Origin of the sequence: Paracidovorax oryzae ATCC 19882 (assembly GCF_000687165.1) — a bacterium.
GTDB lineage: Bacteria > Pseudomonadota > Gammaproteobacteria > Burkholderiales > Burkholderiaceae_C > Paracidovorax > Paracidovorax oryzae.
The window spans coordinates 284,911-340,600 of the sequence record NZ_JMKU01000001.1 but is presented as its reverse complement, the minus strand read 5'-3'; the positions used below and the strand labels follow the sequence as shown (position 1 = coordinate 340,600).

Sequence of the window (55,690 nt, the reverse complement as noted above, 5' to 3'; positions counted from 1 at the left end):
GGCGCGAGTGCCTGCACGTCCGGCGGGGCGTAGAGCGTGTCGCCGAGGATGGGTTGGCCGATGGCCGCCATGTGCACGCGCAACTGGTGCGTGCGGCCTGTGACGGGCTCCAGCAGCACGCGCAGCGTGCCGTCCACCTCCATCACGGGACAGGTGCCGGCACCGCCTCCAGGCGCGGCGGGACGCCAGCGTGTCAGGCTGGCTTTGCCGCCCGGCGCGCCGTGGGGAACCACGACGCGCAGCGGCCGGCGCTCCCAGTCGGCGGCGATGGGCAGGTCGATCTCCCGCCAGGCGTCGCCGTCTCCGGCCGGATGCGGCGCATGCACGACGGCGGCATAGCGCTTGTGCACCTGGCGCGCGGCGAAGGCATCGCCGAGCGCGCGCTGGGCCTGCGCATGGCGCGCCATCACCACGATGCCGGAAGTGGCCTGGTCGAGCCGGTGCACGATGCAGGCGCCGGGCCAGTGCATGGCTGCACGGGCGCTCAGGCAGTCCTGCTTGTCCGGGCCGCGGCCGGGCACGCAGAGCAGGCCGGAGGGCTTGGCCAGCACCAGCAGGTCATCGTCTGCATGCAGGCAGGTGGGGGGCGCGCCGGCATCGGCCGGAGCCTGCGCCGGCAGGGCAGCGTTCACGCCGGCCGGCCGTGGACCAGGCGGTCCACCGTGGCGCACAGCTCGTCCACGTCGTTGGGCTTGTGGATCAGCGCGCTCGCGCCTTCGGCCAGCGCATCTCGCTCGATCTCCGCCGTCACGTGCCCCGAGGCGAGCGCCACGGGCAGGTCCGCGCGGATGCGCTTGGCCTCGCGCACCAGGTCCACGCCGCAGTAGCCGGGCATGTTGTAGTCGGTCACGACCAGGTCGTAGGCCTGCGGGTCCGCGCCCAGCGCCACGGCGGCCTCGCGCGGGTCGGTGAAGCCGCTCACGCGGTAGCCGCGGCGGCGCAGCAGTCGCTGCACCAGGAAGACCAGGGCCTGGTCGTCGTCCACGTACATCACGTGGCGCTGGCGTTCGTCGGGCGCGCCCGCCGCAGGTGCGGCGGGGCTGGCCGCCGGTGCGGCATCGCCCGCGGGCGCGGCGGCAGCGGGCGCCGGCTCGGATTCGGCCTCCGCCGCCGGGAAATACAGCGTGAAGCGGCTGCCCTCGCCGGGTGCGCTCTGCACGTCCACCGCGCCGCCGTGGGTGCGCATCACGCCGTGCACCACGGCCAAGCCCAGTCCGGTGCCCTGGCCGACGGGCTTGGTGGTGAAGAACGGCTCGAAGATGCGCAGCTGCGTGGCGGCGTCGATGCCGGGGCCGTTGTCCACCACGCTGATGGCCACGTACTCGCCGGGTGGCAGCGCGAGGCGCTCGCACAGGCGGTGGTCGGGCTGCATCGCCGACGCCTCCACGCACACCGTGCCGCGCGCATCGCCGATGGCATGGATGGCATTCGTGCACAGGTTCAGCAGGGCCTGCTCCACCTGGGTGGCATCGGCCAGCAGGGCGGGCAGATGGCGGTCCAGGTGCAGGCGCAGCTCGATGGCCGGCGGCAGGGTCACGCGCAGCAGGCGCTCGGTGTCGTGGATGGCCTCGGCCACCGGCACGGCGGTGCGCCGGGGCGGCTCGTTGCGGCTGAAGGTGAGGATCTGCCGGACGAGGTCGCGCGCGCGCCGGCCGGCCTTCTCGATCTCCCGCAGGCTCTCCAGCACCGGAGAGCTGGAGGCGCAGTCCGCCTTGGCCAGTTCCACGTTGCCGAGGATGGCGCTCAGGATGTTGTTGAAATCGTGCGCGATCCCGCCGGCCATGGTGCCCACGGCCTGCATCTTGTGGGATTCGCGCAGCTGCGCTTCCAGTTCGTTGCGGTGCGCCTCGGCCTTCTTGCGGCCGGTGAGGTCGCGCGCGAACACGGTGGTGGTCTCGCCCTCGGCGTGCCGCTCGAAGGACACGCTCACCTCCACCGCCAGTTCCTTGCCGCTGGCGGTGAGTGCCACCATTTCGCCGAGCACGGCCTGGGTGGCCAGCTGGGCGAAGGCCAGGGCCTGGACGGCATCGGGCAGGAAGCGGTCGAGCGGGCTGCCCAGTGCGTCGGCCGTGGCGCACTGGAACAGGGCCGCGGCCGTGGGGTTGAAGACGGTAATGCGCTGGTTCTGGTCCACGCAGATGATGGCGTCCAGCGCGGAGTTGATGACGGCCTCCAGGCGGCGTTCGCTGGCGTAGAGCTGGGCGTTGCGCTCCTGCAGGGCCGTGGCGCTCTGCTGCAGGGCTCGGCGTTCGGCCACCAGCGGGCCCTGGTCCACCACGGCGCAGAGGAACTGCCACTGCTCCGGGGTGCCGTCCGCCTGGGGGGCCTCGATGCGCGCGATGTACAGGTCGCCCGTAATGCCCGCGTCCCCGTCGCCGATGGGGAAGAGTACCTCGCTGGCCTCGCCGTGGCCATGGTCCCGGGCCTGCTCGAACGTGGCGCGCACGCGGGCAGCGTCCGCCGCGCTGACGAAGGGCATGAGCGAGGTCAGGGGGCGGTCGGACTCGGTGGGCTGGAACCAGCGGTGCGCCATCGAATTGGCCTGCACCACCATGTCGTGCTCGTCCAGCACCATGAGTGCCAGGGGCACGCTGGCGAACAGCGTCTCGAATCGCTCGGATGCGCTCTCCGCGGCGGTCTGGCTGTAGCGCAGCACCTTGTTCTGCACCTCCAGCTCGGCCTGGTAGGCGCGCAGTTCCGCGATGAGCGCGGCCACGGGGCCTTCCGGATGCGCAGACGGGCGGCGGTGGCCGCCATCGCCGGGCAGTGCTGCAGGCTCACCAGCCGTGCGCGCAGGCTCGCCGCCGGACGCAGCCCCGCGGTCATCTTCCGGATCGGGCGGCAGCAGGAAGGACAGGTCGGGGCGGCTCATGGGCGGCTCGGGCGGCCCGGCGGTTCGCGCCGGGGCGGTGTGCGGAACGCGGCGGTGCCGCGGGCGAGCCTTCCAGTGTACGCCCTGCACCGCGCCGCGCGTGGCGGCCGCGCCAAGGCTGGTTCGGCGGCGCGGCAGTGCAGCGGCTCGGCCAGGGTCCGGCCAGGGTGGTGCGCCAGTCAGGGCGCGGCGTCCTGCATGCGGCGCATCGGTGTGGCCACCGCCGCCAGGGCGGCCAGCACCACCAGGGTGCCGCCGCAGAGCAGGAAGAGACGGCCCGGCGGCACGACCAGCAGCAGCCAGCCCGTCGCCGCCGAGGCCACCGGCTGCAGGCCCATGAAAATGAACATGAACAGGCCCATGGTGCGCCCGAGCAGCGCGGGGGGAACGCGCTGCTGGATCCAGGTGAACAGCCCCACCTGCATGAAGCCGCCCAGCAGGCCCACGCTGCCCAGGAGCAGCGCCCCCTGCCAGACCGCCGAGATGCTTCCCAGCGGCGCGATCAGCAGGCCCGCGACGGCATCCACCGCCAGCAGGGTGGTGCCCAGGTTGACGAGCCGCAGGCGGGGCAGCGTGCCCGCCGCGACCATGCCGGCCAGCGTGCCCGCGCCGTGCATGCCCACCAGGATGCCGAACGCGGCGGCGCCGAGCTGCGGCTGGCCGTGGGTGAGCACGGGCAGGGCGATCTGCGTCGGCCCCATCACCAGGATCGACAGCAGGCCCCAGTACAGGAAGCAGGTGCGCAGCGGCCGGTCGTGCCAGGCATGGGAAAGGCCCTGGGCCACGGCGGCCAGTACCGCGCCGCCGCCCGGAGCCGCGCCGGGCGCGGACGCATGCAGCCGCACCTGGCCGAGCATCCATGCGGACACCACGAAGCTGAGCGCGTCCACCGCGAAGGCGAAGCCGATACCTGTGCGGTCCGCCGCCTGCGTGCCCGTGCCGCCGAAGCCCGCGATCAGCAGGCCGGCGAACAGCGGGCCCACGGACATGCCGACCTGCCGCAATCCCATGCCGATGCTGTTGGCCGCGTGCAGCTGTGCCCGGCCGACCACGCGCGGCGTGATGGAGGTGGCGGCCGGGATGCTGAAGGCGGTGGAGACACCGAGCGCGAGCGACAGCGCGTAGAGCGCCCAGAGCGGGCAATGGCCGGTGAGCACCAGCGTGGCCAGCAACCCGGTCAGCGCGGCGTTCAGCCAGCGCGTCAGGCGCAGCACCCGCAGCGGCGAATGCCGGTCCACGATGGCGCCGCCGACGAGGATGAAGACGGCGCGGGGCACGCTCATGAGGGCCAGCACGGTGCCCAGCACGCGCGTGTCGTCCGTGGTCTGCAGCACCAGCCAGGGCATGGCGATCAGCGAGAACTGGTCACCCAGCAGGGACAGCGCCGAACTGGCGGTGAGCCACCGGAAGCCGGGGTTGCGCGACAGCGGCTCGCCGGGCGGCGGGGGCGCGCAGGAAGGGGAATTCGATTCAGAAGCCATGGCCCCGACTGTGAAGCCTCACGTTGCGTGAGGGTCAAGCGGGTCCCGGGGCCTGTTGCGCGAATGCCTGCGCGCATTCCAGATAGGCACGCGCCGCCTCGCTCAAGGGGGTGCCTGCACGCAGAAGGGGCTCGCTGGCCGCCGCCACGATCAGCTTGCGCCGCAGTTCGGGGTCCTGTTGGGTCAGCGTGTCGAACAGGGCTTTCCAGCGCCGGCATGCCGCCAGGGCAGCGTTGCTGGACGGCGGCACCTGCCGTGCGATCAGTGCCTGCACTTCCTCGTCGAGTGCCGCCCAGTCCGTATAGGGAACATGCCCCAGGCGGTACAGGTCCGGCAGGTCGATGTAGCGGGTAAGCAGCGCCACGCGCAGCTGGATGGCGGATTCGATGTAGGCGATCATGTCGCCGGAGGGCGCATGGTTGCGGCCCTGGGTGCCCGGCTCGGTGCGGAACATGTGGCCCCAGCGGTCCAGCAGGTCCATGTCGCCGTCCATCCAGTGCAGCATCAGCGCCATCCAGCGGTAGGCCAGCCGCTGCACCTCCGGGTCATGGGGGGGCAGACCGCGGTCCATCGCGCCCCGCACGAGGTCGCGCACCACGTTCCAGTCGGCCTCGATGCGCTTCCAGTTGCCGAAAATGCGCTGCAGTTCGGCGGCGCTGAAATACTTGCCGTACGTACCCATCAGGGCCAGCGTGTCCAGCCAGTCCCCCATGCCGGGTGCCGGTCCGGCCACCAGGCCGTTGCGCAGCAGCGCCAGCCGGCCGCGCAATTCGGTCGCCTGGGCGATCTGCCGGTCCAGCGCCTGGATCTGCTGGGCGATGATGGATTCCGGGTCCGGCCCGCCGCCCTGCAGCAGGCCGGCAATGTCGCCGAGCGGCAGGCCGAGGTGGCGCAGGGTCTGGATCGCATGCAGCCGCTGCACGTCCGCCTCGCTGTAGAGGCGGTAGCCGGATTCCGTGCGCGCGGAGGGCCGCAGCAGCCCGATCTCGTCGTAATGGTGCAGTGCGCGCACCGTCAGGCCGGTGCGCCGGGCCAGCTCGCCCACCCGCAGCCGCTGCATGGCGCGCGTCCCCGCTCAGCGGCGAACGGAGACCAGTTCGACCTCGAAGCGCAGCGTGGCGTTGGGCGGGATCACGCCGCCGGCGCCGGCCGCGCCGTAGGCGATGGCGGGCGGGCAGGTGAGGCGGGCCTTGCCGCCCGGCTTCATGCGCTGCACGCCCTCGGTCCAGCAGGGGATCACGCGGTTGAGCGGGAATTCGGTGGGCTCGCCGCGCTTGTAGGAGCTGTCGAACTCCTTGCCGTCCATGAACGTGCCGCGATAGTGCACTTTCACCACGTCCGTGGCCTTGGGCGATTCGCCCGTGCCTTCCTTGATCGACTCGTACACCAGGCCGCTGGCGGTGGTGACGGGGGCCGATGCGGCAGCGGCCGAAGCGGCGGGTGCAGCGGGCGCGGCAGGGGCGGCGGTGGGCTTCTGGGCGCAGGCGGTACCGGCCAGCAGGATGGCGGCGAGAGCGGGCAGGAAGGTCTTCTTCACGGTTCGGGTCTCCGGTCAAAAGACGCGATGGTAGCCGGCCCGCGCCGCCGTGCATCGCTGCCGGCGCGCGCAGTCACGGCCACCGCGCGGGCCCATGCCCAGGCTCATGCGAAGTCGGACACCGGCACGCAGCTGCAGAACAGGTTGCGGTCGCCGTACACGTTGTCCACCCGGCCCACGGGCGACCAGTACTTGGCCTGCCGCAGCGCCGCGACCGGATAGGCCGCCGCATCGCGCGGGTAGGGGTGCGTCCACTCGCCGCCCAGCAGGCTGTGCGCGGTGTGGGGCGCGTTCTTGAGCGGGTTGTCGTCCTGCGGCCATTCGCCCTGCTCGATGCGGCGGATCTCGCCGCGGATGGCGATCATGGCGTCGATGAAGCGGTCCAGCTCGGCCAGCGTCTCGCTCTCGGTGGGCTCCACCATGAGCGTGTTGGGCACGGGGAAGGACAGCGTGGGCGCGTGGAAGCCGTAGTCGATCAGCCGCTTGGCGACGTCCTCGGCCATCACACCGCTGGTCTCCTTGAAGCCGCGCAGGTCCAGGATGCACTCGTGCGCCACGTGGCCGTTGGCGCTCGCGTACAGCGTGGGGTAGTGGTCCTTCAGGCGCGCGCTGATGTAGTTGGCCGAGAGGATGGCCGTCTCGGTGGCGGCGCGCAGGCCGTCCGGGCCCATCATGCGGATGTACATCCAGCTGATCGGCAGCACCGCGGCGTTGCCCAGCGGCGCCGCACTGACGGCCCCCGTGCCGCCCGCCACGCCGGCCGTGGCATGGCCCGGCAGGTAGGGCACGAGGTCTTCCACCACGCAGACGGGGCCCACGCCGGGGCCGCCGCCGCCGTGCGGGATGCAGAAGGTCTTGTGCAGGTTCAGGTGGCTCACGTCGCCGCCGAAGGCGCCGGGCGCGGCCACGCCCACCATGGCGTTCATGTTGGCGCCGTCCACGTACACGCGGCCGCCATGGCGGTGCACGAGCTGGCAGAGTTCCTTCACCTGCGTCTCGAACACGCCGTGCGTGCTGGGGTAGGTGATCATCACGCAGGCGAGCCTGTCGGCATGCTGCTCGCACTTGGCGCGCAGGTCGTCCATGTCGACGTTGCCGTTCGCGTCGCAGGCCGTGACCACCACCTGCATGCCCACCATCTGCGCGCTGGCCGGGTTGGTGCCGTGCGCGCTGCTCGGAATCAGGCAGATGTTGCGGTGGCCCTGGCCCTGCGCCGCATGGTAGGCACGGATGGCCAGCAGGCCCGCGTATTCGCCCTGCGATCCGGCATTGGGCTGCAGGCTGATGCCGGCATAGCCCGTGGCCTGGCAGAGCCAGGCGCGCAACTGCTCGTCGAGCTGGCGGTAGCCCTCCAGCTGGTCGGCGGGCGCGAACGGGTGCACCTGCGCGAATTCCGGCCAGGTGATCGGTATCATCTCGCTCGTGGCGTTGAGCTTCATGGTGCAGCTGCCCAGCGGGATCATGCTGCGGTCGAGCGCGAGGTCCTTGTCCGAGAGCTGGCGGATATAGCGCAGCATGCCCGTCTCGGAATGGTGGGTGTTGAACACCGGGTGCGTGAGGAAGGCGCTCGTGCGAAGCAGTTCGGCGGGAATCAGCGGGCTCACGCCGCCCGCGAAATCCTCGATGCGGGGCAGGGCCTGCCCGTCGGCGGCGAAGATCGACCAGAGCAGTTCGACGTCGGCCCGCGTCGTGGTTTCGTCGAGCGAGATGCAGAGGTAGTCGTCCCAGGCCACGCGCAGGTTGGCGCCGCGCTCCACGGCGCGGGCCAGCAGCGCGCCGGTCTGCTCCTTCGTGTGCAGGCACAGGGTGTCGAACGCCGACTCGTGGTGGTGCGCGGTATGGCCGAGCGCCACGAGGCCCTTGGCCAGGATGGCCGTGAAGCTCGCCACGCGCTGGGCGATGCGCTTGAGGCCTTCGGGGCCGTGGTACACGGCGTACATGCTGGCGATCACCGCCGGCAGCACCTGCGCCGTGCAGATGTTGGAGGTGGCCTTCTCGCGGCGGATGTGCTGCTCGCGTGTCTGCAGCGCGAGGCGGTAGGCCGGCTGGCCGTGCACGTCCACGCTCACGCCCACCAGGCGGCCGGGCAGCGAGCGCTTGAAGTCGTCGCGGCAGGCCATGAAGGCGGCGTGCGGGCCGCCCGCGCCCATCGGCATGCCGAAGCGCTGCGTGCTGCCCACGACGATGTCCGCCCCCCATTCACCGGGCGGCACCAGCAGCGTGAGCGCCAGCAGGTCGGCGCAGACGATGGCGGCGGCCTGCTTCGCATGGATCTTCTCCACGTCGGCGCTCCAGTCGGCGAGCCAGCCGCTGCTGGCCGGATACTGGATCACGGCGGCGAAGAAATCGCCCTCGAGCGCGGCATTCCACTCGGCCTCGGAGTTCGCGATCACCACGCTGATGCCCAGCGGCTCGGCGCGCGTGCGGATCACCTCGATGGTCTGCGGATGCGTGTCGCCCGAGACGACGAGCGTCTGGCTCTTCGACTTCACGGAGCGCTTGGCGAGCGTCATGGCCTCGGCCGCGGCCGTGGCCTCGTCCAGCATCGACGCGTTGGCGATGGGCATGCCCGTGAGGTCGCACACCATGGTCTGGAAGTTGACCAGCGCCTCCATGCGGCCCTGCGAGATCTCGGCCTGGTAGGGCGTGTAGGCGGTGTACCAGGCGGGGTTCTCCAGGATGTTGCGCAGGATCACGCCCGGCGTGTGGGTGCCGTAGTAGCCCTGCCCGATGAAGCTGCGCAGCACGCGGTTCTTCGAGGCGATCGCCTTGAGTTCCGCGAGCGCCGCCGCCTCGGTCGTGGCGGGCGGCAGCTGCATCGGCTCGGTGCGGGCGATGGAGGCCGGCACGATGCCGCCCACCAGCGCCGCGCGCGACGCCTCCCCGATGACGGAGAGCATGCGCTCCTCGTCCGCTGCATCGATGCCGATGTGGCGGGGCTGGAATTCGGCGGCGTTTTCGAGCGCGGAGAGCGGCGGAAGGGTGGACGTGGGCATGGGAGAGGTCCCGGTCAGCGGAAAGAGGGGAAAAGGAAAAACGAAAGGGGTGTGCCCTGTGCGAGCGCTCCGCGGCGGACCGGCCCGGGGCCGCCCGCCACCGGGGCCGGATCAGGCGTTCTTGGAGAACTCGGAGTAGGCCGTCTCGTCCATGAGCGCGTCCAGCTGCGACGCATCGGACAGGCGCACCTTGAAGAACCAGCCGTCGCCCAGCGGCGCGCTGTTGGCGAGCGACGGGTCGGCGCGCAGTGCCTCGTTCACTTCGACGATCTCGCCGGACACGGGCATGTACACGTCGGCCGCGGCCTTGACGGACTCGACCACGCCGGCCACTTCGCCCTGGGCGAAGGTCTTGCCCACCTCGGGCAGATCGACGAACACCACGTCGCCCAGCGCGTCCTGCGCATGGACGGTGATGCCGACGATGGCGGCGCCGGTGTCGGCGGCGTTGATCCACTCGTGGTCGCGGGAATACTTGACGGTCATGGGGGCTCCTGGAAGAAAGGTCCGCGGAAAAAAGGCGGTCGGAAAACAAAAAGGATGCGCGGTCCCGGAAGGGCTCCCGCGACTGCGACTGTAGCCGCGGTGGATGGCACGGACGGCGTGCCACCATCCCTCCGGCAGTCAGCCTCGGTGGTAGCGGGCCGGCAGGAACGGCATGGGGCTGACTTCCATCGGCACGGCCTTGCCGCGCACGATCGCGTGCACCACGGTGCCGGGCGCGGCGAATTCCGGCGCCACGTAGCCCATGGCGACGGGCTGGTTCACGCTCGGGCCCAGCAGGCCGCTGGTCACTTCGCCGATGGCCGTGCCGTCGGTGCTCTGCAGGGCCGTATGCTCGCGCACGGGCACGCGCTCGCGTGCCACCAGTCCCACCCTGCGGCGGGTGAGCAGCGCCGGGTCGTCGATCTGCGCGAGCACCTTGTCGGCGCCCGGAAAGCCGCCTGCGCGCGCGCCGCCGGTGCGCCGCACCTTCTGGATGGCCCAGTTCAGTGCGGCCTCGGGGGGCGTGGTGGTGGTGTCGATATCGTTGCCGTAGAGGCACAGGCCGGCTTCCAGCCGCAGCGAGTTGCGCGCGCCGAGGCCGATGGGCTTCACCTCGGGCTGGGCCAGCAGCGCGCGGGCCAGCGCCTCGGCCTGGGCGGCGGGCACGGAGATCTCGAAGCCGTCTTCGCCGGTATAGCCGCTGCGCGTCACGTAGCAGTCGCAGCCGGCGATCTCGAAACGCCCGCCCGTCATGAACACCAGCGACCCCGTGCCGGGCGCGAGGCGCGCCAGGGCTGCGGCGGCCTGCGGGCCCTGCAGGGCGAGCAGGGCCTGGTCGGGCAGGGGGATGACCTCGCAACGGCCGCCGATGCGCTCCTGGATGTGGGCGATGTCGCCGGCCTTGCAGGCACCGTTCACGATCACGAACAGGTCGTCGCCGCGATTCACGAACATCAGGTCGTCGATGATGCCGCCTTCGTCGTTCAGCAGCAGGCCGTAGCGCTGCTTGTGGAGTCCGAGGCCGATCACGTCCACGGGGATGAGGGTCTCGAAGGCCGCGGCGGCGTCGGGGCCGACGAGGCGCAACTGGCCCATGTGCGAGACGTCGAACAGCCCGGCGGCCTGCCGCGTGTGCAGGTGCTCGGCCATCAGGCCGGCGGGGTATTGCACGGGCATGGAATAGCCGGCGAAGGGCACCATGCGGGCCCCGAGTTCGAGGTGCAGCGCGTGCAGCGGCGTGGTGTGCAGGGAGGCGGATTCGGCGGACATGGGCGGAGCGGGCCTTTCAGTCAGGCAGGGACGGACGACGCGCGTGCCGCCATGGGGCGCCACGCCTGTGCCCGCTGTCCGCTTTACCTGAGAGATTCACCACGCCGTGCGCGCTGCCATGGGGGCGGTGCGTTGCGGGGCTTGCTCCTTCGGTGGGCCTGCCAAGCTTGAGGCAGGCCTCTCTCCAGCCGGGGAAACGCCCGCATCCCTGCGGGCGCCTTGCCAGTCCTTTTGCCTGAGCGTTCGGGGTTCCCTGCGCCTTCGGCGGCGCCGGCCACCCGTTGCGGGCGCGGCGCTCTCTCCTGACCCGGCGGATTCTAACGGCAGCGCGAAGCCCCGCGGCGCCGGTGGAGCAGGTTTTTCGGGCGGTGTGCCAAGCACCCCGGTCCGGCGGTAACCGGCCGGGGCCTTGCCATTCGCACGCGCCCCGGTAGGGGCGCCCTGTGGAGGAAATTGTGCCGCCTGGGCCGCCGATGGTTTTTCCGTATTTCCAGAAAATGGCGCGATGCAAAGAAAAATCTTCTGCAATCTGGCGAATATCTGCACAATCCTTCCATGGATCGTATCGACCGGAAAATCCTCGCCGTCCTGCAGGCCGACGCCCGCGCCAGCCTGCAGGACATCGGCCAGGCCGTGGGCCTGAGCCCGTCGCCCTGCTGGGCGCGCATCCGCCGCATGGAGGAATCCGGCGTGATCGAGGGCTACACGGTGCGCCTCAACGCCCAGGCGCTCGACCTGGCCGATACCGTGCTGGTGCAGGTCACGCTCGACAGCCATTCCGACAACACCCTGGAGAAGTTCGGCGAGACGCTCGCGAGCATTCCCGAGGTGGTCGAGGCGCATCTCGTCTCCGGCGACTATGACTACCTGCTGCGCGTCGTGGTGAAGGACACGCGCGACTACGAGCGCCTGCTGCGCGAGAAGCTCTACAAGATCAAGGGCATCCGCCACAGCCGGTCGAGCTTCGTGCTGCGCACGCTCAAGAAAGCCGACCTGCCCCTGCGCGCGGACTGAACGATGGCGCAGAAGTGGGCGCCGGGGCCGCGCCGATGCGGTGTCGAGCTTCTTTGGAGCAGCTCACAGGACCCAGCGAAGCGGTTCTGGCGAGGCGCCGCATCGCAGGCAGTACGCGTAGTACGACCAGATGAGGCAACGACGCCAGAAGGGTCCTGTGGGCTGCTCTCAGCCCAGCAGCAGCGCGTCGTCCGCCAGTTGCTCGCCGCGCACCTTCTCGAACATCTGCAGCAGGTCGGGCACACCCAGGCGGCTGCGTTCCTCGCCCGACACGTCCAGCACCACCTGGCCCTGGTGCAGCATCACGGTGCGCTGGCCCACGTCCAGCGCCTGGCGCATGCTGTGCGTGACCATCATGGTGGTGAGCTGGTTCTCGGCCACGATGCGGGCCGTGAGCTGCAGCACGAAGTCGGCCGTGCGCGGGTCGAGCGCGGCGGTGTGTTCGTCCAGCAGCAGGATGCGCGAGGGCTGCAGCGCCGCCATCAGCAGGCTCACGGCCTGGCGCTGGCCGCCCGAGAGCAGGCCGATGCGGTCCGTGAGGCGGTTCTCCAGCCCCAGGCCCAGCGTGGCGAGGCGTTCGCGGAAGGTCTCGCGCTGCTGCGCCTTCACCGCGCCGCGCAGGCCGCGCAGCGTGCCGCGCTGCTGCGCGAGCGCCATGTTCTCCTCGATGGTGAGGTCTTCGCAGGTGCCGGCCATCGGGTCCTGGAAGACGCGCGCCACGCGCCGGGCACGCGCCCAGACGGGCTGGCGGGTGACGTCGTCCCCATCGATGGCGATGCGGCCCGTGTCCACCGGGAGGTCGCCGGAGATCGCGTTCAGGAACGTGGATTTGCCGGCCCCGTTGGAGCCGATCACGGTGACGAATTGCCCGGCCGGGATGTCCAGCGACATGCCGCGCAGCGCGCGCGTCTCGATGGGCGTGCCGGGGTTGAAGGTGATGTGCAGGTCTTGTGCGCTCAGCATGGTGCGGTTCCTTTTCAGCGCTTCGACGCGAGCTTGCGCTTGATCTGGGGAATCACCAGGGCGATCGTCACCAGCACCGCCGTCACCAGGTTCAGGTCCTGCGCCTTCAGCCCGATGAAGTCGCTGTTGAGCGCCAGCGCGATGAAGAAGCGATAAACGATGGCGCCGATGACGACGGCGAGCGTGGCCCACACCAGCCGGCGCGAGGGCAGGATGCTCTCGCCCACGATCACGGCGGCCAGGCCGATCACGATGGTGCCGATGCCCATGGAGATGTCCGAGCCGCCCTGCGTCTGCGCGAAGAGCGCGCCGGCGAGCGCCACCAGTGCGTTCGACACGGCCATGCCCAGCAGCACCATGGCGCCGGTGTTCACGCCCTGGGCGCGGGCCATGCGGGCGTTGGAGCCGGTGGCGCGGATGGCGAGGCCCCGTTCGGTGGCGAAGAACCAGTCCATGGCCAGCTTGGCGGCGACCACGATCACCAGCAGCAGGGCGGGGCGGGCGATGTAGTCGGCCAGGCCCTCGGGCTGCAGCAGCGTGAAGAGGGTCGGATCGTTGATGAGCGGTACGTTGGGCCCGCCCATGATGCGCAGGTTGATCGAGTAGAGCGCGATCATCATCAGGATGCTGGCCAGCAGGTCCATGATCTTGAGCCGGACGTTGAGCCAGCCGGTGACGAGGCCGGCCGCCGCGCCTGCCGCGGTGGCCGCGAGCGTGGCCACGTAGGGGTTGGTGCCCGTGGAGATGAGCACGGCGCATACCGCGCCGCCCAGCGGGAAACTGCCGTCCACCGTCAGGTCGGGAAAGCGCAGCAGCCTGAATGAAATGAAGACGCCCAGCGCGACCAGGCTGAAGATCAGCCCGATCTCGACGGCGCCGAGCAGGGAAAAGAGGGACATGGCGGGTGGGGCTTCGGGAAAAACGAAACAGGAGCCGAAGCTCCTGCGGTCGGGGCGACGTTCCCGGCACGGGGCCGGGAACCGCACCTTACTTCACGATGTGGGCGGCGGACTTCACGAATGCGTCGGAGAGCTTCACGCCCTGCTTCTCGGCCGCGCCGGGGTTCACCGTGAGTTCCAGCTTGGTGCTGATCTCCGGCTTGATGTCGCCGGGCTTTTCGCCCTTGAGCACGCGCACCACCATGCGGCCGGTCTGCTCGCCCAGGTCGCGGTAGTTGATGCCGAAGGAGGCGATGGCACCGCGCTTGACGCTGTCGGCATCGGCCGCCACCAGGGGCAGCTTGGCCTCCTGGCCGACCTTGACCAGCGATTCATAGGCCGACACCACGTTGTTGTCGGTGCTGGTGTAGATCACGTCGGCCTTGCCGATCAGGCTGCGCGCGGCGCTGCCCACGTCGACCGAGCGGGGCGCGGCGGCCTCGACCAGCGTCATGCCCATTTTGGGCAGCAGGGCCTTGAGCTCCTTGACCACCACGGCGGAATTGGCCTCTCCGGGGTTGTAGACCACGCCGACGCGCTTGGCGTTCGGCACGACCTGCTTGACCAGCTCCATCTGCTTGTCGAGTGCCAGCAGGTCGGACACGCCCGTCACGTTGGTCTTGCTGGGTTCCCAGTCCTTCACCAGCTTGGCGGCGACCGGATCCGTCACGGCGGAGAAGACCACTGGCACCGTCTTCGTGGCGGCGACCACGGCCTGGGCCGAGGGCGTGGCGATGGCGACGATGGCGTCGGGCTGGTCGCCCACGAACTTGCGCGCGATCTGCGCGGCCGTGCCGGTGTTGCCCTGGGCGCTCTGGTACTGCCACTTGAGTGTCTTGCCCTCTTCATAGCCGGCGGCCTGGAGGCTCGCCTTCACGCCGTCGCGGATGGCGTCGAGCGCCGGATGCTCCACGATGGCCGTCACGGCCACGGATTTGGGGGCGGAGGCCTGCTGGGCCATCGCTGCGGGGGAGGCGGCCGCGACGGCGGCGGCCACGGCCAGCGCCAGGGCGCCGAACGGATGCTGCTTCATGCTCTAGCTTTCTCGCCGCCAGGCCCGGGACACGGGAACGCCCGAATCCATCGGGTGCTGCATCGCGGGTGGCGGCTGCGGAATGCCCGCCGGGAGGCGGGCGCGTTTCTGGCGACAACGGACCCAGGCCCGCACAGAAACGGATACCGCAGCCTGGAATGTCGAGTGTACCGGCTGCACCATGCGGGTGCGGGGCCTGCCGCGTGGTTCGTTCAGCGCGCCGCGGGCTCGGGCATGGCCGCGTCCGCCTGGGGCACCCACAGGATGCGGCGCATGTCCACGCCCAGCGCCCGTGCCCGGGCCAGCAGCCGCTCGCGCACCGCCATGGGCAGCGTGGGCGTGCGCGAAAGAATCCAGAGCGCGTCCAGGCGCGGGCCCACCACCATGGCCCAGCGGTAGTCCTCGTCCAGCGCGGCCACGAAGTAGCCGGCATAGAACGGGCCGAAGAAGGACACCTTCAGGGCGGCCGTGGACGTATCGCCCAGGAACAGGGCGCGGCCCTCGGCCTCGCGCCAGCGGCGGCGGTCCGGGTCGTAGCCGCGGTTCACGACGCGCAGGCTGCCGTCGCCCCGGCGGCTGTAGTGGGCGCTGGTGCGGATCAGGCCGCGCTCGAATCGCTGGTCGATGCGTGCCACCTCGTACCAGTGGCCCGCGTAGCGGTCCACGTTGAAGTGCTGCACCGGCTGCACGCCCGGCGGCGGGCGCAGGGCCGAGCGCAGGTAGAGAGCCGCCGCGCCGGCGGCAGCGGCCACGGTGGCGGCCGCTGCCCAGGGCACGATCGGGCGGCGGCGCTGGGTGGTGTAGTGCTGGAGGTCGGGACGGGGCATGGCGGTTCGGGGCTCCTGGCGGAACCGGCAGGAAATGCGGACCTCCGCGAGTCTGGCCCGCGGAACCGGCGCACCCTGTAGGCCGGAGGCCAACGGGCGGGTCGGAACGGCGGCTGCCCGCCGCCGCCTGGGCCCCGCGCCTTACATGCCCGAGTAGTTCGGTCCGCCGCCGCCTTCGGGCGTGACCCACACGATGTTCTGCGTCGGATCCTTGATGTCGCAGGTCTTGCAATGCACGCAGTTCTGCGCGTTGATCTGCAGCCGCTGCGCATTGCCGCCCTGCGTCTCGTCCGGCACGAACTCGTACACCGCCGCAGGGCAGTAGCGGGCCTCGGGGCCGGCGTATTTCGCGAGGTTGATGTTCACCGGCACGCTGGGGTCCTTCAGCGTGAGGTGGGCCGGCTGGTTCTCCGCATGGTTGGTGTTGCTGATGAACACGCTGGAGAGCCGGTCGAAGGTGAGCTTGCCGTCGGGCTTGGGGTAGGCGATGGGCTTGCACTCGGCCGCGGGCTTCAGGTAGGCGTGGTCGGGCTTGTCGCGGTGCAGCGTCCAGGGGATGTTGCCCTTGAGCACGAACTGCTCGATGCCGTTCATCAGCGTGGCCGTGACCAGGCCCTTCTTGAACCAGGCCTTGAAGTTGCGCGCCTTGTTGAGCTCTTCGTGCAGCCAGCTGTTCTCGAAGGCCTGCGGGTAGGCCGTGAGTTCATCGTGCTGGCGGCCGGCGCGGATCGCGTCGTAGGCGGCCTCGGCGGCCAGCATGCCGGTCTTGATGGCGGCATGGCTGCCCTTGATGCGGCTCACGTTCAGGAAGCCGGCGTCGCAGCCCACCAGCGCCCCGCCGGGGAACACGAACTTCGGCAGCGATAGCAGGCCGCCGGCCGTGATGGCGCGCGCGCCGTAGCCGATGCGCTTGGCCGGCTTGATGCCCTTGGACTCGTCGCCTTCCAGGTAGTAGCGGATGTTGGGATGGGTCTTCCAGCGCTGGAATTCCTCGAACGGGCTCAGGTAGGGGTTGGAATAGTCCAGTCCGGTGATGAAGCCCAGCGTGACCTTGTTGTCTTCCGCGTGGTAGAGGAAGGCGCCGCCGTAGGTGTCTGCATCCATGGGCCAGCCGGCGGTGTGCATCACGAAGCCGGGCTGGTGCACCTTGGGATCGATTTCCCACAGTTCCTTCACGCCGATGCCGTAGGTCTGCGGGTCGCGGCCCTCGTCGAGCTTGTAGCGGGCGATGATCTGCTTGCCCAGGTGCCCGCGCGCGCCTTCGGCGAACAGGGTGTACTTGGCGTGCAGTTCCATGCCCAGCTGGAAGTCGCCCGTGGGCTCGCCGTCCTTGCCCACGCCCATGTTGCCGGTGGCCACGCCCTTGACGGAGCCGTCCTCGTTGTAGAGCACTTCGGCGGCAGGGAAGCCCGGGAAGATCTCCACGCCCAGCTCCTCGGCCTGCGCTGCGAGCCAGCGCACCACGTTGCCCAGGCTGACGATGTAGTTGCCGTGGTTCTGGAAGCAGCCCGGCAGCAGGAAGTTGGGAGTTCGCCAGGACGATTTCTCGCCCAGGAAGATCATGGCGTCTTCCGTCACCTGCTGCTTCAGGGGCGCGCCGCGCTCCTTCCAGTCGGGGAACAGCTCGGTGAGCGCGCGCGGGTCCATGATGGCGCCCGAGAGGATGTGCGCGCCCGGCTCGGAGCCTTTTTCGAGCACCACCACCGACACGTCCTGCCCGTTCGTGGCGGCCATCTGCTTGAGCCGGATGGCCGCCGAGAGCCCGGCGGGGCCGCCGCCGACCACGACCACGTCGTATTCCATGGCCTCTCGCGGACCGTACTGGGCAAGGATTTCGTCTTTCGTCATGGGTTGTCTCGTCTCGGCATTTGATAATCGAACGATGTCGCGTCCAGGGCGTGGGGCCCCGCGCGGGCGCTGTGCGGCCCATTGTATGCACCCGGGGCGCAACAATCGAACGATCGTTCTTTTTTCTTTCTTCCGGAGGCTGTTTCCATGGCATACACCATTGATCTGTCGGGCCGCGTGGCCCTGGTGACGGGCGCTTCGAGCGGCCTGGGCGAACAGTTCGCCCGCACCCTGGCGCGCGCGGGGGCCGGCGTGGTGCTGGCCAGCCGGCGCATGGAAAAGCTCAAGGCCCTGCGGGCGCGCATCGAGGGGGAGGGCGGCGATGCCCACGTGGTCGAGCTGGACGTGACCGACCACGATTCCATCAAGGCCGCCGTGGCCCATGCGGAGACCGAGATGGGCTCCATCGACATCCTCGTGAACAATTCGGGCGTCTCCACCACCCAGCGCATCCAGGACGTCACCCCGGACGACTTCGATTTCGTCTTCGACACCAACGTGCGCGGCGCCTTCTTCGTCGCGCAGGAGGTGGGCAAGCGCATGCTGGCGCGCTCGCGCGGCGCCGCGCCGGGCAGCTTCACGGGAGGGCGCATCATCAACATCGCCTCCATGGCCGGCCTCAAGGTGCTGCCGCAGATCGGCGCCTACAGCATGAGCAAGGCAGCCGTGGTGCACATGACCCGCGCCATGGCCCTGGAATGGGGGCGCTTCGGCATCAACGTGAACGCGATCTGCCCGGGCTACATCGATACCGAGATCAACCACCACCACTGGCAGACCGAGCAGGGCCGCAAGCTCGTGGACATGCTGCCGCGCAAGCGCGTGGGCGAACCGCGCGACCTGGACGCGCTCATCGTCATGCTGGCCAGCGACCAGAGCCATTTCGTGAACGGGGCGGTGATCGCGGCCGACGACGGTTTCGGCGCCTGATGCTGGCCGGCATCCTCGCGGGGCTCGCCGCGGGCGCGCTCTGGGGGCTGGTCTTCATCGCGCCGCGCCTCGCATCGGGATTCGCGTCCGTGGACCTCACGGCCGGCCGGTTCGTCGCCTACGGCGCGGTCGCGGCGGGCATGGTGCTCTGGAGCATGGTGCGCCGCCGGGCCGGCCAGCCGCGGCGCCTGCCCACCCTGCGGCAGGCCGGCGCCGCGCTCTGGCTGAGCGTTCTCGGATTCACGGGCTACTACCTGCTGCTGGTGCTGGCGATCCGTGATGCCGGCGCGGCGCTGCCGGCCCTCATCATCGGCACGATCCCCGTCTGGGTCATGGTGCTGGGCAAGCCCCACGGGCTGCGCTGGGGCGCGCTGGACCCCGGGCTGCTGCTCACCATCGCGGGCATCGTGCTCATGGCCTGGACGCCGCATGGCACCGGCGCCACGCAGGGCGCTGCCGCATCACCCACCTTCTGGCGCGGCATCGGCATCGCCCTGGTGGCGCTGGTGTTCTGGACCGCCTTCGCGATCTTCAATGCGCGCTGGCTCCAGCGGCATCCGGAGGTCGGCGCCACGGACTGGGCCAACTGGCTGGGCCTGGCCACCGGCCTGGGCGGCGTGCTGCTCTGGCTCGTGGCGGGCAGCCCCCTGTCCGCCATCGCGGCGCGGCCCGGCATCGGCACCTTCGCGGCCGTGTGCGCGGCCATCGGCTTCGGATCGAGCTGGCTGGCGACCATCCTCTGGAACGTGGCGAGCCAGCGGCTGCCTGCCAGCCTGTGCGGCCAGCTGATCGTGAGCGAGACGCTGTTCGCCCTCGTGTACTCCTTCGCGCTCGAAGGCCACTGGCCCGCGCCCCTGCAATGGGCCGCCTGCGCGCTTTTCACGCTGGGCATCCTGGCATCCATCAACGCCCACCGGTGAGCGGTTGCCGAGCGTAACCAGTTGCCTGGCGGTGCAAGCAGGAATTGCAGATTCCATTTTTCAGCTATAAAAAATGTAGCTTGAAACATTGTGGATTCGGTTGCTATACGCCGATTAATCCAAAGGTTGCAAATTCCACCCATCGGAAAATTTGATGGCCGCCATAGTTCAGGCCCTCTTGCTGCCGAGCTATCCGCACCCCGATGATTCGCTCCGTTTTCTTACCAACCACGGAGTGGAGTCGTCCCATGAAATTCCAGAGACTTGTGACCGCAGCCGTCGTGCTGCATGCGGCCATGGCGCCGGCCGCGTTCGCGCAATCGGTGCTCACGCGCGACAACGGAGCGCCGGTCGGCGACAACCAGAACTCGCAGACGGCGGGTCCGAACGGGCCCAGCCTGCTGCAGGACGTGCAGCTGATCCAGAAGCTCCAGCGCTTCGACCGCGAGCGCATCCCCGAGCGCGTGGTGCACGCCCGCGGCACGGGCGTGAAGGGCGAGTTCACCGCGTCCGAAGACATCTCCGCGCTGACCCGCGCCAAGCTCTTCCGCCCCGGCGAGCGCACCCCCGTGTTCGTGCGCTTCTCGTCCGTGGTGCACGGCAACCATTCGCCCGAGACGCTGCGCGACCCGCGCGGCTTCGCCACCAAGTTCTACACGTCCGAAGGCAACTGGGACCTCGTTGGCAACAACTTCCCCACCTTCTTCATCCGCGACGCGATCAAGTTCCCCGACATGGTCCATGCGTTCAAGCCCGATCCGCGCAGCAACCTGGACGACGATTCCCGCCGCTTCGACTTCTTCTCGCACGTGCCCGAGGCCACGCGCACGCTCACGCTGCTCTACTCGAACGAAGGCACGCCTGCGGGCTACCGCTTCATGGACGGCAACAGCGTGCATGCCTACAAGTTCGTGAACGCCCAGGGCCAGGTGCACTACGTCAAGTTCCACTGGAAAAGCCTGCAGGGCCTGAAGAACCTCGATCCGAAACAGGTCGAGCAGGTGCAGGGCAAGGACTACAGCCACATGACGAACGACCTGGTGAATGCCATCCGCCAGGGCGACTTTCCCAAGTGGGACCTGTACATCCAGGTGCTCAAGCCCGAAGACCTCGGCAAGTTCGACTTCGATCCGCTGGACGCCACCAAGATCTGGCCGGGCATTCCCGAGCGCAAGATCGGCCAGATGGTCCTGAACAAGAACGTGGACAACTTCTTCCAGGAGACCGAACAGGTGGCGATGGCGCCGGCCAACATCGTGCCCGGCATCGAACCGTCTGAAGACCGCCTGCTGCAGGGCCGCGTGTTCTCGTATGCCGACACGCAGCTCTACCGCGTCGGCACCAACGGCCTGTCCCTGCCCGTGAACCGCCCCCGCGTCGCGGTGAACAACGGCAACCAGGACGGCACCCTGAACACCGGCCACACCGCCAGCGGCGTGAACTACGAGCCCAGCCGCCTGGAGCCGCGCCCGCAGGATCCCACCGCGCGCTACAGCCAGCTGCCGCTCACGGGCACGACCCAGCAGGCGAAGATCGCGAAGGAGCAGAACTTCAAGCAGGCCGGTGACCTGTACCGCAGCTACGGCAAGAAGGAGCAGCAGGACCTGATCCAGAGCTTCGGCGAATCCCTCGCGGGCGCCGATGCGGAGAGCAAGCACATCATCCTGTCGTTCCTCTACAAGGCCGATCCCGAATACGGCACGGGCGTGGCCCGCGTGGCCAGGGGCGACCTGGCGCGCGTGAAGCAGCTCGCCGCCGCGCTGCAGGACTGATATCGCGGCGTTCCACGAAGCCGGCCGCGCGCCACGCCGGTGGCGGCCGGCACCTTGCGAAGGAGGATTCCATGCGCAGCCTTTGCCTTCCGGCCTGGTGCCTGGCCGCGGGCCTCGCGGCCTGTGCCCCGGCCCTGGCGGCCCCGGCCGCCCCCGAAGCTCCGCCGCCCCGGGCAGCAGCCCCTGCCGCTGGCGATGCAAACCAGGATCCCGCCCGGCTGCAGGCGCAGTTGCGGCAGTATCTTTTCGACGCCGCACGCCAGGGGCGCACGGACATGGTGGGCGAGTTCGTGGCTGCGGGCTACGACCTGAACGTGCGCGACGAGAAGGGGTACACGCCGCTCATCCTCGCCGCCTACCACGGCCACCGCGAGGTGGTCGAGCAATTGCTGAAGGCCGGTGCCGATCCCTGCGTGCAGGACAAGCGCGGCAACACCGCCCTGATGGGCGCCATCTTCAAGGGCGAACTCGCGATCGCCCGCCGCCTTGTGGAGACGGCCTGCGCACCGGACCAGCGCAACAACGCGGGCCAGACAGCCGCGATGTATGCGGCGCTCTTCCAGCGCACCGAACTGCTGCGGGACCTCGCCGCGAAGGGGGCGGACCTCGGCGCGCGGGATGCCCGGGGCAACGGCATCGCCGAGCTGCAGCGCGGCGAGTTCGCCGCCACGCGCTGAGCCCCGTCAGGCGGCCCGGGCGGCCGGACCCACGGTGCGCAGCCGGTCGGCATTCGCCGCGAGCCAGCCTTGCGCCAGTTCCGCGGCCCCGGGTGCGGCATGCTCCCGGTCGGGGTGGAAGTCCCGGCTCAGGTAGCGCAGCAGCGCCGGCAGGCTCCGCCAGGCGACGCCGTCGCGGCCCCAGAACATCCCCACCGCGCTCACCCACGTACCCGGGCGCCACAGGCTGCCGTCGCTGCGCAGGTTCACGAGGGTCTGGCGCACCGAGTCCACCATGAACACCATGCCGACATAGAGGTACCAGCGCACCCGCCAGTCGTGGCGGCCGCCGAGGGCCTCGTAGAGCGCGAAAGCCACGGCACGGTGCTCAGTTTCCTCCGCCGCGTGCCAGCGCCAGATGGTCTGCATCTGCGGATCGGCACCTTCCAGCCAGCGCGGATAGCGCAGCGTGCCATCCGCCAGCAGGGCGGTGAAATGTTCATAGGCGCAGGTGATGGCCAGCGCATGCATCGGATTGCCCGTGCGCTCGTGCAGGCGGGCGATGCGCGCCCGCGCCCGGTGCTGCCACTGGTTGTCCAGTCCCTGGCGCTCCAGTTCGGCGTTGTAGAGGCCGTGGATGTGGCGGTGCGTGGCCTCCTGGCCGACGAAGCCGCGCACCATGGAGCGGAGCGCGTCGTGGTCGGGGCGGCCGGCCTCGAGCCGCTCGGCGGCGGCACGCACCGAGTCGATGAAGAACTGTTCGCCCACCGGGAAGCTCATCGACAGCGCATTGAAGAACTGGGAGCGGAACGCATCCCCCCCGTGCCAGTGGCGCGGGAAGCCCTGCGCCAGGTCCACGGCGAGCTTGCGCACCGGCAGCACGGCCGTGCTATGGAGTCCGGGGCGGGCAGGGGCTGGGGTGTTCATGGGCGGTCCTTTCGTCAAAGCCGCGCAGTGCCATCGTGGTTGCGGCGTTGCGCATTTCTGAGCATTATTCAGTTTTCAACCGCGTGTGCTACTCGCCTGGCGCTCAGATTTTTCCCCATGGCCACGAAACGAACGTCCCCCTCCGCGAGCCCCGTGGGCATGCGGCGCCAGCCCACCCAGGAGCGCGCACGGCAGACCATCGAGGCCATCTTCGGAGCCACTGCTCAGATTGTGGAAAACGAGGGCGACACCGCCCTGACCACCAACCGCATCGCCCAGGTGGCGGGGGTGTCCATCGGCACGCTCTACCAGTACTTCCCGTCCAGGGAGGCCGTGCTGCTGGCGATGGTGGAGCGCGAGCGCGAACGGGTGCAGCGCGAACTGCAGCAGATGCTGGACGACGCGCTGGCCCGGCAGCGGCCCGTGCGCGAGGTGGTGCAGGACATGGTGCGGCTGCTGGTGTCGGCCTTCGGCATGGGGGGGCAGTCGCGCGTGCGGCGCGCCATGGTGCGCCTGGGCTGGCGGGTTGACCAGCACGACCGCTTCACCGCGGCGCTGCGTGAAGGCGCCGAGCGCAATGCCATGGTGCTGGCCCGGCTGGTGGAGGCCGGCGATGCCTCCGTGCGACCGCCCACGCCGGCCATGATGTTCGTGGCCACGCGCGCGGTAATGGGCGCGATCCGCAGCGCATCGCTGGAGAATTCGCTGCTGCTCGGCCAGCCGGCGTTCGAGGACGAACTGGTGCGCATGCTCTGGGGGCTGCTGCGCGTCGAAGACTGACCGCGGGGGAGGGGGCTCGTCAGCGCTGCCGCGGCACCCGGCCCATCAGGTAGAACTCCGGATTGGGCTGCATGCCCGCGAAGCTGGCCATGCGGTTGGAGAGCCCGAAGAACGCCGTGATGGCGGCGATGTCCCAGATGTCCTCGTCGTCGAAGCCGTGGGCGTGCAGCGCGGTGAAGTCCTCCTCGCCGATCGCCTGCGACTGCTGGCAGACCTTCATGGCGAAATCGAGCATGGCGCGCTGGCGCGGCGTGATGTCGGCCTTGCGGTGGTTCACGGCCACCTGGTCGGCCACGAAGGGCTTCTTTTCATAGATGCGCAGCAGAGCACCGTGCGCCACGACGCAGTACAGGCACTGGTTGGCCGCGCTGGTGGCGGTGACGATCATCTCGCGGTCGCCCTTGGTGAGCGAGCCTTCCTCCTTGAGCATCAGCGCGTCGTGGTAGGCGAAGAAGGCACGCCACTCGGCGGGCCGGCGCGCGAAGGCCAGGAACACGTTCGGGATGAAACCGGCCTTTTCCTGCACTTCGAGGATGCGGGCCTGGATGTCCTCGGGCAGCGTGTTCAGTTCGGGAAGGGGATAGCGGCTCACGGTGGTCGTCTCCTGTCGTCGTTCGAATCGGGTGGTGAGCGAAAACGGTATCACGGATGCCAGTGGCTCGCGCGCACGCCGGTGGCGCCAGGCGCCGCCGCGCTGCCGGCCAGCGCGTACGACAACTGGTTGGCCGCCGCGACCACGGTCTGCGCGAGCGCCTCGAGCTTTTCCGGCTGCAGGCGCGATGCGGGCCCCGAGATGCACACCGAGCCCAGCAGCCGCCAGTGCATCCCGAACACCGGCGCGGAGACCGTGGCCACGCCCTGTTCGCGCTCACCAATGGACCAGTGGTATCCACGCTGGCGGATGCGTTCGTACTCCGGGCCGGGCGCGCCGGAGAAAGCCAGGATCACGCGGCCCGGCGAGCCCCTGTCCAGCGGAAGGCCTTCGCCCATGCGGGCATGGTGCCGCAGGGCCTGGGGGCCCTCCACGCGCACGAGGCAGGTGCGGACCTCTCCCTCCCGCACATAGAAAGCCGCGCTCTCCCCGGTGGACTGGGTAAGCGCGCGCAGCGCCGGCTCGAGCACGTTCTGCACGTCGAACCCGGCCTGGTAGCGCGCCCCCAGCCAGCCCGCGGCGGGCCCGAGCCGCCAGTCGCCGTCCTCGCGCTGCACCAGGTAGCCGGACTGCGCCAGGGTGCGCGCGAGCCGCAGCACCGTGGTCTTGTGCAGCGCGCACCGCCGGCTCAGCTCGGCCAGCGACAGCTGCGACTCGCCCAGGGCGAATGCCGCGAGCACCTGCAACGCGCGCGTGACGGCGGTGACGCCGCCGTCGCGGGAGGGAGCGGGCGATTCCGCGTCGACGGACGTGGGCCGGGGTTGCGTGGAGGGGTTGCTCATGGTAGTACGCGTTGCGTTGTGCGAAACGGCATTGTATGCAGCGAAACGTTTTTCTAAAGTCGCATCACGCCGGGCATCCAACGCCACGGCGCCGGGCCGACAAACACAACGGAGACAACCGACATGCATTTCCTTCCGGCTTCCCGCCTTGCCGTGCCGCGCCGCGGCGTCCTGCTGCTGGCCCTGGCCGCCGCCGCCGTGTGCGCCGGCGGCGGCGTGCACGCCCAGGCCGCCTATCCGAACAAGCCCATCCGCCTCATCGTGCCGTTCCCTCCGGGCGGCGGCACGGACATGATCGCGCGCACCGTGGCGCAGAAGCTCACCGATCAGCACAAGTGGAACGTGGTGGTGGACAACCGGCCTGGCGCCGGGGGCAACCTGGGTGTGGACGCTGCAGCCAAGGCGGCGCCGGACGGCTACACGCTCGTCATGGGCCAGACCAGCAACCTGGCCATCAACCCCTCGCTCTACGCCAAGCTGCCGTACGACCCGCTCAAGGACCTGGTGCCCGTGGCGCTGGTGTCGTCCGCGCCGATCGTGATGGCCGCACCCGCCGGCTCGCCCTACAAGACCTTCGCCGACGTGGTGGCCGCCGCCAAGGCCAAACCCGACGGCATCACGCTGGGCTATTCCGGCAACGGCACCGTGGCCCACCTGGCCGGAGAACTGGCCGAGAAGGCCGCCGGCATCCAGCTGCGCCACGTGCCCTACAAGGGCGCCTCGCAGGCCATGACGGACCTGGTGGGCGGGCAGATCGACCTGTACATGTCGGCCGTGCCCACGTTGCTGGGCCAGGTGCGCAACGGCAAGCTGCGGGCCATCGCCATCACCTCCCTCAAGCGCTCGGCCCAGTTGCCCGACACGCCCACGCTGGCCGAGTCCGGCTACAAGGATTTCGAGGCTGCCTCGTGGTACGGCGTGCTGGCGCCCGCGGGCACCCCCGCGCCCATCGTGCAGACGCTCAACAAGGCCATCAACCAGGCGCTGGCCCAGCCGGACGTGGCCGAAAAGCTCAAGTCCGAAGGCGGAGACGTGCTGGGCGGCACGCCGGAGAAGTTCAGCGCACTGCTGAAGGCCGAAGTGCCCCGCTGGGCGAAGATCGTCAAGGACTCCGGCGCCAGCCTCGACTGATTCCGTCCGCTGCAATCCGACGCCGACGCATGACGCTCGCCATGGCCCGCGACGACAGCCCCGCCACGCCCGTGCGCTTCTCGGCCGGCACTGCCGCGCCCTGCACGCCGGTGCCTGCGGGCGCCTGCGATTGCCACGTCCACCTCTATGACAGCCGTTTTCCGGCCGACCCCGCGGCCCGCCTGCGGCCGCCGGACGCAGGCGTGCAGGACCTGCGCGCGCTGCAGCGGCGCATCGGCAGCACGCGCGCCGTGCTGGTCACGCCCTCCACCTACGGCACCGACAACCGCTGCATGCTGGAAGGACTGGCTGCGCTGGGCGCCGATGCGCGCGGCGTGGCGGTGATCGGCGGCCACGAGAGCGATGCCGAGCTGCTGCGCCTGCACGAAGCCGGCGTGCGCGGCGTGCGGCTCAACCTGTCGCTGGGCGTGTCGGGCACGGTGGATTCCCTGCTGCCGCTGGCACGGCGCATCGCGCCGCTCGGCTGGCATCTGCAACTGCTGATGGCCCCGGACCTGCTGGCGCAGCTGGCGGGCGTGCTGCGCCAGTTGCCCGTGCCGCTGGTGTTCGACCACTTCGGACGCATTGCGCCCGCGCTCGCCGGCCGCCACCCCGCCCATGCGCTGCTGCTGGAACTGCTGCAGGACGGGCGCGCCTGGATGAAGCTGTCCGGCGGCTACATCGTGAGCGAGCGGCATGCGGTGGACGATCCGGCGCTGGATGCGCTGGCCGCCGGCTACCTGCGTGCGGCGCCGCAGCGCGTGGTCTGGGGCAGCGACTGGCCCCACGCCACGGCCACGGCCGGCGTGCAGCCGCTGCCGGACGACGCGCGGCAGGTCGATCGCCTGGCCGACTGGGCGCGGCAGGCGGGCGATGGTGCTGCGTTGCGGCGCGTGCTGGTGGACAACCCGGCGGCGCTCTACGGCTTCCCTCCCGTGCCGGCCATGCCCTGAACTTTTACAGAAACCACAGAGAGACAAGCCATGACCGACTTCCTTCATCCATCGACATCTTCCCGTGGCGCTGCCGGCATCGGCCGCCGCGGCCTGATCGCCTCCGCGGGTGCGCTGCTGCTGGGTTCCCTGGCCACGGCCCCGGCGCTCGCGCAGTCCGACTGGCCCGCAGGCAAGATCGTCACCTGGGTCGTGCCGTACCCGCCGGGCGGCAGCACCGACGTGCTGGGCCGCACCGTAGCGCAACGCCTGGGCACGGCCCTGGGCACCAACGTGATCGTGGACAACCGCGCGGGCGCCACCGGCACCATCGGCGCTGCCTTCGTGGCCAAGGCCGCGCCGGACGGCTATACCCTGCTCGGCACCTCGATCGGCCCACAGGCCATCGCACCGCACCTGATGGGCAAGCTGCCCTACGACCCCATCGCGGCGTTCGAGCCCGTGGTCACCATCGGCACGATTCCGCACATCCTGGTGGTGGGCGCGGACCAGCCCTTCCAGACCGTGGCAGACCTCGCGGCCGCCGCCAAGGCGCAGCCCGGCCAGCTGGCCTACGCCTCCGGCGGCAACGGCACCATCCTGCAGATGCAGGGTGAACTGCTGCAGCAGCAGACGGGTGCGCGCTTCATCCACGTGCCCTACAAGGGCGACACGCCCGCACTGCAGGACACGCTGGCGGGCCAGGTGCAGTTCATGTTCGCGCCCGTGGCCGCCGCGCTGCCGCACGTGCAGGCCGGCAAGCTGCGCGCGCTGGCCGTCACCTCGGCGCAGCGGCTCAAGGCACTGCCTGCCGTGCCCACCATGGGCGAGGTCGGCATGAAGGACTTCGTGGTCGAGCAATGGCAGGCCGTGTTCGCGCCTGCCAGGACGCCCGCCGCCGTGGTGCAGCGCCTGAACCAGGAAATCAACAAGGCCCTCAAGGACCCGGCCGTCGTGGCCCTCGCCGACAAGCTGGGCGTGACGCTGGTCGGCGGCACGCCCAAGCAACTGGGCGACCTGCAGAAGGCCGACTCCGCCAAATGGGCGAAGGTCATCAAGGACGGAAACATCAAAGCGGAATAACGGGCGCGGTCCGTCTCCTTTTTCTCAACCCAGCGAACATCACCATGAGCCAACTTCCCGAAATCATCCGCGACATCGAGCGCGTGAACGCCGACGTCGTCGCCAGGGCCGCGACCTTCCAGGCCGCCATCCTGGCCGACGTGGCCGGCCGCCGCGGCACCATGCATGCCCGCGTCTCCCCGGTGCACCAGAGCATGAAGGTCGCGGGCCCGGCCTTCACCGTCGAGGTGCGCCCCGGCGACAACCTCATGATCCACGCGGCCATCGCGCTGGCCCAGCCCGGCGACGTGCTCGTGATCGACGGCAAGGGCGACCAGACCGCCGCGCTGATGGGTACGCTGATGCTCAGCGCCTGCAAGAAGCGCGGCCTGGCCGGCGTGGTGGTGGACGGCGCGATCCGCGACAAGCTCGAGCTCCTGGAGCTCGACTTCCCCGTGTTCAGCGCGGGCTTCAACCCCGCCGGCCCGACCAAGTACGTGCCCGGCCGCATCAACCATCCCATCTCCGCCGGCGGCGCCGTGGTGAACCCGGGTGACCTGGTGGTGGGCGATGCCGACGGCGTGGTCGTGATCGAGCGCGCCAAGGCTCCCGCCATGATGGCCCTGGCCGACAAGAAGGTGGCCGACGAGGCTGCCCGCATCGAGGCGATCGCCCGCGGCGACACGGCATCGAAGTGGCTGCCCGCAGCGTTGCGCGCCGCTGGCGTGCTGAAGGAAGGGGAATCGCTGTGAGCGCCGGCACCATTATCGTCACGGGCGCCGACCTGGCGCAGCAGGCACTCGAGCTGCTCGCGAACTTCACGATCGTGTACGCCGGCAAGACGCCGACGGAGGACGACCTGGTCGCCCTGGCCAGGCAGCACGACCCGGTGGCCATCATCGTGCGCTACGGCAAGGTGGGCCCGGCCGTGATGGACGCGGCGCCGTCGCTCAAGGTGATCTCCAAGCACGGCAGCGGCACCGACACCATCGACAAGGTGGCGGCGAAAGCGCGCGGCATCGAGGTGGTGGCCGCCGTGGGCGCCAACGCCGCCGCGGTGGCCGAGCAGGCACTGGCCCTGCTGCTGGCCTGCGCCAAGTCGGTGGTGGAGCTGGATGCCCGCATGCATGCCGGCCACTGGGACAAGGCCACGCACAAGAGCCTGGAGCTGGGCGGCCGCACGGTGGGTCTGGTGGGCCTGGGCGCCATCGGCCTGCGCTTCGCGAAGATGGCCGATGCGCTCGGCATGCGCGTGATCGGCTTCGACCCGTTCGCGAAGAACCTGCCGGACTACGTGCAGAGCGTGCCGCTCGAAACCCTCTGGCGCGAGTCGGATGCGGTGTCGCTGCACTGCCCGCTGACGGAAGAGAACCGCGGCATGCTGAACGCCGAGACGCTCGCCCAGTGCAAGCGCGGCGTGATCGTGGTGAACACCGCGCGGGGCGGCCTGATCGACGAAGCAGCGCTGCTGGAGGCCGTGCGCTCCGGCCAGGTGATGGCAGCAGGCCTGGACAGCTTTGCCGTCGAGCCCATGGCGCCCGGCCATCCGTTCCAGGGCCAGAAGCACTTCATCCTGAGCCCGCACATCGGCGGCGTGACGAGCGACGCCTACGTGAACATGGGCGTGGGCGCGGCGAAGAACCTGCTGGCCGTGCTGGAGCGCGCTGCCGCGGCGGCGTGACCGAAGGGCAGGGCACGGCTGCGTGGCCGTGCCCTGCGCCAGCGACCATTCATCCAACGAGGCTGCGCGCGACGCGGCCCATGACAGGAGACATGCGCATGCATTCCATTTCTGCAGGCACGGGGCGACCCACGCCGGTTCGCTTCACTGCTCTCGTTCCCAAGGCCCTGGCCGCCACGCTTTTTGCCGCCTCGGCCGCCTGCCTCGCGCAGGCAGGCGCCTATCCCGCCAAGCCTGTCAAGCTGGTCGTGGGCTTCGCGGCCGGCGGTCCCACCGATGTGGTGGCGCGCGCCTTCGCCGACCATGCCAGCCGCACGCTGGGCCAGCCGTTCATCATCGACAACAAGCCCGGAGCCAACACCATCCTGGCCGCACAGGCCGTGGCCAGCGCGCCGGCGGATGGCTACACGCTGCTCTTCGGCGCCACCAACCACACGATGATCCCGGGCCTCTACAGCGGGCGGGTGAAGTTCGACGCGGTGAAGTCCTTCAAGCCGCTGTGCACCGTGGCGACCAGCCCCACGGTACTGGTGGTGGGGCAGGGCCTGCCCGTGAAGACGCTGGCCGACTACATGGCCCGCGCCCGCCAGGAGCCGGGCCGCGTCACGGCGGGCACCGCGGGCGTGGGCAGCTCCGGGCACTTCGCCACCGAGATGTTCGCCCGGGCCAATGGACTGAAACTCAACCACGTGCCCTACAAGGGCGCCGCGCCCGTGGTCACGGACCTGATGGGCGGCCAGCTCGACAGCTCGTTCGCCACGCTGGGCTCGGTGCTGCCGCAGATCCGGAGCGGCAAGCTGGCGGCCCTGGCCGTGGCGTCGCCCAGGCGCTCGTCGCTGCTGCCCGACGTGCCCACGTTCGCCGAAGCCGGCGGCGGCAACTACTCCGCCGATGCGTGGTACGGGGTGCTGGCGCCCGCCGGCCTGCCCGAACCCATCGCGCAGCAACTGGAGAAAGTGGCGCGCGAGTTCGCGGGCAGCGCCGCTGCGGCGGAGAAGCTGCGCGGCCTGGGGCTCGATGCCGACTCCACCTGCGGCACGGCCTTCGCCGCGCAGGTCGAACGCGAAGTCGCCACCTACACGCAGATCGCCAAGGACCTGGACCTGAAAGCTGAATGAGCGCAGCTCACGGAAAACACCACCGCAAGGAGACACCATGCACCGTTTCATCAAGCCCCTTGTCGCCGCCGTCGCCCTCGCTGCGGGCCTGGCCCATGCCGCCTTCCCGGAACGGCCGGTCACCATCGTCGTGCCCTATGCCCCGGGCGGCGCGGCCGATGCGGTGGCACGCGTGATCGCCACCCGCATGGGCGCCAGGCTGGGCACCAGCGTGATCGTGGACAACAAGGCCGGCGCGAGCGGGACCATCGGCGCGAGCTTCGTGGCCAAGGCGCCGGCCGACGGGTACACCATGCTCTACGACGCCACGCCGTACTCCATCAACCCGCACCTGTTCCCCAGGATGCCGTATGCGAGCACCGCGCTGCAGCCGCTGTCGCTGGTGCTGCTCGCACCCAACGTGCTGATCGTCAAGGCCGATTCGCCCCTCAGGACCGTGGACGACCTGGTCGCCCGCGCCAAGGCGCAGCCCGGCAAGCTCAACTTCGCCTCGGGCGGCAGCGGCACGGTGCAGCGCCTGGCGGCGGAACTGTTCCGCCAGCAATTGGGCCTGGACATGGTGCATGTCCCCTACAAGAGCGGCGGCCCGGCGATCGCGGACGTGATGGGCGGGCAGGTGGATTTCATGTTCGGCACCGTCGCAGCCACATATCCGCTGATAACGGGAGGCAAGCTGCGGGCACTGGCCGTGTCCGCGCCCGAGCGCTCCAGGCGCCTGCCCGAGGTGCCCACCGTGGCCGAAGCCGCCATTCCCGGATACGAGGCCTACGAATGGAACGGCATGTTCCTGCCCGCCGGCACGCCTGCGCCCGTCGCTGCGCAACTGCAGCAGGCGCTGGCCGAGGTGCTCAAGGAAGACGAGGTGCGCCAGCGACTGACCGACCTGGGCGCGCAGCCCATCGGCTCCACGCCGGCCGAGTTCGCCACCTTCCTGAAGAAGGAAGATGCGAAGTGGGGCGAGGTGGTGCGCAAGGGCAACATCAAACTCGACTAGATCTGGAGCAACCCCCTGAGGCGCGTTGCGCCTTCCCCCTTCTCTCGCCTCGCTGCGCGATGCGGGAAGGGGGACGACGCCAGCGCGGCGGGGCGGCCCTTGCGCGGCGTCTGCTGGCCTGGGCCGCGCCTGTGCAGGGGCCGCGCCCAGGGCTCGCCCGCGGCGGACCGACGATGAAACACGATGAACCTGCCCAAACTTTCTGAACCCGTGCCCCATTCGGTGGGCGTGAAACGGCCGTCGCGCGTGCTGCCCGCGCTGGCCTGCGACAGCCACATGCACGTCTTCGACCGGCGCTTCGCGCCGTCGCCGCATTGGCCCCGCACGCCACCCGATGCGCCGGTGGCCGCGTACCGCCGGCTGCAGCGGCGCCTGGGCACGTCGCGCGCGGTGGTGGTCACGCCGTCCACCTACGGCACCGACAATGCCTGCACGCTCGATGCACTGGACCAGCTGGGCGAGGGCGCGCGGGGCGTGGCCGTGGTCGGGCAGGGCGTTTCCGATGCCGAACTGGCCCGCCTGGCGGCGCGCCGGGTGCGGGGGCTGCGCGTCAACTTCGTCTCCCCGCAGTCCTGGGGCGAGACCACGCCCGGCATGCTGGCCGGCCTGGCGCGGCAGGTGGCCCGCCATCCCCATTGCGTGGGCTGGCACATCCAGGTGTTCGCGCAGCCGGAGCAGATCGTCGCGATGGAGCCGCTGCTGCAGTCCTTGCCCGTGCCGCTGGTCATCGATCACCTGGGGCGCATCGATCCGGCAGAAGGCACCGCGGCCCCGGCGTACACCGTGCTGCGCCGGCTGCTGGACGCCGGCAATACCTGGGTCAAGCTCTCGGGCGCCTATATGCGCTCCGCGGTGCACGGCCCCGGATACGGCGATACGCTTCCCCTGGGGCGCGCGCTCGTGCAGGCCGCGCCGCAGCGGCTGGTGTGGGGCAGCGACTGGCCGCACACCACCGAGGCGCCCGGCACCGTGGACGATGCGGCGCTGGTGGACCTGCTGCGGGCCTGGGCGGGCTCGGACGCCGCCATGGACGCCATCCTGGTGGACAACCCCGCGCGGCTCTACGGCCTTGGCGTTCAAACCTGAGCGCCGCGCGCCTGCGGGCCGATCGACCCCGATCCCAACACCGACGATTTCCAAGGAAAGCGAACCGTTCCATGTTCCTGCTGCAAGCCCCCCAGATCCGTGACCTGGAAACCTTCACGGCCATGCCCGCGTCCCTGCGCCGCCCCGAGCGCAGCGACTGGGCCGACGCCAACCGCGGCGGCACGGTCACCGACTCGTTCCTCGAAGGCCCGGTCTTCGACGACGCCGGCAACCTCTACGTGAGCGACATTCCCTGGGGCCGCATCTTCCGCATCGACCTGCAGGGCGCCTGGAGCCTCGTGGCCGAATACGACGGCGAGCCCAACGGCATGAAGTTCCTCGATGCCGGCACGCTGCTCATCACCGACTACAAGAACGGGCTGATGCGCCTGGACGTCGCCACCGGCCGTGTGTCGCCGTACCTGCAGCGCCGCAACAGCGAGCGCTTCAAGGGCGTGAACGACCTGGTCTTCGACGCCGAAGGCAATCTCTACTTCACCGACCAGGGGCAGAGCGGCCTGCACGACCCGTCCGGGCGCCTCTACCGCCTGCGCCCCAACGGCCAGCTCGACCTGCTGCTGCACAACGTGCCCAGTCCCAACGGCGTGGCGCTCTCCCCCGACGGCCGCGTGCTCTATCTCGCCGTCACGCGCGGCAACTGCGTCTGGCGCGTGCCGTTGCTGCCCGATGGCAGCGTGGCCAAGGTGAGCCAGTTCTTCACGTCCTACGGCCCCAGCGGCCCGGACGGCCTGGCCGTGGACGGGCAGGGGCGGTTGCTCGTCGCGAACCCGGGCCTGGGCGTGGTGTGGGTACTCAACGGGCGCGCCGAACCCGAATGGGTGCTGCGCGGCATTCCCGGCAGTTCCACCACCAATCTCGCCTACGGCGGCGAGGACCGGCGCACGCTCTACGTGACGGATTCCACGCATGGCCGCATCCTGCGCACCACCATGGAGTCGCCCGGCTTGCCGCTGCACCGGTCGATCGCCGGGCCGCGCTGAACGGCGGGCCGGCGCAGGCGCCCCGGAGACGGCACCTGCGCAGCGGTTACCGGCGCGCCACGGTGAAAGTGGAAAGGGCAGGGAAGAGGGCCGAGAGCTGGAGTGGGATGGGATGGTTTTAAAAAGCTATCAAAAGTATGAAATCAATTGATTTTCACTTTCGATGCTTTCCCCATAGGATTGCTCATCCATTCACCAAAAGGAGCGCCCCATGACGCAAGACGCAACCAAGTGCCCGTTCCACGCAGCCGCTGCCAATGGTGGCACGATCAACAAGGACTGGTGGCCCAACCAGCTGCGCCTCGACCTCCTCAGCCAGCATTCGAGCAAGTCCGACCCGCTGGGCGGCTCCTTCAACTATGCCGAGGAGTTCAAGAAGCTGGACTACGAAGGCCTCAAGCGCGACCTGCGCGCCCTCATGACGGATTCGCAGGAATGGTGGCCGGCCGACTTCGGCCACTACGGCCCGCAGTTCGTGCGCATGGCCTGGCATGCCGCCGGTACCTACCGCACGGGGGACGGCCGCGGCGGCGCGGGCCGGGGCCAGCAGCGCTTCGCCCCCCTCAACAGCTGGCCCGACAACGTCAACATCGACAAGTCCCGCCGCCTGCTCTGGCCCATCAAGCAGAAGTACGGCCAGAAAATCTCCTGGGCCGACCTGCTGGTGCTGACCGGCAACGTGGCGCTGGAAACCATGGGCTTCCGCACCTTCGGCTTCGCCGGCGGCCGCGAGGACACCTGGGAACCCGACCAGGACGTGTACTGGGGCAGCGAAAAGACCTGGCTGGGCGGCGATGCGCGCTACGGCAAGGGCACGCCCGGCGACGGCACCCTGGTGGCCGAACCCGCCATGCACGGCCACGAGAAGGAGCGCGTGCTCGAGAACCCGCTGGCCGCCGTGCAGATGGGCCTCATCTACGTGAACCCCGAAGGCCCCGAGGGCAACCCCGACCCGGTGGCCGCCGCCCATGACATCCGCGAGACCTTCGCCCGCATGGCCATGGACGACGAAGAGACCGTCGCGCTGATCGCCGGGGGCCACACCTTCGGCAAGACCCACGGTGCCGGCTCCGCCGACCACGTCGGGCCCGAGCCGGAAGCCGCGGGCCTGGAACAGCAGGGCCTGGGCTGGGCCAGCAGCTTCGGCTCCGGCAAGGCCGGCGACGCCATCACCAGCGGCCTGGAAGTCACCTGGACCAGCACGCCCGCCCAGTGGGGCAACGAATTCTTCGAGAACCTGTTCAAGTTCGAATGGGAACTCACCAAGAGCCCCGCCGGCGCCCACCAGTGGCAGGCGAAGAACGCTCCCGCGACCATCCCCGACGCGCACGACCCGTCGAAGAAGCGCGTGCCGACCATGCTCACGACCGACCTGTCGCTGCGCTTCGATCCCGCCTACGAAAAGATCTCGCGCCGCTTCCTGGAGAACCCCCAGGCCTTCGCCGAAGCCTTCGCCCGCGCCTGGTTCAAGCTGACCCACCGCGACATGGGCCCGCGCGCCCGTTACCTCGGCCCCGAAGTGCCGAAGGAAGAGCTGGTCTGGCAGGACCCGATCCCGGCCGTCACCCACGACCTGGTCGATGCCGCCGACGTGGCCGCGCTGAAAGAACGCGTGCTGGCCTCGGACCTCACCGTGCAGGAGCTGGTCGGCACCGCCTGGGCTTCGGCCTCCACCTTCCGCGGCTCCGACAAGCGCGGCGGCGCCAACGGTGCGCGCATCCGCCTGGCACCCCAGAAGGACTGGGCCGTCAACCAGCCCGATCAACTGGCCCGCGTGCTGGGCGTGCTCGAAGGCATCCAGCGCGAATTCAACAAGGGCGCCGATGGCGACAAGCGCATCTCGCTGGCCGACCTGATCGTGCTGGCCGGCGCTGCCGGCGTGGAGCAGGCCGCCAGGGCTGCCGGCGTGGCCGTGGCCGTGCCCTTCAACCCGGGCCGTGCCGATGCCCGCCAGGACCAGACCGACGTGGAATCGTTCTCCGTGCTCGAGCCGGTGGCCGATGGCTTCCGCAACTACACCAAGGCCCGCTACAGCGTGCCGGCCGAGGTGCTGCTGCTGGACAAGGCCCAGCTGCTGACCCTCACGGCGCCCGAGATGACGGTGCTGGTCGGCGGCCTGCGCGCCATCAACATCAACGTGGGCGGCGCCGCGCACGGCGTGTTCACCGCCACGCCCGGCGCGCTGACGAACGACTTCTTCGCCAATCTGCTGGACATGTCCACCGAGTGGAAGGCCGCGGGCGACCTGTTCGAGGGCCGCGACCGCAAGACCGGCGAGAAGAAGTGGACCGGCACGCGCGTCGATCTGGTCTTCGGCTCCAACGCCGTGCTGCGCTCCCTGGCTGAGGTGTACGCCAGTTCCGACGCGAAGGAGAAGTTTATTAAGGACTTCGTGGCCGCCTGGGCCAAGGTGATGGACCTGGACCGTTTTGATCTGCGCTGACCCATGATCTGCTGATGCGGCTGCCTGGGCCGCCGTCCTCTGCAAAGCCCGCGCCTGGTCACAGGCGGCGGGCTTTTTCCATGGGGGCAGGCCCCGTGGGTGAAGCTGCTGACCTTGCCAGCACCGTCCAGTTGCAGTCGGGCCGGTCGAACCTCAATGGCAGGACCGTGCCGCTGCCCCGCGGGTTGGTGCGCTGACATGGGGCGATGGCTTCACCGGTTGGATTGCCCTTCGGTCACCGGTCTCTAAAGGCCTTGGGACTGATCTTGTAGCTATGACGGAAATGGCGCGTGAAATGCGAGGGTTCCATGCAGCCGCACCGGCGCGCGATCTCGCCGATCGTGACGCGGCTGAAACGGGAGTCAGCCAGCATCCGTGCCGCCTCTGCAAGACGCATCGTCCGCAGACTGCTGGCAAAGGTTCGCCTCTGGGATGCGAACGCCCGGTGCAGATTTCGCAAGGAGGTGCCGGCATCCTTTGCGATGTCTTCGGCGGTCAGCCCCGGCTCGGACAGGCGTTCCCGCATGCGTGCCTCGCAGCGCGCCACGATGGCATCGGCCCGCGCGGGCGCTTCGCCCAGCTGGCCGCTGGCCAGCCCCAGCAGCAAGCCCAATTGGTCTTCGGCGGATCGGGGTTGAAGGGACAGCCCCGTCAAGGCAGATGGTTCAAGGGCTTGGCGCATGCCACGCAAGGCCATGCCCCAGCCGTGCTGGCCTTGCAGTGGTATTGCCAGCATCTTCGACGGTGCCGGCAACCACCGCTCCACCCACCCCACGGGCAAAGCCGTCGAAAGCACATCCAGACCCGCCGGAAACTGGAATTCGTACTGGAGGCGTGAGTCCACCAACACCGACTCCCCGGGCTGCACGAGACGATCCTGCCCCGCGTGCAGGATGCGCCAGGCGCTGCTTTCCTGTGAGATCAGGTAGTAGGAGTTCCGCTCGGAGCGCTCGATATCCAGCCGATTTCGCCGGATCGACTGCGCGGCGCCGGTCGCACGCGTCGGCGTGATGCATTCCAGTGCGAACAGTTCGATGCGGCCAAAGAAGCCATCATCCAGGTCCGGCATCGAACTCATTTCCAGATAGAAGTGGCAGATCGAATCTATCCAGTATTCGAGCCGGCGCCTGGGGTCGACATCATCGGTGGACCAAAGTTGAAACCGTTGATCTGCGGTCATGGAGGCCACTGTCGGTCCACGGACTGGCCCGAGGAATCGGGGTATGCCCTCAAACCCGCCGCAACCGTTCTGCCTGGCACCCAGTGGCCAGAAAAATGGCACACGGCGCCGGTTCTGAACGCCCGGAGTCGAACAAAGTGGTTCCCGCACTTTTCGGTGCTCGAACAATGACTTTGGAGACAGACAACATGCATGGCAAATTCAGCACAGCCACCGTTCCTCCGCAACAGGCAGTCGATGCCACGGTGGGCCTGGGGCTCTCACGGCGGCGCTTCGGGACCCTGCTCGGAACAGCCTTGGCCGGTTCGACCCTTGCTGCCTGCGGCGGAGGTGGCGGGAGCGGGCTCGACGTGGCGGGCAAAAAGGCCGCGCTGCAAGCGGTGCTCGACCGGTCGGTCAGCGGGAATCAGGCGCCCTTCCTGGTGGGCATGGTCGTCAACGCCGATGGAACGCCGTTCAGCGGCGCAGCGGGCAATGCCGCGACCGGGCGGCCTGCGGATCTGGATACCGTGATGGCGATATTCTCGGCGACCAAGGCCATCGGTTCGCTGGCCGCCATGATCCTGATCGATCGTGGCTTGCTGTCGATAGACACCCCGGTGGAAAAGGTGCTGCCCGCATTTGCCGGCGTCAAGGTGCTGGATGGCTACGACCCTTCCGGTCGCCCCGTGTTCCGCGCACCCAAAACCCAGGCCACGATCCGCCACCTGGCGACTCACACCTCGGGACTGGAATACGAGTTCTGGCAACCCGGCGAAGCGGCCTATCTCAAAGCCACAGGAGGGCGCGGGATATTGGCATCCACGAATCTCCAGGCGGCCCTGCTGAGCGAGTACCCGATGATGACCGACCCCGGCACGCGCTGGGGTTATGGTGTGTCGATCGACTGGCTGGGTCTGGTCGTCGAGCGCGTCAGCGGGCAGAAAATCGCGGACTTCCTGCGCACCAACATCTTCGATCCGCTGGGCATGGGGGATACCGATGTGGTCTTGCGCGATGACATGAAGAGCCGCCTTGCCACGGTGAGCTTTCGCGGCGCCGATGGCAAGTTCGGGGCCTTCCCGCTCGCCCCGCCGGCCACGACGGATTCGTACGGCATGGGCCACGCGCTGTATTCCACGCCGCGCGACTATGCGAAGTTTCTGCGGCTGATCCTGAACCGGGGCAGCCTGGGCGACAAGAAAGTGATCAGTGAAGCCGCTGCTGCAGAAATGTTGAAGAACCAGATGCCTGATGGCCTCAATTTTCAGGACCTGATCTCGGCGTCGCCGCTGTCGGCCGATTTCAAGCCGTTTGCTGGCATCCCCAAGACCCATGGCTTCGGCTTCATGCGCGTAGAGCAGAACGTACCCGGCATGCGGCGTGCGGGGTCGGTGGCATGGGCCGGTGTCTGCAATTCGCATTACTGGATCGACCTCCAATCCGGGATTGCGGGCCTCTTCATGACGCAGTCGCTGCCCTTCGTGGAGACGCCTTTCATGGCCGGCTACGAGGCATTCGAGCGCGCTACCTACGGCTGATCTCGGGGAGGCTGTGCTGTAGCCCCGGCCAGTGCGCCTATCCTTGGGCTGCGCTGGTCTTTTCCTTTTTCGTCACTGGTTTCTCATCTGCGGGGAAACCCTCATAAACTCTCCCGATTGCAAAGAAGTGGGGAGCAGGTATGCATTCCGACATCGTGATCGTGGGCGGCGGGGCCGGCGGGCTGGAACTGGCGGCGCGCCTCGGGCGCAGCCTCGGTGCGAAGCAGGGCCGCGAACGCGTGCTTCTGGTGGACCGTTCGCCTTTCCACATCTGGAAGCCCACCCTGCACGAAGTGGCCGCCGGCACACTGGACGCCCACCAGGAAGGGCTGTCCTACCCCGTGCTGGCGCGGCGCAACCATTTCGGCTTCGCCATCGGCGACCTGGTGGGGCTGGACGCGGCGCGCAAGACCATCGAGCTGGGCGAGATCCGCAACGCCGAGGGCGAACTGCTGGTGCCGCGCCGCACGGTGAGCTACACCCGGCTGGTGCTGGCCATCGGCAGCGGCTCCAACGCTTTCGGCACGCCCGGCATCGAGCATGCCTACCTGCTCGAGAACGTGCGCGATGCGCAGCGCTTCCATACCGACTGGCTGGGCGCCTGCGCGCGGGCCTCGTTTTCCGAAAGCCGGGCGCTGTCGATCGCCATCGTGGGCGCGGGCGCGACGGGCGTGGAGCTGTCCGCCGAATTGCTGGAGGCCTATGCCGAACTGCTCGAAAGCCTGGGCAGCAGCCAGCGCTTTCGCCTGGACATCACCCTGGTCGAAGGCGGCAGCCGCATCCTGGGCGGCCTGCCCGAGAAGATTTCCGCGCAGGCCGAAGTGGCGCTGCGCCGCAAGCAGGTGCAGGTGCTCACCGGCACGCGCGTGACCGAGATCCGCCGTGGCGCCCTGGTCACCCCCAACGGAGAGATTCCTGCGGACATGGTGGTCTGGGCCGCCGGCATCAAGGCGGCGGAGGGCAATGCCCGCCTGGGGCTGGAGGTGAACCGGCTCAACCAGTTCATCGTGGACGACCGCCTGCGCACCTCGGCGCCCGACGTGCTGGCCTTCGGCGACTGCGCCGCCTGCCCGTGGGTCGATGGCAAGACCGTGCCCGCCCGCGCGCAGGCCGCCCACCAGCAGGCGGACTACCTCGCGAAGGTGCTCGGTGCGCTGCTGCGCGAGCGGGAGGTGACGGAACCCTTCGTGTACAAGGACTTCGGCTCGCTGGTCTCGCTGGGCGACAACAAGGGGGTCGGCAACCTCATGGGCGGCCTGGGCGGCCGCAACTTCTTCGTCGAAGGCCTGATCGCCAAGTGGATGTACATCTCCCTGCACCTGAACCACCACCGCGCCATCCTGGGCACCGGCAAGACGGTGGTGCTGGCCCTGGCACGGCTGCTGCAGCAGCGCGTGTCCGGCCGGCTCAAGCTCCATTGACGCGGTCCGGGCCCGGCCCGGGCCCGCGGCCTGCCATCACTTCGATGTGTAGGTGATTTTCGTCAGCTCGGTGGTCGAGGGGAGCCCGTTGGAAGCCGAACTGGCAATCTTGATTGTGCGACCGCGGTACGGGCCGTCCGCCACCGTCCAGAGCTGGAAGTTGGCCTGCACCGTGCCGCTGGTCGCGGAGACGATGACCTGGTCCGTATTGAACTTGCAGACGTTGAACGTGCCCATCGCGGTTTGCAGAGTCTGCAGACCGGTGTAGGTGAAGCGTTCCTGCACGGTGGAAGTGACCGTCGTCGTGCTGTTGTCCGCTTTCGCGACGATCGTGGTCCGGGTCGTGTAGTTGCGTTCCACGGTCTGCCCGGGGCGCATGTCGATGGGCGTGGAGATGGGAGGGTCGTTCACCAGGGTCGTGACCTGCGTGGACAGGTCCGAGACCACACCATAGACCAACTCGTTGCCGTTCGCCAGATCCCGGAATTCCCGGTTGTCTCCCTGTTCGACATTTGAGCGCGGTATGAACATCACTGGGCGTGCGCCGGCGAAGTCCTGCCTGCCACCGGTGGTAGTCGTGCGCGTGAAGGTGACGTCGGGTTGGCCCTGCATCCTGCCGATGCCTTCTTCCACGAGCACGGTGCCTTCGTTGTAGTCCGCCACGTTGTAGCAGGCGGCGGAGCTGTCGGCAGACGGCGCGGGTGCCGGCGACGGAGATGGAGACGGCGAAGGCGAAGGGGAAGGGGAAGGGGATGGCGAAGGCGAAGGGGAAGGGGATGGAGAAGGCGAGGGCGAGGGCGAGGGCGAGCTTCCAGGCGCCGGGGTCAGCTCGCCACCGCCACCACCGCCGCCGCAGGCAGTGAGGGATGCCGCGGCGAATGCGGCGAACGCGGCGAAGGCAGCGGCCTTCCGGAGAGATGCAACAGAATGGGTCATGGCAGGAGGAGGGCCGTGGGTGGGGAAGGCGCGAAAGTTATCTGCCAGCCCGGCAGTTACGAACCCCACCACAGGGGAGCAAATGCAACCAAGTGTTGCCCGGCTTGGTCCCCGCCCTCAGCCGACCATCAATTTCTGTACCAGATCTGCGGCGGTCGAGGCGCCGTACTTGCGCATCAGGCGCGCCCGGTAGATCTCCACCGTGCGATGGCTGATGTCCAGCGCCCGGCCGATCTCCTTGGAGGTCATTCCGTCCAGCAGCCGCGCGGCCACCTCGCGTTCGCGGCCCGTCAGTTCGGCCTTCACCGGGCGCTGCGAGCTCAGGTCCTCGAAGCTCCAGATGCCCGATTCGTGCGGGTCCTCCCGGTTGAGCGCCCGGCCCGACACGTGGCACCAGAACACCTCGCCGCTGGTCCGGCGCATGATGCGGTTGTCCGCGTAGTGTCCTTTTGCATTCAGGATGGGCTCCATGCGCCGGCCCAGGCGCTCGTACTCGTCGGCACTGGGGTAGAGAATGCGGAACGACTGGCCGATCAGCACCTCGCGCGAGGCGCCGAACATCTCGCACACCTGCCGGTTGCAGTCCACCATGGTGCGGTTGCGCGAGATGACCAGGCCCACCGGGGCCATGTCGAACGCGAGGCGGTAATCGGCGACATCCATGGAAGTATTTAGGGAAAACTACGTAACGATATACGTAGTATCGTAGCGGCCATCCACCTTGTTGTTGAGGAGTCTCCAAGTGAACAAGCTTTTCCCCTCCGCGGCCGAGGCGCTCAAGGGCGTCGTGGCCGACGGCCAGATGCTGGCCGTCGGCGGTTTCGGGCTCTGCGGTATCCCCGAGGCGCTGATCGACGCCCTGCGCGACAGCGGTGTGAAGGGCCTCACCGTGATCTCCAACAACGCCGGCGTGGACGGCTTCGGCCTGGGCAAGCTGCTGGAGACGCGGCAAATCAAAAAGATGATTTCATCCTATGTGGGCGAGAACAAGGAGTTCGAGCGCCAGTACCTCGCGGGGGAACTGGAGCTGGAATTCACGCCCCAGGGCACGCTGGCCGAGAAGCTGCGCGCCGGCGGCGCGGGCATCCCGGCCTTCTTCACCAAGACCGGCGTGGGCACCATGGTGGCCGAGGGCAAGGAACTGCGCGAGTTCGATGGCGAAACCTACGTGATGGAGCGCTCCCTCGTGCCCGACGTGTCGCTGGTCAAGGCGCACCGGGCCGACAAGTCGGGCAACCTGCAGTTCCGCCTCACGGCGCGCAACTTCAATCCGGCAGCGGCCACGGCAGGCAAGCTCTGCATCGTCGAGGTGGAGGAGATCGTCGAGACCGGCGAGATCGCCCCGGACGACGTACACCTGCCCGGCATCTACGTGCACCGCATCGTGCACAACCCCAACCCTGAAAAACGCATCGAAAAGCGCACCGTGAGCGCCGCCGCGCCCGTCGATGCCGTCGCCGCCAAGGTCGAGGCCCAGGCCGTGATCGCGCAGGCCGCCGTCGCAGCCGACATTCCCGTGGTGCCCACCGTGCCCGCCAACAAGAAAGAAGGAGCCTGAGATGCCCTGGACCCAAGACCAGATGGCCGCGCGCGCGGCGCGGGAGCTGGAAGACGGCTTCTACGTGAACCTCGGCATCGGCATTCCCACGCTGGTGGCCAACCACACCGGCGACAAGGAAGTGTGGCTGCAGTCCGAGAACGGCATGCTGGGCATCGGCCCGTTCCCGACCGAGGACGCGGTGGACGCCGACCTCATCAACGCCGGCAAGCAGACCGTGACCACCATTCCCGGTTCGTCCATCTTCGGCAGCGACCAGTCGTTCGCCATGATCCGCGGCGGCAAGATCAACCTCTCGATCCTGGGTGCCATGCAGGTCAGCGAGAAGGGCGACCTGGCCAACTGGATGATCCCGGGCAAGATGGTCAAGGGCATGGGCGGTGCCATGGACCTCGTGGCCGGGGTCAAGCGCGTGATCGTGCTCATGGAGCACGTGGCCCGCAAGAAGGACGGTACTGAAGACCTGAAGATCCTGCCGGCCTGCACGCTGCCCCTGACGGGCGTCGGCGTGGTCGATCGCATCATCACCGACCTGGCCGTCATGGACGTGACGCCCGAGGGTCTGACAGTGGTGGAACTGGCGCCGGGCGTGGACTTCGAGGCGCTGCAGGCCAAGACCGGCGTGAAGCTGCTGCCGGCCTGAGTGGCAGGGCCCGACCCCCTGGGAGGGGCGGGGGGGCCTGCCTCTTGCGCTGCCGTGGGGCCTTCGCAACGGCGCGCAGTCGGGATCTGTTCCGACAGTCCGCAGGGTGGGAAAATGCTTAAATGTGACCACAAGTAACGACGGGCTGCAATTTTGCCCCGACAATGTGATAAACGTGCCGGATCGCGTAGCCCGGCCGCGCACCAGACCCGCTTCACCAAAGGATCCGCCATGCTGTCCACCCCTTCTGCCGCCCAGCACCGCTCGGGAGCCCAAGCCGCCACTCCGCCCGCGGAGTACCTGACCTTCCGCCTGGGCCAGGAGGAATACGGCATCGACATCCTGCGCGTGCAGGAAATCCGCTCCTACGAGCAACCGACGCGCATGGCGCATGCGCCGGAATTCATCAAGGGCGTGATCGACCTGCGCGGCGTGATCGTTCCCATCGTGGACCTGCGCCTGAAGCTCAACTGCGCGCAGGCCGAGTACACCGACTTCACCGTCGTCATCATCCTGAACGTCGGCGGAACGGTCCTGGGCGCGGTGGTGGATGCAGTGGCGGACGTGGTGGAACTCTCCGCCGAGGCGATCCGTCCCGCTCCGCAGTTCCAGGGCCAGGTGGATTCCGCCTTCGTCACCGGTATCGCCACGCTGGGCGAGCGCATGCTGATCGTCATGGACATCGAATCGCTGCTGAGCAGCTCCGAGATGGGCCTCGTGCGCTCCGTCGCAGCCAACTGACACCATCGGCCCGGCGGCCCGCCGGGCATCCCTCAGTCCCGGTGCTGCGAGCTGTCCGCAGCCCGGAAGGGACTGTGCGCTTCCAGTTCATGCAGGTAGCCCTGCACGCCCCGGCCTTCGCGGTGCAGGAAATCCTCCACCGCCGCCGCGAACCCGGGATGCGCCAGCCAGTGCGCGCTGGACGTCGCCACCGGCATCAGCGCCCGGGCCATCTTGTGCTCGCCTTGCGCTCCTCCCTCGAAGCGGCCGGCGCCATGCGCGATGCACCAGGCCAGCGGCTGGTAGTAGCACGCCTCGAAATGCAGGCAGTCCACGCGCTCCAGCGCGCCCCAGTAACGCCCATACGCCACCATGCGGCCGTGCGGGCCCGCATCCTTCCCCAGTGCGACCAGGCTGCAGGCGATCGGCTCGCCGGCACGCTCCGCCACGAAGAGCAGCCACGCCTCGGGCATGTCGTGCTCCATCCGTTGGAAGAAATCGCGCGTGAGATACGGCGGATTGCCGTGTTCCCAATAGGTGCGCTCGTAGCAGCGGTAGAAGAAATCCCAATCCTGCGGGCTGATGCCGCTGCCGCGTGCCCAGCGGAAGGTCACGCCGGCATCCGCCACGCGGCGGCGCTCCTGGCGGATCTTCTTGCGCTTGTCCTGCGAGAGCGTCGCGAGGAATGCGTCGAACGTGTCGAAGGCCGCGCCCGTGGCCGGATCGGCATTGCGCCAGTGGAACTGCACCGTCTGCCGCAGCATCAGCCCTGCCGCGCGGGCGGCCTCCACATCCTGCGGCGCGGCGAACAGCAGGTGCAGCGACGACATGCCCGCTTCCTCGCACCACTGCACCAGCGCCTGGACGAGCACCTTGCGCGCGGCGTCGTCCACCGCCAGCAGCCGTGCACCGGGCACCGGGGTGAACGGTACCGCGACCACCGCCTTGGGGTAGTACTCCACGCCATGCCGGGCATACGCGTGGGCCCACGCATGATCGAACACGTACTCTCCATAGGAATGGGGCTTCGCGTACAGCACGCACGCGCCCACCAGCATGCCCGACCGGCGCAGCGTGCAGAACACCGGAGACCAGCCGGATTCCGGCACCGCGCTGCCGCTGGCATGCAATGCCGCCAGGTAGGCGTGCCGCATGAACGGTGTCGGTGCATCCTGGGCCTGTAGCAGGGCGTCCCATTCCCGGGCATCCACGCCATCGGGCGAGCCATGGCATTGCAGGGTGTAGTCGCCGGGGGATGGCGGAAGATCGTCAGAGGCACTCACGGGGCGGTCCGAAGGTGGGAGCAGGGAAGGGGGCCTTCATCGCAGGAAGGCGGCCTGTCCATGATGGCGCAAAAGCGATCTCCCCCGCCCGCCGTGGAGATGCACGATCCACTGCCCAAAAATACGGCACTGCAATAAATCTGTAATCGTCACAAGGGTTTACCCGCGTCCTACAGCGCAAGCCACGGCTTATCCACAGAGTTGTCCAGCGTACGCGGGGATAACGTGGCGTGCCGTACGTCGCGGGTACGGATGACATAATCTCCCGAGTCCTTTCCCGCAGCCTTTCCATGCCATTCGTCATCAGCATCGCGCAATTCAACTTCATCGTCGGCGATGTCGAAGGCAATGCCCGCAAGATCATCTCCGCCGCCCGCGAAGCCCACGCCCAGGGCGCCGCGCTGCTGCTTACCCCCGAACTGGCCCTGTGCGGCTACGCTGCCGAGGACCTCTTCCTGCGTCCCGCGTTCCTCGATGCCTGCGACCGGGCGCTGCAGGACATCGCGCAGGCCACTGCGGCATGCGGCGAGCTGGCCGTGGTGGTCGGCCATCCGTGGCGCAGCGTGGCCGGTGGCGCCGAGCGATGCCACAACGCCGCCAGCGTGCTGCGGGGCGGGTGCATCGAGCAGACATACGCCAAGCAGGAACTGCCCAATTACGCCGTGTTCGACGAGCAGCGGTATTTCGACCCGGGCACGCAACCTTGCGCGTTCGACGTGCAGGGCGTGCGCGTCGGGCTGCTGATCTGCGAGGATGCCTGGTTTCCCGGGCCGGCGGCCCGCGCGGCGCAGGCGGGCGCCCAGTTGCTCGCGACGCTGAACGCCTCGCCCTTCCACCTGGGCAAGAGCGCCGAGCGCGAGCAGATCATGCGCGAGCGTGTCGCTGAAACGGGGCTGCCCCTGGTCTATGCCCACCTGGTGGGCGGGCAGGACGAGGTGGTCTTCGAAGGCCGCTCGTTCGCGCTGGACGCCAACGGCTTCGTCGGCGTTCGTGCGCCGGGCTTCACCGAGGCGCTGGTGCGGGTGGTGGCGCATGCCGGGGACGGCGTGCTCCGGTTCGAACCCGACGTGGCGCCCATTCCCGCGCCCGAGGCCGACCTCTGGAGCGCACTGGTGCTGGGCGTGCGCGACTACGTGGGCAAGAACGGATTCCCGGGCGTGCTGCTGGGCCTGTCCGGCGGCATCGATTCGGCGCTGGTACTTGCCATCGCGGTGGATGCCCTCGGCGCCGACAAGGTGCGCGCGGTGATGATGCCCTCGCCCTACACGGCCGACATCAGCTGGATCGACGCACGCGACATGGCCGAGCGGCTCGGCGTGCGCTACGACGAGATCGCGATCGCCCCGCAGTTCGAGGCCTTCAAGGCCGCGCTCGCATCCGAGTTCGCCGGGCGTGCGGAAGACGCCACCGAGGAAAACCTGCAGGCGCGCATCCGCGGCACGCTGCTCATGGCGCTGTCCAACAAGTTCGGCGCGGTCGTGCTCACCACCGGCAACAAGAGCGAAATGGCCACGGGCTATTGCACGCTCTACGGCGACATGGCCGGCGGCTTCGCGGTCATCAAGGACGTGGCCAAGACGGCCGTCTATGGCTTGGCCCGCTGGCGCAATGCGCACGACCCCTTCGGCACCGGAGCCTCGCCCATTCCCGAACGCATCATCACCCGTCCGCCGAGCGCCGAACTGCGGCCGGACCAGAAGGACCAGGACAGCCTGCCGCCCTATGAGGTGCTGGACGCCATCGTCGGGCGCTACATGGAAAACGACGAGCCCATCGAATCCATCATCGCTGCAGGCTATGCGCGCGCGGACGTCGAGCGCGTCACCCGGCTCATCCAGGTCAACGAGTACAAGCGCCGGCAGTCCCCCGTCGGCATCCGCGTCACCCGCCGCAGCTTCGGCAAGGACTGGCGCTATCCGATCACCAACCGTTTCCGGGCCTGACGGCCCGTGAGCATCCGTCCGCGGCGCAGCGGCGGCCCCCCCAGGGCCAGGCAGCGTCCGCCGGCATCACGTTTCGAGGAGTTCCCGCCATGAAAATGATTACCGCCGTCATCAAGCCCTTCAAGCTCGAAGAGGTCCGCGAGGCGCTGGCCGAATGCGGCGTCACCGGCCTGACCGTGACGGAGGTCAAGGGTTTCGGCCGGCAGAAGGGCCACACCGAGCTCTACCGCGGTGCCGAGTACGTGGTGGACTTCCTGCCCAAGGTGAAGGTGGAGGTCGTGGTCAAGAGCGAGGACGTGGACCGCTGCGTGGATGCGATCGTCACGGCGGCGCGCACCGGGAAGATCGGCGACGGCAAGATCTTCGTGACGGAAGTCGAGCGGGTGGTGCGCATCCGCACGGGCGACCTCGACGACGCGGCCGTCTGAGGCGGAGGCCGTTTACTGTGCCGGGGCGCGCCAGGCGCCCCGCCTGCCTTCAGATCACCGTGCGCAGCGGCACGGTGTCCTGGCGGGTGCCGGCGGTTTCCACCAGCGTGCGCAGCAGGGTGTCGGGGTCGGAGCCTACCGACAGCAGCCCCATCTGCCAGTCGCTCATCAGGCCGCTGCGGACGCCGTGCTGCAGGAAGTCGAGCAGCCCGCCGTAGTACCCGTCCACGTCGAGCAGGCCCAGCGGCTTGTCGTGGTAGCCGAGCTGGCGCCACGTCCAGACCTCGAAAAGCTCCTCGAACGTGCCGATGCCCCCGGGCAGGGCGACGAAGGCGTCGCAGCGTTCGGCCATCATGGCCTTGCGCTCGTGCATGGTCTGCACGATGTGCAGTTCGTCGCACGCCTGGTTGGCCAGTTCCTTGTCCACCAGGGCCTGCGGGATGATGCCCACGACCCGCCCGCCGGCCCGTCGCGTGGCCTCGGCCACCGTGCCCATCAGCCCGCTGCGGCCACCGCCGTACACCAGCTGGCCGCCGTGGCGGCCGATCCATTCGCCCACGGCCACGGCCGCGTCGGCAAAAGCGGGGTTCCCGCCGGGGCGCGAACCGAGATACACACACAGGGAAAAAGCGGGATCTTTCATCCGTAGAACCTCTGGAACAACGCCGCGGCCCATACCGCGGCACAGAAGACCAGGCCCAGCAGCACGGCGGCGCTGCCCATGTCCTTGGCGCGCTTGGACAGCGCATGCCATTCCGGCCCGATTCGGTCGATCGCGGCCTCGACGGCGGAATTCAGCAACTCCGTGATCAGCACGAGCACGACGCTGCCGCACAGCAGCGCTGCCTCCACCCAGCTGCGCGCGATCCAGAAGGCCAGCGGAAGCAGGATGCACGCCAGGATGGCCTCGAGCCGGAATGCCTTCTCGGACCAGCCGGCCTGCAGGCCGTGCCAGGAGTGGATGCCCGCGTGCCAGATCCGGCCGAGCCCGCGCCGGGCCTTGTGGGGATTATCGAAAATCGGTGCGTTCATACGGAAAGAAGAGGAGACCGGGCAGTATCGCGGCGGGCCGCGACGGCGCCGCGGCACTGGATCAGGGGCCGGCAGGCGGTACCGGCCGGGTTCCCTCCGTCAGGCCTGCACCAGCCGGGTGCCTGCCAAGGCATCGTGCCAGAACTGGCGCTGCGGGTGGAAGCGGCTGAGGAGGGCCCAGACGGCCACCCAGCCCAGGGTGATGACGGTGATCTCGCCCGCACCCAGCCCCAGCGGGCCGACGATGGCGAGCGGTGGCAGGAACCACAGCCAGCTCAGCACGTAGCGCCAGAGCGCCCGTGCCTGCGTCACCGGGGCGCCGTGGCGGTCCCGCAGCCGGATGTGCCAGGTCTTCATGGCCAGCGTCTGGCCCTTGGCCCAGAACCAGGTGAAATAGATGCCGAAGACCACGAACAGGAACCCCATGCGCAGCGCGCGGAGATCCAGCGCGTGGCGTGACTGGCTGAGCGAATCGAAGAGATAGCCGGAAATGAAGACCACCCCGAACATCAGGATGCCCTCGTAAACCCAGCAGGCCATGCGCCTGCGCAGCGACGGGGCGCGCAGGGGGGCGGATGAACCCGGGCTGGCGTGGGGCGGCGCTTCGGAAAGAGGCGTTTCGAGGCCGGAGGATGTCGTGGAGGGCATCCCCGGATTATTGCGGCGCATACTGCGACTCGCTGTCCCTGGATTCCTGGGAGGACGGTGCCGCCGCCGGTGCGGAGGGCGCGACAGGCTCGGATGCCGAGGACAGGGGCGGCAATGGCCCGGCCACCGCACTGGGCACTGCCACGGGCTGCGTCTCGACCGCCGCTGCGGAAGCCGGAAGCACCGCGGCAGGTGCCACGATCACGGGCAGTGCCTGCATGGGGTGCGAAGCCGGCGGCGCAGGGATCTTGGGGGCGTTGGCGCGGTTCGCCGCGGCGGTCGCGGCCGGCACCCGGGCCAGCTTGCGCGGGGATATCGGGCGTATCGCGGTCGCGGCGCCCGCTGGCCGGGGCGCAGCGTGGGCCGCCAGCTGCCTGCGCTCTTCCTCGCTCAGCGCCAGGTAGGCCTCCCACTGGGCGCGCTTGTCATCGACGGACAGCTTGTTCGTCAGGGCGTAGTTCAGCCGGGCCTGGCTGCGCTGCTGGCCGCTCAGGCTGGCCCAGTCGGTGATGCGGGCCTGCAGCTTCTGCTGCTCGTGCGCGGACAGGTGCGGGAACGATGCGGCCAGCGTCAGCCAGTGGCGCTTCTGCGCCTCGCTCATCGTGGCCCAGCGAACGCCCAGCGGGGCCAGGGCGTGCTTCTGCGCGGCGGTGAGTTCGTTCCACGACGGCCCCGTACCTGCGCCGTCCGGGTCGGGGGCGGCGAAGCGGACTTCGGGGCCGCGGGCCGTGTGCTTGCTGGCCAGGGCCTCGGCCGGCAGCGGCGTGCTGGGCGCCATGCCCGCCTGTTTCCACGCCTGCCAGCCCAGCACGGACAGCGCGCCCAGCAATGCGAAAGCCAGCACGGTGGCTGGCATCAGTCGTGGAGCGGCGAGCGAGGCTATGGGCATGCAGGAAAGGGAATCAGCGTTTCGGGGTCTGTGCGGTGGTCTTGAGGTACTGCAGGAAGCCCGGGTCGGCATAGGCGGACGGTGGGAGGTCGTCGGTGAGCAGGGCCGCGTCCACTTCCGCCACCTCGTTCATGCCCTTCTCTTCCTGGGACACGTTGATGACCACGAGGCCGACGGCCAGGGCCGTCAGGGGAATGGCGGACACCAGCGCGCGCCACCAGGTCCGGCCTTCCCCGCCCCCGCCCAGGGTGGCGCTGCCCTTGCTGCCGAACACGGCGGTCGCGCCCGTCGTCTGCAGCACGGGAACCGACGCCACCCGCTTGCGGCGGGAAACGGCCTGGACGCGGGCGGCCCGCAGGCGTTCCGAAATGTCGTAGGGCATGTCCGCCGTGCCCTCGGACAGGCGCGCGGTGACGCGGCGGGCGAATCGCTCCGCGCCGGCTTCCTGGACGGAAAGGGATTGGGAAGTGGAGTTCATAGTTCGATTCCTCGTGCCTTCAGTGCCTTGCTGAGGGTCTGGATGGCGCGGAAACAATGGGTTTTGACGCTGCCTTCCGAGCAGCCCATGGCCGCCGCCGTTTCCGCAACATCCATCTCTTCCCAGTAACGCATCAAAAACGCCTCCCGTTGACGGGCGGGCAACTCCTGTATCTCGGATTCGATGTCCCGGAAGACCTGGGCACGGCGCACGAGATCTTCCGCGCTCTGCGACGTCTGCCTGTCCTCGGGGCCCGAATAGGCTTCCAGCAGGTCGAAATCGTCGCCGTCCTCGCCCGGCCCCTCGAAATCGCTCATGTTCGAGAAGAGCGCATTGCGTGTCTTCTGGCGCCGGAACCAGTCCAGGGTGCAGTTGGACAGGATGCGCTGGAACAGCATGGGCAGCTCCGCCGGCGGCTTGTCCCCATAGTGCTCGGCCAGCTTGAGCATGCTGTCCTGGACGATGTCCAATGCCGCTTCCTCGTTGCGCACATGGTAGAGCGAGCGCTTGAAGGCTCGCTTTTCCACGCTTTTGAGAAAGTCGGACAGTTCCTGTTCGGTCGCCAAGAGAGGTCGGGGCCCGGGAAGGGCAGGGGAGGAGGGCCGCCTGGCGCGCAGCGCGGCGGCGGGTGTTCGGCGTGCATTATCGCATCGGCGTGATGTTTTTTGGGCCGGGCGTGCCATCGGGCAGGTCGGCAGTGCCATAATCCGCCCTGCAATTCAAAAAGGCAAACGGGTCCCGGTCCGGCGCATCCATCATTTCGCCCATGTCCGAGGCCTCAAGTTCCACGCTGGTTCCACAAGAACCTTGCAAGGAGCACCCTAGGTTTTTCGTCAGAGAAATTCACAAAGGTTGATCATGGAAATCTCCAGGGCCGAGCTCTCTTCGGCATCCACCGCCGCGCAGGCGGGCGGAACCCACACCTCCGGCATCTCCGCTGCTCCCCAGGACCTCATGGGGGCCGAAATCCTCATCAAGGCATTGCAGGCCGAAGGCGTGCAGTACATGTGGGGCTACCCGGGCGGGGCCGTGCTCTACATCTACGACGCCCTCTACAAGCAGGACACCATCCAGCACGTGCTGGTGCGGCACGAGCAGGCCGCCGTGCACGCGGCGGACGGCTATGCGCGCGCCACCGGCGACGTGGGCGTGGCGCTGGTGACCTCCGGCCCCGGCCTCACCAACGCGGTGACCGGCATCGCCACGGCCTACATGGATTCGATTCCCATGGTCATCATCTCCGGCCAGGTGCCCACGCCGGCGATCGGCCTGGATGCCTTCCAGGAATGCGACACCGTGGGCATCACGCGCCCCATCGTCAAGCACAACTTCCTGGTCAAGGACACGCGGGACCTCGCGGAGACCCTGAAGAAGGCCTTCCACATCGCCCGCACCGGCCGGCCCGGCCCCGTGGTGGTGGACATCCCGAAGGATGTCTCCTTCAGGAAGGTGCCCTACCACGGCTATCCGCAGAGCGTGGAGATGCGCTCCTACAACCCCGTCCGCCGCGGGCATGGCGGACAGATCCGCAAGGCGCTGCAGTTGCTGCTGTCCGCCAGGCGCCCCTATATCTATACCGGCGGCGGCGTGCTGCTGGGCAACGCCACTCAGGAACTGCGCACGCTGGTGGACATGCTGGGCTACCCGGTCACCAACACGCTCATGGGCCTGGGGGCCTATCCGGCGAGTTCGCCGAAGTTCCTGGGCATGCTGGGCATGCACGGCACGATCGAGGCCAACAATGCCATGCAGAACTGCGACGTGCTGCTGGCCGTGGGGGCGCGCTTCGACGACCGCGTGATCGGCAACCCCAAGCACTTCGCGCAGAACGACCGCAAGATCATCCACATCGACATCGACCCGTCGAGCATCTCCAAGCGTGTGAAGGTCGACGTGCCGATCGTCGGCGACGTCAAGGAAGTGCTCACCGAGCTGATCTCGATGATCCGCGAATCCACGGTGCGGCCCGACGCGGGCGCGCTGTCCTCCTGGTGGGACACGATCGAAGGCTGGCGCCGCCGCGACTGCCTCAAGTACGACCGGGGCAACCAGGACGTCATCAAGCCGCAGTTCGTCGTCGAGACGCTGTGGAACATGACCAGGGATGCGGACACGTACATCACGTCCGACGTGGGCCAGCACCAGATGTGGGCGGCGCAGTACTACCGTTTCGACGAGCCGCGCCGCTGGATCAATTCCGGTGGGTTGGGCACCATGGGCGTGGGCATTCCCTACGCCATGGGCATCAAGCTGGCGAAGCCGCAGAGCGAGGTGTTCTGCATCACGGGCGAAGGCTCGGTGCAGATGAACATCCAGGAACTCTCGACCTGCCTGCAGTACAACACGCCGATCAAGATCTGCTCGCTCAACAACCGCTACCTCGGCATGGTGCGGCAGTGGCAGGAGATCGAGTATTCCGGCCGCTACAGCCACAGCTACATGGACGCGCTGCCGAACTTCGTGAAGCTTGCCGAAGCCTATGGGCACGTCGGCATGCTCATCGAGCGCCCGCAGGACGTGGAGCCCGCGCTGCGCGAGGCCCGCAGGCTCAAGGACCGGACCGTCTTCCTGGACTTCCGCACCGATCCCACCGAGAACGTGTTCCCGATGGTGCAGGCCGGCAAGGGCATCACGGAAATGCTGCTGGGCTCGGAGGATCTCTGAGCCGTTGAAGCGCCGCAGGGGCCGGCTGTCGCCCTGTCGCGCCATCCCTCCGGTTGGCGCCCTTTCGACGAATCTATTGTCTGCCGAGCCTGGGGCTTACCGGTCCCAGGGGAGGGCAGCGAAAAGAGGAATCTTCATTCATGAAACACATCATTGCCGTTCTGCTCGAGAACGAGCCGGGTGCCCTGTCGCGCGTGGTGGGACTGTTCTCCGCCCGGGGTTACAACATCGAATCCCTCACGGTGGCGCCCACCGAGGATGCGTCCCTCTCGCGGATGACCATCCAGACCACGGGCTCCGACGACGTGATCGAACAGATCACCAAGCACCTCAACCGCCTGATCGAAGTCGTGAAGGTGGTGGACCTGACCGAGGGCTCCTACACCGAGCGCGAACTCATGATGGTCAAGGTCCGGGCCGTGGGCAAGGAACGCGAGGAGATGAAGCGCATGGCCGACATCTTCCGCGGCCGCATCATCGACGTCACCGAGAAGAGCTACACCGTGGAGCTGACCGGCGACCAGTCCAAGAACGATGCTTTCCTGCAGGCCATCGACCGCACCGCCATCCTGGAAACCGTGCGCACCGGCGCCTGCGGCATCGGACGGGGCGAACGCATTCTCCGCGTCTAGCCACGCGGACCTTCCCATACATCTTTTCTTCACCGATTCAACCTGGAGCCAACAACATGAAAGTTTTCTACGACAAGGACTGTGACCTGAGCCTGATCAAGGGCAAGACCGTGGCCATCATCGGTTACGGCTCGCAAGGCCACGCGCACGCCCAGAACCTGAACGACAGCGGCGTGAAGGTCGTGGTCGGCCTGCGCAAGGGTGGCGCGTCCTGGGACAAGGTCGGCAAGGCCGGCCTGACGGTGCTCGAAGTGAACGAGGCCGTGAAGTCCGCCGACGTCGTGATGATCCTGCTGCCCGACGAGCAGATCGCCGAGGTGTACAAGAACAACGTGGAGCCGAACATCAAGCAGGGCGCTTCCCTGGCGTTCGCCCACGGCTTCAACGTGCACTACAACCAGGTGGTGCCCCGCGCCGACCTGGACGTGTGGATGGTGGCCCCGAAGGCTCCCGGCCACACGGTGCGTTCCACCTACGCCCAGGGCGGCGGCGTGCCCCACCTGGTGGCCGTGCACCAGGACCAGTCCGGCAAGGCCCGTGACCTGGCCCTGTCCTATGCCATGGCCAACGGCGGCGGCAAGGCCGGCATCATCGAGACCAACTTCAAGGAAGAGACCGAGACCGACCTGTTCGGCGAGCAGGCCGTGCTGTGCGGCGGCGCGGTCGAGCTGATCAAGATGGGCTTCGAGACGCTGGTGGAAGCCGGCTACGCTCCCGAGATGGCCTACTTCGAATGCCTGCACGAGCTCAAGCTCATCGTGGACCTGATCTACGAAGGCGGCATCGCCAACATGAACTACTCGATCTCGAACAACGCCGAGTTCGGCGAGTACGTGACGGGCCCCGAAGTCATCAACGAGCAGTCGCGCGTGGCCATGCGCAATGCGCTCAAGCGCATCCAGAACGGCGACTACGCGAAGATGTTCATCCAGGAAGGCCGCCTGAACTACCCGAGCATGACGGCCCGCCGCCGCAACACGGCCGACCACAAGATCGAGGTCGTGGGTGCGCAACTGCGTGCGATGATGCCGTGGATCGCCAAGAACAAGCTCGTGGACCAGACCCGCAACTGATCCTTGTCCGCCGTGGCGAGCGCCACGCGGTCCGTGGAAGGCCACCCGCCCGGGTGGCCTTTCTTTCTTTGCGGGCCCGGGCCCCGGCTCCCGGGCGCTCTACACTCCACGGTTTCATTCGCCTACGCCGTATATCCCATGTCCATGAATCCAATGGTTGAATGCACCGCCGCATCCGCAGCGGCCGGAGGTGCGCCTGATGCATGATGGCAAGGACGCCGCTGGCACCCCGGGCGTGATGACGCGCAAGCGCCGCAAGGGCATCTACATCCTGCCCAATCTCTTCACGCTGGCAGCGCTGTTCGGCGGCTTCTATGCCATCGTGATGGCCATGAATGGCCGCTTCGACCTCGCTGCGGTCGGCGTGTTCTGCGCGATGGTGCTCGACAGCCTCGACGGCCGCGTGGCCCGCATGACCAACACCCAGAGCGCCTTTGGCGAGCAGATGGACTCGCTGTCCGACATGGTGTCGTTCGGTGCGGCTCCCGCGCTCATCGCCTACGAATGGGCG

53 protein-coding genes and 2 riboswitches (2 of these 55 running past the window's edge) are annotated in these 55,690 nt (G+C 68.8%); of the genes, 27 read left to right on the top strand and 26 right to left on the bottom strand.

What is annotated here, in order from left to right:
- The 8 genes from T336_RS0101450 to gcvT form a co-directional block, all read right to left on the bottom strand.
- On the bottom strand, positions 1-632 hold the 5' portion of the coding sequence (locus T336_RS0101450) for an RluA family pseudouridine synthase (RefSeq protein ID WP_026431228.1). The gene continues 88 nt to the left of window position 1, outside the view; the window shows 632 of its 720 coding nt (coding positions 1-632); the start codon lies at positions 630-632; its stop codon lies beyond the left edge, outside the window.
- A complete protein-coding gene (locus T336_RS0101445) occupies positions 629-2,872 on the bottom strand; it encodes a PAS domain-containing hybrid sensor histidine kinase/response regulator (protein WP_026431227.1) in 2,244 nt (747 codons plus the stop codon). The genes T336_RS0101450 and T336_RS0101445 overlap by 4 nt, the downstream gene beginning before the upstream one ends.
- A 179-nt stretch (positions 2,873-3,051) precedes the next feature.
- Positions 3,052-4,353: an MFS transporter gene (locus tag T336_RS0101440; RefSeq protein WP_019700578.1), complete on the bottom strand. Its 1,302-nt coding sequence runs from the start codon at positions 4,351-4,353 to the stop codon at positions 3,052-3,054.
- Positions 4,354-4,387: 34 nt separating this feature from the next.
- Positions 4,388-5,413, bottom strand: a complete 1,026-nt coding sequence (locus T336_RS0101435; RefSeq protein ID WP_026431226.1) for a MerR family transcriptional regulator — start codon at positions 5,411-5,413, stop codon at positions 4,388-4,390.
- A gap of 15 nt (positions 5,414-5,428) precedes the next feature.
- On the bottom strand, positions 5,429-5,890 hold the full coding sequence (locus T336_RS0101430; protein WP_026431225.1) for an FKBP-type peptidyl-prolyl cis-trans isomerase: 462 nt from the start codon (positions 5,888-5,890) through the stop codon (positions 5,429-5,431).
- 104 nt (positions 5,891-5,994) lie between these two features.
- Entirely contained in the window at positions 5,995-8,886 is a 2,892-nt protein-coding gene (gcvP, locus tag T336_RS0101425) for an aminomethyl-transferring glycine dehydrogenase (protein WP_026431224.1), read from the bottom strand.
- Between the two features lie 111 nt (positions 8,887-8,997).
- The gene (gene gcvH / locus T336_RS0101420; RefSeq protein WP_019700582.1) at positions 8,998-9,372 is read right to left on the bottom strand and encodes a glycine cleavage system protein GcvH; all 375 of its coding nucleotides are present in this window, start codon (positions 9,370-9,372) and stop codon (positions 8,998-9,000) included.
- Between the two features lie 138 nt (positions 9,373-9,510).
- Positions 9,511-10,641, bottom strand: a complete 1,131-nt coding sequence (gene gcvT / locus T336_RS0101415) for a glycine cleavage system aminomethyltransferase GcvT (RefSeq protein ID WP_019700583.1) — start codon at positions 10,639-10,641, stop codon at positions 9,511-9,513.
- Between the two features lie 64 nt (positions 10,642-10,705).
- A riboswitch (glycine riboswitch) is annotated at positions 10,706-10,839 on the bottom strand.
- Between the two features lie 19 nt (positions 10,840-10,858).
- Positions 10,859-10,956: riboswitch (glycine riboswitch) on the bottom strand.
- A 240-nt stretch (positions 10,957-11,196) separates the two neighbouring features.
- Here gcvT and T336_RS0101410 point away from each other — a divergent pair.
- Positions 11,197-11,655, top strand: a complete 459-nt coding sequence (locus T336_RS0101410; protein ID WP_011796218.1) for an Lrp/AsnC family transcriptional regulator — start codon at positions 11,197-11,199, stop codon at positions 11,653-11,655.
- A gap of 168 nt (positions 11,656-11,823) precedes the next feature.
- On the opposite strand, the gene T336_RS0101405 is transcribed toward T336_RS0101410, so the two are convergent.
- The 5 genes from T336_RS0101405 to T336_RS0101385 all read right to left on the bottom strand — a co-directional run bounded on the left by T336_RS0101405 (position 11,824) and on the right by T336_RS0101385 (position 17,264).
- On the bottom strand, positions 11,824-12,618 hold the full coding sequence (locus T336_RS0101405) for an ABC transporter ATP-binding protein (protein WP_019700584.1): 795 nt from the start codon (positions 12,616-12,618) through the stop codon (positions 11,824-11,826).
- 14 nt (positions 12,619-12,632) lie between these two features.
- Positions 12,633-13,517 carry an ABC transporter permease gene (locus T336_RS0101400; RefSeq protein WP_026431223.1) on the bottom strand — a complete coding sequence of 295 codons (885 nt, stop codon included), beginning with the start codon at positions 13,515-13,517 and terminating at the stop codon, positions 12,633-12,635.
- 88 nt (positions 13,518-13,605) lie between these two features.
- A complete protein-coding gene (locus T336_RS0101395; RefSeq protein ID WP_026431222.1) occupies positions 13,606-14,589 on the bottom strand; it encodes an ABC transporter substrate-binding protein in 984 nt (327 codons plus the stop codon).
- 212 nt (positions 14,590-14,801) lie between these two features.
- Positions 14,802-15,416, bottom strand: a complete 615-nt coding sequence (locus T336_RS0101390; RefSeq protein WP_019700587.1) for a lipocalin family protein — start codon at positions 15,414-15,416, stop codon at positions 14,802-14,804.
- Positions 15,417-15,557: 141 nt separating this feature from the next.
- Entirely contained in the window at positions 15,558-17,264 is a 1,707-nt protein-coding gene (locus T336_RS0101385) for an electron transfer flavoprotein-ubiquinone oxidoreductase (RefSeq protein ID WP_026431221.1), read from the bottom strand.
- Positions 17,265-17,411: 147 nt separating this feature from the next.
- Between T336_RS0101385 and T336_RS0101380 the strand changes: the two genes are divergently transcribed.
- The 4 genes from T336_RS0101380 (at position 17,412) to T336_RS0101365 (ending at position 21,563) form a co-directional block, all read left to right on the top strand.
- Entirely contained in the window at positions 17,412-18,194 is a 783-nt protein-coding gene (locus tag T336_RS0101380; RefSeq protein WP_013594558.1) for an SDR family oxidoreductase, read from the top strand.
- Complete coding sequence (locus T336_RS0101375; protein ID WP_026431220.1) at positions 18,194-19,114, top strand: DMT family transporter; 921 nt, start codon at positions 18,194-18,196, stop codon at positions 19,112-19,114. The genes T336_RS0101380 and T336_RS0101375 overlap by 1 nt, the downstream gene beginning before the upstream one ends.
- 248 nt (positions 19,115-19,362) lie before the next feature.
- A complete protein-coding gene (katB, locus tag T336_RS0101370; RefSeq protein WP_026431219.1) occupies positions 19,363-20,886 on the top strand; it encodes a catalase KatB in 1,524 nt (507 codons plus the stop codon).
- A 71-nt stretch (positions 20,887-20,957) separates the two neighbouring features.
- Positions 20,958-21,563 (top strand): ankyrin repeat domain-containing protein, encoded by a 606-nt coding sequence (locus T336_RS0101365; protein ID WP_026431218.1) that lies wholly within the window; start codon positions 20,958-20,960, stop codon positions 21,561-21,563.
- A 6-nt stretch (positions 21,564-21,569) separates the two neighbouring features.
- Here the strand turns inward: T336_RS0101365 and T336_RS0101360 are convergent, their stop codons facing one another.
- Positions 21,570-22,469, bottom strand: a complete 900-nt coding sequence (locus tag T336_RS0101360) for a metal-dependent hydrolase (protein ID WP_026431217.1) — start codon at positions 22,467-22,469, stop codon at positions 21,570-21,572.
- Between the two features lie 117 nt (positions 22,470-22,586).
- Here T336_RS0101360 and T336_RS0101355 point away from each other — a divergent pair, with 117 nt between their 5' ends.
- A complete protein-coding gene (locus T336_RS0101355; RefSeq protein WP_026431216.1) occupies positions 22,587-23,249 on the top strand; it encodes a TetR/AcrR family transcriptional regulator in 663 nt (220 codons plus the stop codon).
- A gap of 19 nt (positions 23,250-23,268) precedes the next feature.
- Here T336_RS0101355 and T336_RS0101350 read toward each other — a convergent pair whose 3' ends face one another.
- Both T336_RS0101350 and T336_RS0101345 read right to left on the bottom strand, forming a co-directional pair.
- Entirely contained in the window at positions 23,269-23,841 is a 573-nt protein-coding gene (locus T336_RS0101350) for a peroxidase-related enzyme (RefSeq protein ID WP_026431215.1), read from the bottom strand.
- 50 nt (positions 23,842-23,891) lie between these two features.
- Positions 23,892-24,683, bottom strand: coding sequence for an IclR family transcriptional regulator (locus T336_RS0101345; protein WP_026431214.1), 792 nt, complete (start codon positions 24,681-24,683; stop codon positions 23,892-23,894).
- Between the two features lie 123 nt (positions 24,684-24,806).
- Here T336_RS0101345 and T336_RS0101340 point away from each other — a divergent pair, with 123 nt between their 5' ends.
- The 10 genes from T336_RS0101340 (at position 24,807) to katG (ending at position 36,131) form a co-directional block, all read left to right on the top strand.
- The gene (locus T336_RS0101340) at positions 24,807-25,814 is read left to right on the top strand and encodes a Bug family tripartite tricarboxylate transporter substrate binding protein (RefSeq protein ID WP_026431213.1); all 1,008 of its coding nucleotides are present in this window, start codon (positions 24,807-24,809) and stop codon (positions 25,812-25,814) included.
- Positions 25,815-25,843: 29 nt separating this feature from the next.
- Complete coding sequence (locus tag T336_RS0101335) at positions 25,844-26,767, top strand: amidohydrolase family protein (protein WP_209435928.1); 924 nt, start codon at positions 25,844-25,846, stop codon at positions 26,765-26,767.
- A 30-nt stretch (positions 26,768-26,797) separates the two neighbouring features.
- A complete protein-coding gene (locus T336_RS0101330) occupies positions 26,798-27,829 on the top strand; it encodes a Bug family tripartite tricarboxylate transporter substrate binding protein (protein ID WP_051647015.1) in 1,032 nt (343 codons plus the stop codon).
- 44 nt (positions 27,830-27,873) lie between these two features.
- Positions 27,874-28,560 (top strand): RraA family protein, encoded by a 687-nt coding sequence (locus tag T336_RS0101325; protein WP_026431210.1) that lies wholly within the window; start codon positions 27,874-27,876, stop codon positions 28,558-28,560.
- Positions 28,557-29,489: an NAD(P)-dependent oxidoreductase gene (locus T336_RS0101320; protein WP_019702976.1), complete on the top strand. Its 933-nt coding sequence runs from the start codon at positions 28,557-28,559 to the stop codon at positions 29,487-29,489. The genes T336_RS0101325 and T336_RS0101320 overlap by 4 nt, the downstream gene beginning before the upstream one ends.
- A gap of 98 nt (positions 29,490-29,587) precedes the next feature.
- Positions 29,588-30,607: a tripartite tricarboxylate transporter substrate binding protein gene (locus T336_RS0101315; RefSeq protein ID WP_050858914.1), complete on the top strand. Its 1,020-nt coding sequence runs from the start codon at positions 29,588-29,590 to the stop codon at positions 30,605-30,607.
- Between the two features lie 37 nt (positions 30,608-30,644).
- Complete coding sequence (locus T336_RS0101310; protein ID WP_019702978.1) at positions 30,645-31,601, top strand: tripartite tricarboxylate transporter substrate binding protein; 957 nt, start codon at positions 30,645-30,647, stop codon at positions 31,599-31,601.
- A 183-nt stretch (positions 31,602-31,784) separates the two neighbouring features.
- On the top strand, positions 31,785-32,687 hold the full coding sequence (locus T336_RS0101305; RefSeq protein WP_026431208.1) for an amidohydrolase family protein: 903 nt from the start codon (positions 31,785-31,787) through the stop codon (positions 32,685-32,687).
- A gap of 71 nt (positions 32,688-32,758) precedes the next feature.
- Positions 32,759-33,688: an SMP-30/gluconolactonase/LRE family protein gene (locus T336_RS0101300; protein ID WP_026431207.1), complete on the top strand. Its 930-nt coding sequence runs from the start codon at positions 32,759-32,761 to the stop codon at positions 33,686-33,688.
- 211 nt (positions 33,689-33,899) lie between these two features.
- Positions 33,900-36,131 (top strand): catalase/peroxidase HPI, encoded by a 2,232-nt coding sequence (katG, locus tag T336_RS0101295; RefSeq protein WP_026431206.1) that lies wholly within the window; start codon positions 33,900-33,902, stop codon positions 36,129-36,131.
- Positions 36,132-36,366: 235 nt separating this feature from the next.
- On the opposite strand, the gene T336_RS24605 is transcribed toward katG, so the two are convergent.
- Entirely contained in the window at positions 36,367-37,311 is a 945-nt protein-coding gene (locus T336_RS24605; RefSeq protein WP_051647014.1) for a helix-turn-helix domain-containing protein, read from the bottom strand.
- A 188-nt stretch (positions 37,312-37,499) separates the two neighbouring features.
- On the opposite strand from T336_RS24605, the gene T336_RS24600 reads away from it, so the two are divergent.
- Together T336_RS24600 and T336_RS0101280 are read left to right on the top strand one after the other, a co-directional pair.
- Complete coding sequence (locus tag T336_RS24600; RefSeq protein WP_167333630.1) at positions 37,500-38,831, top strand: serine hydrolase domain-containing protein; 1,332 nt, start codon at positions 37,500-37,502, stop codon at positions 38,829-38,831.
- Between the two features lie 140 nt (positions 38,832-38,971).
- The gene (locus T336_RS0101280; protein ID WP_019702984.1) at positions 38,972-40,252 is read left to right on the top strand and encodes an NAD(P)/FAD-dependent oxidoreductase; all 1,281 of its coding nucleotides are present in this window, start codon (positions 38,972-38,974) and stop codon (positions 40,250-40,252) included.
- Positions 40,253-40,288: 36 nt separating this feature from the next.
- On the opposite strand, the gene T336_RS27635 is transcribed toward T336_RS0101280, so the two are convergent.
- Positions 40,289-41,188, bottom strand: coding sequence for a hypothetical protein (locus T336_RS27635; protein ID WP_244883849.1), 900 nt, complete (start codon positions 41,186-41,188; stop codon positions 40,289-40,291).
- 117 nt (positions 41,189-41,305) lie between these two features.
- Positions 41,306-41,851: a PAS and helix-turn-helix domain-containing protein gene (locus T336_RS0101265; RefSeq protein WP_013594582.1), complete on the bottom strand. Its 546-nt coding sequence runs from the start codon at positions 41,849-41,851 to the stop codon at positions 41,306-41,308.
- Between the two features lie 79 nt (positions 41,852-41,930).
- On the opposite strand from T336_RS0101265, the gene T336_RS0101260 reads away from it, so the two are divergent.
- The 3 genes from T336_RS0101260 to T336_RS0101250 all read left to right on the top strand — a co-directional run bounded on the left by T336_RS0101260 (position 41,931) and on the right by T336_RS0101250 (position 44,130).
- Positions 41,931-42,746, top strand: a complete 816-nt coding sequence (locus T336_RS0101260) for a CoA transferase subunit A (protein ID WP_019702986.1) — start codon at positions 41,931-41,933, stop codon at positions 42,744-42,746.
- A gap of 1 nt (position 42,747) precedes the next feature.
- Positions 42,748-43,389: a 3-oxoacid CoA-transferase subunit B gene (locus tag T336_RS0101255; protein ID WP_026431205.1), complete on the top strand. Its 642-nt coding sequence runs from the start codon at positions 42,748-42,750 to the stop codon at positions 43,387-43,389.
- A 231-nt stretch (positions 43,390-43,620) separates the two neighbouring features.
- Positions 43,621-44,130: a chemotaxis protein CheW gene (locus T336_RS0101250; RefSeq protein ID WP_013594585.1), complete on the top strand. Its 510-nt coding sequence runs from the start codon at positions 43,621-43,623 to the stop codon at positions 44,128-44,130.
- Positions 44,131-44,162: 32 nt separating this feature from the next.
- Here the strand turns inward: T336_RS0101250 and T336_RS0101245 are convergent, their stop codons facing one another.
- Positions 44,163-45,392 (bottom strand): GNAT family N-acetyltransferase, encoded by a 1,230-nt coding sequence (locus tag T336_RS0101245; protein ID WP_035225074.1) that lies wholly within the window; start codon positions 45,390-45,392, stop codon positions 44,163-44,165.
- Between the two features lie 290 nt (positions 45,393-45,682).
- Between T336_RS0101245 and T336_RS0101240 the strand changes: the two genes are divergently transcribed.
- Both T336_RS0101240 and T336_RS0101235 read left to right on the top strand, forming a co-directional pair.
- Positions 45,683-47,335, top strand: a complete 1,653-nt coding sequence (locus T336_RS0101240; RefSeq protein WP_026431203.1) for an NAD+ synthase — start codon at positions 45,683-45,685, stop codon at positions 47,333-47,335.
- Positions 47,336-47,424: 89 nt separating this feature from the next.
- Positions 47,425-47,763, top strand: coding sequence for a P-II family nitrogen regulator (locus tag T336_RS0101235; protein ID WP_019702990.1), 339 nt, complete (start codon positions 47,425-47,427; stop codon positions 47,761-47,763).
- Between the two features lie 49 nt (positions 47,764-47,812).
- Here the strand turns inward: T336_RS0101235 and T336_RS0101230 are convergent, their stop codons facing one another.
- From T336_RS0101230 to T336_RS0101205, 6 genes are all read right to left on the bottom strand, one after another.
- Positions 47,813-48,406, bottom strand: a complete 594-nt coding sequence (locus tag T336_RS0101230; protein ID WP_026431202.1) for an LOG family protein — start codon at positions 48,404-48,406, stop codon at positions 47,813-47,815.
- Entirely contained in the window at positions 48,403-48,795 is a 393-nt protein-coding gene (locus T336_RS0101225) for a diacylglycerol kinase (protein WP_019702992.1), read from the bottom strand. Before T336_RS0101225 ends, T336_RS0101230 begins: the two co-directional genes overlap by 4 nt.
- Positions 48,796-48,894: 99 nt before the next feature.
- Positions 48,895-49,335 (bottom strand): RDD family protein, encoded by a 441-nt coding sequence (locus tag T336_RS0101220; RefSeq protein WP_019702993.1) that lies wholly within the window; start codon positions 49,333-49,335, stop codon positions 48,895-48,897.
- Between the two features lie 115 nt (positions 49,336-49,450).
- Positions 49,451-50,332: a DUF3106 domain-containing protein gene (locus tag T336_RS0101215; RefSeq protein WP_019702994.1), complete on the bottom strand. Its 882-nt coding sequence runs from the start codon at positions 50,330-50,332 to the stop codon at positions 49,451-49,453.
- Between the two features lie 13 nt (positions 50,333-50,345).
- Positions 50,346-50,810, bottom strand: coding sequence for a DUF3619 family protein (locus T336_RS0101210; RefSeq protein WP_013594593.1), 465 nt, complete (start codon positions 50,808-50,810; stop codon positions 50,346-50,348).
- A complete protein-coding gene (locus tag T336_RS0101205) occupies positions 50,807-51,376 on the bottom strand; it encodes an RNA polymerase sigma factor (protein WP_013594594.1) in 570 nt (189 codons plus the stop codon). Before T336_RS0101205 ends, T336_RS0101210 begins: the two co-directional genes overlap by 4 nt.
- A gap of 292 nt (positions 51,377-51,668) precedes the next feature.
- Here T336_RS0101205 and T336_RS0101200 point away from each other — a divergent pair, with 292 nt between their 5' ends.
- The 4 genes from T336_RS0101200 to pssA all read left to right on the top strand — a co-directional run.
- Positions 51,669-53,474 carry an acetolactate synthase 3 catalytic subunit gene (locus T336_RS0101200; protein ID WP_026431201.1) on the top strand — a complete coding sequence of 602 codons (1,806 nt, stop codon included), beginning with the start codon at positions 51,669-51,671 and terminating at the stop codon, positions 53,472-53,474.
- A 140-nt stretch (positions 53,475-53,614) separates the two neighbouring features.
- Positions 53,615-54,106: an acetolactate synthase small subunit gene (gene ilvN, locus T336_RS0101195; RefSeq protein WP_011796185.1), complete on the top strand. Its 492-nt coding sequence runs from the start codon at positions 53,615-53,617 to the stop codon at positions 54,104-54,106.
- 56 nt (positions 54,107-54,162) lie between these two features.
- Positions 54,163-55,179 carry a ketol-acid reductoisomerase gene (gene ilvC / locus T336_RS0101190; protein ID WP_019702996.1) on the top strand — a complete coding sequence of 339 codons (1,017 nt, stop codon included), beginning with the start codon at positions 54,163-54,165 and terminating at the stop codon, positions 55,177-55,179.
- A gap of 199 nt (positions 55,180-55,378) precedes the next feature.
- Positions 55,379-55,690, top strand: the 5' end (the start) of a protein-coding gene (gene pssA / locus T336_RS0101185; protein ID WP_026431200.1) for a CDP-diacylglycerol--serine O-phosphatidyltransferase. The gene runs 522 nt beyond the window's last position; the window shows 312 of its 834 coding nt (coding positions 1-312); it begins with the start codon at positions 55,379-55,381; its stop codon lies beyond the right edge, outside the window.

Excerpts from the sequence above, each read along its gene's own strand:
- T336_RS0101390 (WP_019700587.1), bottom strand. The coding sequence starts at position 15,416 with ATGCCCCGTCCCGACCTCCAGCACTACACCACCCAGCGCCGCCGCCCG.
- T336_RS0101405 (WP_019700584.1), bottom strand. The coding sequence starts at position 12,618 with ATGCTGAGCGCACAAGACCTGCACATCACCTTCAACCCCGGCACGCCC.
- T336_RS0101230 (WP_026431202.1), bottom strand. The coding sequence starts at position 48,406 with ATGAAAGATCCCGCTTTTTCCCTGTGTGTGTATCTCGGTTCGCGCCCC.
- T336_RS0101400 (WP_026431223.1), bottom strand. The coding sequence starts at position 13,517 with ATGTCCCTCTTTTCCCTGCTCGGCGCCGTCGAGATCGGGCTGATCTTC.
- T336_RS0101300 (WP_026431207.1), top strand. The coding sequence starts at position 32,759 with ATGTTCCTGCTGCAAGCCCCCCAGATCCGTGACCTGGAAACCTTCACG.
- T336_RS0101280 (WP_019702984.1), top strand. The coding sequence starts at position 38,972 with ATGCATTCCGACATCGTGATCGTGGGCGGCGGGGCCGGCGGGCTGGAA.
- T336_RS0101440 (WP_019700578.1), bottom strand. The coding sequence starts at position 4,353 with ATGGCTTCTGAATCGAATTCCCCTTCCTGCGCGCCCCCGCCGCCCGGC.
- T336_RS0101345 (WP_026431214.1), bottom strand. The coding sequence starts at position 24,683 with ATGAGCAACCCCTCCACGCAACCCCGGCCCACGTCCGTCGACGCGGAA.
- T336_RS0101360 (WP_026431217.1), bottom strand. The coding sequence starts at position 22,469 with ATGAACACCCCAGCCCCTGCCCGCCCCGGACTCCATAGCACGGCCGTG.
- T336_RS0101220 (WP_019702993.1), bottom strand. The coding sequence starts at position 49,335 with ATGGCCTGCTGGGTTTACGAGGGCATCCTGATGTTCGGGGTGGTCTTC.
- T336_RS27635 (WP_244883849.1), bottom strand. The coding sequence starts at position 41,188 with ATGACCCATTCTGTTGCATCTCTCCGGAAGGCCGCTGCCTTCGCCGCG.
- T336_RS0101375 (WP_026431220.1), top strand. The coding sequence starts at position 18,194 with ATGCTGGCCGGCATCCTCGCGGGGCTCGCCGCGGGCGCGCTCTGGGGG.
- gcvH (WP_019700582.1), bottom strand. The coding sequence starts at position 9,372 with ATGACCGTCAAGTATTCCCGCGACCACGAGTGGATCAACGCCGCCGAC.
- ilvC (WP_019702996.1), top strand. The coding sequence starts at position 54,163 with ATGAAAGTTTTCTACGACAAGGACTGTGACCTGAGCCTGATCAAGGGC.
- gcvT (WP_019700583.1), bottom strand. The coding sequence starts at position 10,641 with ATGTCCGCCGAATCCGCCTCCCTGCACACCACGCCGCTGCACGCGCTG.
- T336_RS0101210 (WP_013594593.1), bottom strand. The coding sequence starts at position 50,810 with ATGAACTCCACTTCCCAATCCCTTTCCGTCCAGGAAGCCGGCGCGGAG.
- T336_RS0101325 (WP_026431210.1), top strand. The coding sequence starts at position 27,874 with ATGAGCCAACTTCCCGAAATCATCCGCGACATCGAGCGCGTGAACGCC.
- ilvN (WP_011796185.1), top strand. The coding sequence starts at position 53,615 with ATGAAACACATCATTGCCGTTCTGCTCGAGAACGAGCCGGGTGCCCTG.
- T336_RS0101240 (WP_026431203.1), top strand. The coding sequence starts at position 45,683 with ATGCCATTCGTCATCAGCATCGCGCAATTCAACTTCATCGTCGGCGAT.
- T336_RS0101385 (WP_026431221.1), bottom strand. The coding sequence starts at position 17,264 with ATGACGAAAGACGAAATCCTTGCCCAGTACGGTCCGCGAGAGGCCATG.
- T336_RS0101265 (WP_013594582.1), bottom strand. The coding sequence starts at position 41,851 with ATGGATGTCGCCGATTACCGCCTCGCGTTCGACATGGCCCCGGTGGGC.
- T336_RS0101335 (WP_209435928.1), top strand. The coding sequence starts at position 25,844 with ATGACGCTCGCCATGGCCCGCGACGACAGCCCCGCCACGCCCGTGCGC.
- T336_RS0101215 (WP_019702994.1), bottom strand. The coding sequence starts at position 50,332 with ATGCCCATAGCCTCGCTCGCCGCTCCACGACTGATGCCAGCCACCGTG.
- T336_RS0101330 (WP_051647015.1), top strand. The coding sequence starts at position 26,798 with ATGACCGACTTCCTTCATCCATCGACATCTTCCCGTGGCGCTGCCGGC.
- gcvP (WP_026431224.1), bottom strand. The coding sequence starts at position 8,886 with ATGCCCACGTCCACCCTTCCGCCGCTCTCCGCGCTCGAAAACGCCGCC.
- T336_RS0101435 (WP_026431226.1), bottom strand. The coding sequence starts at position 5,413 with ATGCAGCGGCTGCGGGTGGGCGAGCTGGCCCGGCGCACCGGCCTGACG.
- T336_RS0101235 (WP_019702990.1), top strand. The coding sequence starts at position 47,425 with ATGAAAATGATTACCGCCGTCATCAAGCCCTTCAAGCTCGAAGAGGTC.
- T336_RS0101225 (WP_019702992.1), bottom strand. The coding sequence starts at position 48,795 with ATGAACGCACCGATTTTCGATAATCCCCACAAGGCCCGGCGCGGGCTC.
- T336_RS0101445 (WP_026431227.1), bottom strand. The coding sequence starts at position 2,872 with ATGAGCCGCCCCGACCTGTCCTTCCTGCTGCCGCCCGATCCGGAAGAT.
- T336_RS0101410 (WP_011796218.1), top strand. The coding sequence starts at position 11,197 with ATGGATCGTATCGACCGGAAAATCCTCGCCGTCCTGCAGGCCGACGCC.
- T336_RS0101380 (WP_013594558.1), top strand. The coding sequence starts at position 17,412 with ATGGCATACACCATTGATCTGTCGGGCCGCGTGGCCCTGGTGACGGGC.
- katB (WP_026431219.1), top strand. The coding sequence starts at position 19,363 with ATGAAATTCCAGAGACTTGTGACCGCAGCCGTCGTGCTGCATGCGGCC.
- katG (WP_026431206.1), top strand. The coding sequence starts at position 33,900 with ATGACGCAAGACGCAACCAAGTGCCCGTTCCACGCAGCCGCTGCCAAT.
- T336_RS0101200 (WP_026431201.1), top strand. The coding sequence starts at position 51,669 with ATGGAAATCTCCAGGGCCGAGCTCTCTTCGGCATCCACCGCCGCGCAG.
- T336_RS24600 (WP_167333630.1), top strand. The coding sequence starts at position 37,500 with ATGCATGGCAAATTCAGCACAGCCACCGTTCCTCCGCAACAGGCAGTC.
- T336_RS0101305 (WP_026431208.1), top strand. The coding sequence starts at position 31,785 with ATGAACCTGCCCAAACTTTCTGAACCCGTGCCCCATTCGGTGGGCGTG.
- T336_RS0101310 (WP_019702978.1), top strand. The coding sequence starts at position 30,645 with ATGCACCGTTTCATCAAGCCCCTTGTCGCCGCCGTCGCCCTCGCTGCG.
- T336_RS24605 (WP_051647014.1), bottom strand. The coding sequence starts at position 37,311 with ATGACCGCAGATCAACGGTTTCAACTTTGGTCCACCGATGATGTCGAC.
- T336_RS0101340 (WP_026431213.1), top strand. The coding sequence starts at position 24,807 with ATGCATTTCCTTCCGGCTTCCCGCCTTGCCGTGCCGCGCCGCGGCGTC.
- T336_RS0101365 (WP_026431218.1), top strand. The coding sequence starts at position 20,958 with ATGCGCAGCCTTTGCCTTCCGGCCTGGTGCCTGGCCGCGGGCCTCGCG.
- T336_RS0101250 (WP_013594585.1), top strand. The coding sequence starts at position 43,621 with ATGCTGTCCACCCCTTCTGCCGCCCAGCACCGCTCGGGAGCCCAAGCC.
- T336_RS0101395 (WP_026431222.1), bottom strand. The coding sequence starts at position 14,589 with ATGAAGCAGCATCCGTTCGGCGCCCTGGCGCTGGCCGTGGCCGCCGCC.
- T336_RS0101315 (WP_050858914.1), top strand. The coding sequence starts at position 29,588 with ATGCATTCCATTTCTGCAGGCACGGGGCGACCCACGCCGGTTCGCTTC.
- T336_RS0101355 (WP_026431216.1), top strand. The coding sequence starts at position 22,587 with ATGGCCACGAAACGAACGTCCCCCTCCGCGAGCCCCGTGGGCATGCGG.
- T336_RS0101255 (WP_026431205.1), top strand. The coding sequence starts at position 42,748 with ATGCCCTGGACCCAAGACCAGATGGCCGCGCGCGCGGCGCGGGAGCTG.